The sequence below is a fragment of the Acinetobacter sp. ACNIH2 genome (genome assembly GCF_002934965.1).
In the GTDB taxonomy this organism is placed as follows: Bacteria; Pseudomonadota; Gammaproteobacteria; order Pseudomonadales; family Moraxellaceae; genus Acinetobacter; species Acinetobacter tandoii.
On record NZ_CP026412.1, the window covers coordinates 115,343 to 173,013 of the forward strand.

Sequence of the window (57,671 nt, forward strand, 5' to 3'; positions counted from 1 at the left end):
CCGTGTTGTATTCTTACCTGCTGAAAATGAACTTCGTGAAGCCATCACACGAGTAGGTCGTTTCTTAGCAAAATTGCGTTAAGTCGCATATTTACAAAAAAGCCGCATTTTAATGCGGCTTTTTGCTTTTATCTGTTTCCCAAAGTTGATTAATTACAACCTTGAAATAGTGAGCCTAAGCTATTCAATGCTAAACTTGATGCCAAGTGATAACGAGCGCATGACATGACTTATCAAGTCCATATCATTGATGTAAAAAATCAATTACAAAACTATATTTGGTTACTTGAACACACTGAAAACCATGAAGTGGTTGCGGTAGACCCAACCGAAGCACAGTTGGTCGAGGATTATTGTCAAGAACACCGACTTCACCTAAAGCAAATCTGGCTGACGCATTGGCATAAAGACCATATTGGCGGAGTAGCAGCGCTATTGGTCAATCGCAACATTCCAGTCTATGGCCCAAGAGACGAGCTGAGCAAAATTCCGTTTATTACTCATCCCCTCACGGATGGCGACCATTTTAATTTCCATGATGTCCGTATTAATGTGATTGCCGTACCTGGCCATACTTTAGGACATATCGTTTATTTTAGTGATGCTTTAGACCTGGTGTTTTGTGGGGATACTTTGTTTGCAATGGGCTGTGGTCGGGTATTTGAGGGAACATTTGAACAAATGTATCACTCCTTAAATCGTTTGGCGGCATTACCCCCACAAACTCAAGTGTATTGCACTCATGAATATACGCTCTCCAATGCTAAATTTGCGCTACATGTAGAACCCGATAATCTAGAAATTCAACAACGCTTTGAACAAGTTGAGGCCTTGCGGATGCTTGGTCAACCCACACTCCCTAGCAATATTGCCATTGAACTCGAAACCAATCCTTTTTTAAGAGTACAAAGTGTCGAAGAATTTCAAAAATTACGTGAATTAAAAGATAACTTTTAATTTTTGTATTTAACAAAAATCCCTAGTTCTGGGGATAGAGCAAGTATCAAAATCACGGTTTAATAAAGTCATAAAAGCAATAAAATACAACGATAAAACCGAAAGATTTTGTTTGTTTTCAATAATTATAATAATAACTGAAAATAAACATGACTCTCTAATTTTTTGCACTAACCACACGGGCAATGTGGGCAAAAAATTAGAGAGTCTTTCAATGTATAATCCCATTCTTTTAATCGAGTTAGCTTATTTACATCCGACATAAAAAAAGCCCAGAGAAAGGTCACTCTAGGCATTGGAAACTTGCAGTGTCTTGATGAAACAAAAGATCATCTGAGAATCTGTTACTCATACTACATCAGATGAATAGAACATCCTAGCCATTTTTATTAAAAATGTTTGAAACTTATACTTTATTGAATAATAAAAGGTAATCTATAACATATACTTATATTAAACTTTTAACCGAATATTATTAGACAAATGCACTTTAATTAAGATAAAAATTAACTTGGAATTTTATCTAATGAACGACGCTTTAGACTCAAGTTGCCTCGCACAATATCAGACAACATACGCCAATCTGAAATAAAACTGTAAAGAGGCTGTTTGAAAGACGCAGGTTTATTCTTTTCATAGACAAAGTGTCCAATCCATGCACATGCATAACCAGGCACTAAAACATACTTAGGTTTACGATGGCGAATTGCTTTTGCTATCCAATATCCACCGATGACACTTCCTAACACATGCAGGCGTCTGCTGGTGATATTACGGTGCTCGGTTAAATAAAAACGATAAAATTCATTATAATTTCGAATAGGTAATTGCGGCGATTGAAGGTGCTGTACACTTCTATTTGCTTGAACATTTGCATTCATATTCAAATCATCCTGATTGTTTTGAATTATGTTTTCTGATTTTGCACCAATATCATTGGGCGTAATATTCAATTGGTCAATTACTTTTTGCTCATGTTCCTGCTGAAAAATTGGCAAACCTCATTTTATCATTGCTATTTCATTACAAATCCGACAATCTTTCTGTCTGTACATTTAAAAATGTAATAACCCTTGGATTTTTAATGGCTGTCTTTTGTTGCCTCCTTTTGGCATAGTTAACTGTCGATAATTTCTCTCATCAACGCGTACAGCATAGAATTTTTAAGCTAAAATTTAATACCAAAGAGTCACACCAGTTTTTAATAAAAGCTGTTCCCTTTTTTGAACCGTAATCTAAGGCAAATTTATGATTGAAGTTGAATTAAAATTTCAAATTCCTACAGCAAAAAGAACAATGCTCCTTAAAGCCTTAGACCCCAAAAAATCAAATTTGATTCATCTGAAAGCCAAATACTTTGACACGCCAGATAAATTACTTTCACAACATGGTGTTGCCCTACGCTTACGCCTTGAAGGTGAGCATTGGGTTCAAACCTTAAAAGCAGCGGGAAAAAGCCATTTGCACCGCTTTGAACATAATCATGATTTTGGTATTTCTGAACATGCTCCTGCTTTAGATTTAACGATTTATCAACATGAACCTGAAGCATTAGCCATTTTGCAAAATGCTTTGGGTGATCAGTTTGCTTCATTAAAATTACAATTTGAGTCTGATATTCAGCGCACTTATCGTGTGATTCACTTCGAAGATGCAGAAATTGAAGTCAGCCTCGATATTGGCCGCTTAGCCACTGAAACTGAAGAAAGAGAAGTTCACGAAGTTGAGTTTGAACTCAAACAAGGTTCTATTCAGTCTTTGCTTGCCTTTAGTTTTGAATGGGTAAAAAAATACCAATTGTGGTTAGATGTTCGTAGTAAAGCTGAAATGGGTCATTTACTTTCAACTCAGCAAGCAGTGAGCCCAGCCAAGCAAGCCAAAGCATTTCAACTGGTGAAAAAAGACAGTGCCGACTGCAATGTCCGTTCGCTCATCGCACAACAGTTGCAGCACTTATTGCCAAATATTGCAGCTATCTCCGCAGGGGTTGCAGAAAAAGAACATCTTGAGCAAGCCTATGTAGCGTTGGATCATCTCTATTTAACTTCAGCTTTATTTAAAACGTGGAGCAAGGATGTTTCTGATAAATGGGCCTATCAATTGGCAGCATTTAAACATCATTTTGAGAACTTACAACAACTTGAGCACATGCAGAATACCCTAGGAGCGTTGTTGCAAAACCCAACCACAGCAGCAAGCCTAACCAAAGATATTTTATATGCTCAAGAAAAGCTGAATAATTTAGTGCGCTCAACACTGAATGTACATCACTTTTTAGAGCTATTAATGTTTAGCTTACAAAGCAGTACTGCCACGCAAGAGTTAGATTTAAAAGGCTACGCGCAGAACACCTTGCAACAGCAGTATAAACAGATTCATGAGCAGCTTTCAGAAACCGACGTTACTAATTTTGAAAGTTTAGAACAGCTCTCTCAACGCATTCGCGAACTCAAATTCAGCTTCCCAATTCTTACTTCAATTTATGATGTAAAAAACCTGCAAAAATATAGCAAAGCATTAAATGAAGCACACCAAGCTGCTGAAGAATACTTGACGCTCAGTTCATCTGCTGCCTATATACAGCAAACCGAATTAGAGGCAAGCGACTGGTTTGTTTTAGGTTGGTTAACTGCCAAACAAGAAGTGTACGCTCAAGCGCTTTTAGATGCGACTGAACAATTTATGGTAAGTCGTAAGTTCCTTAAATTCTAAGCCCTTAGACATACAAACAGACCAACATCCACGGGCAAAGCTTGTGGATGTACTTCATTTCTACTTCTAAAAATAGACAAATTATATTTTTACTGGACTTCTTCAGTCACTTTAGCCAAGATATAAATTTAGCGCCATTAAAATAATTTTAAAAACTCCAGTGCGAGGGCTAGAACATGTCAGAAATTGAACTCAAATTTCAGATTCCAGATGCTTTTCAGGACATGATTTATCAAGACTTCTGTGCCTCTAAGATATATAAGCAACCCCTACTCGCCCACTATTACGACACTCCCGATTTTCAATTGGCACAACAGTCGATTGCCCTACGATTACGCTTAGAACAAGGACATTGGATTCAAACCTTAAAATACAAAACCGAGCAACATATCGAGCGTTTTGAATTTGAATCTGACCTCGGTAAGAAAAAACAACCTAAACTTAATTTAGCTTTGTATCAGGATCATATAGACGAACTACCTGCTCTTTTCACCACTGAAGATGCATCTCAAAATTTTAAAATCAAATTTTCTACCGATGTTGAACGAATATCAAAAATTCTGCTGTTTAATCAGTCTGAAATTGAAGTTTGCCTCGACATTGGACACTTGGTCTTTCAACAAGAAAAATTAAGAATATTTGAACTTGAATTTGAACTGGTACAAGGTTCCATTCATGACTTAATTCGCTGCATAGAGCCATGGATGAATAAATATCAACTCTGGCTAGACACACGAAGTAAATCACAACGAGGGGATTTACATCTACAACAACAGGATATGTTACTGCCACAATATGCGGAGCCTGTCGTTTTAGATCAAGCCATGACATCGAATGCCGCTGTACATGCGATCTTAAATAATACCTTTAAGCATCTCTTGCCAAATGCGACTGCCCTCGCCAGTGGCTTTTATAATAGCGAACATATACATCAGGCACGTGTCGCAATACGGCGTATGCGTAGTGCTTTAAAAAGTTATGCCAACTTGGTAGATGACATCTCTCCACACTGGGCAGCTCAGCTCCGTATTATCTTTCAATCTTTAGGCAATGCACGTGATACCGATGCCATTCGTGAAACCCTTCTGCCTCAGTTACAGCAAGCAGGCTGCTCACACTTGGAAATTCCAACTGCCGAGAGTTATCACAATCAGGTGATGTGGATTTTCCAGTCCACCGAAACCAATCAATTAATATTAGAACTGATGAACTATATGACTTCAGAACTAAGCCCCAAAAATAAAAAGAAAAAACCATTTTTAAAATATGCTGAGAAAAATTTAAAGAAAACCCATCAGCGTATTGCTGATGACATTGGACATTTTTCACAACTAGAAGATGAAGAAAAGCACAAACTCCGTAAATGCTTTAAACATTTACGTTACAACATTGAGTTTGTGCGTAGCCTATACAGCAATAAAGCAGTGAAAGATTACCTCAAAGCAATTAAACCGATTCAAGAGCTTTTGGGGCAATACAACGATCTTTTGGTTGCTGAGCAATTCTTCCATGAACTGCCTGAAAATGAAGAAATTCACTGTGCGATAGACTGGCTCAATCAACAGGAAAAGCAACAACTCAAACACATCGACAAGCAACTCAAAGCCTTCAAGAAAATTAAACCGTTCTGGTCTTGAGAACAACTTAGCGGTATTTTCCAAAGACTTTCCAGACGTCATTGTCTGCAAGTGGATCACTATAGCTATCACTGCGTTGCTTACGTGGCTTATCGCGTGCATCCACCAACTTAAAATGTTCTTCAGTACTTAACACAATACCATTCACATAAAATCGGGTACGCGTATATTCACTTTGTCCATGCTGAAACACATAAGTTCTAAGGTCAATGAATTCTCGGTGTGCGACCAGTGCTGCCTGATCATCACTATTTAACCAGACTTGCATCGCTGTAACCTGCTCTGCGGAATATTCTCCACATTTATCTAATAAACTGGCGATCCCCCTGAAAGTCTTCGACTCTTTAGCTCGTGTTTTATTAATTCGAATCCGATCTACATGAAAATAAAACAACGGCAAATTCAAATGACTGGGTAAATGAATCGCATCAACCATTTCATCACTTAAAAAAGGTTGGCTCAACAGTTGTGCACGCTCGATTAAATCTTGCCATTGCTGATAATAGTGTGCGACATCTTCTTTCGAACCATAATAAATGGGTAATCCTTCGACATTTGCCAAAGTTTGTGGTGGCCAAATTTGTTGGCGCAAAAGTGCAATATCATGTTTAAGATTTTGAATTGCAATAGCATCTGACATAACGTGTTCCATTTTTATAATGCTTAGGCTATTTTTAGATTAAGTCAATGGTTTTGTTTCTGCAAGGCTTTGCCTATAATGCAGAATGAAATTTTAGCTAGGAACAGTCATGGTTCAAAAGATTGACGCTACCGATGTTACCGAAGAAGAAGCTTTGAATGCTGCTTTTTTTGAACGTGCAGATGAATTTATTAAACATGCCAATGAATTTTGTCGCCCAGCCAAAGGACAACAAGTCAAGCCCAATGAAATTCGTGGTCAAGTCAGTGCATCTATGCTGTTTGCAACAGCACGTTTTAATACTTGGGTTGCAGCCAATAATTTCAAAGATGGCAACGAAATGCGTGATGCCAAAGAGCAGGTGATGTCTTATATCCTTCAGCAATTCCAAATGATGTTAGAAGATAACTATGACGAATACTGCGAACAGTTCGAGAACTATTTACGTTTCCGTCATAATGAAGAATTCCATGCCAACAAGCATGATCATGACCATTAATTTCATGGTGTAATAAAAAAGCCCTCAGTTTTTAGACTCAGGGCTTTTTTATGACTTAAATTTTACGATCCCACACGATTTTTTTAATGACGTTATCGACAATGGTAACAGTGTAATAAGCATTCCCCACCAAATACACATGGTCCGATGCAGTAAGCTGCTTTTTGCCTTCTTTCCACTCGTAATTTCGCACTGAGATTGGCGATTGCTGCATATTCTGTACCAGTTGAATATAGCTATCACCAAGAGATACCAATTGCCCGTTTTCAGTACGGATGGTGCGCGTTTCAGTTGCTGCTGTAGCATATGAAGTACCGATGACAAATACAAAAAGAAGATAACCAGAAATTTTTAGAATTTTCTTCATATAGATAGACTCAATCAAAATGATGTTTTCATTATTAAGAAGTTATATAAAGTTTTTTATCATCTGTTCAATTTAACTTCAAGTTTTAAAATAAAAAGCCACAAAAATGTGACTTTTTATAGAAGTTTTTAAGTGGATTAAAACCTTAAAGTTTAGTCATTCGGCTGTCCATATTGATCAGCCATCACTTCAACCAATTGATCAAGATGAATGTATTTTTTGATGGCTTGGTCTACATCTGCTTTGGTCAAGTTAGCAATCGCTTGATCACGCTTTTTACGGAACAACAAATCACGGTTTCGTTCCAACTGTGAAGTTAACATTTGATGAATATTGCGTTCATCTTCCAAAGCCGTTACGCGGTTTTTTAGAATATCGGCTTTAGCAGCTTCTAACTCTTGTTCAGTTACACCATGATCTAACAGTTCTTGTAAAACCTTATGCACAGCCTGCGACACTTGCTCGGCTTTACCTGCGGTGTAATTGGCATCAATGCTCAGTGCTCCTGAATTGACCCAATCATCCAATTGAATTTCACTGCTAAAACCATACACCAAAGCATTCTTCTCACGTAATTCTTGTGCTAAACGTGAAGAGAGCTGAGAATCTCCAAGAATGTAACTAAAAACCAGCATCGCTGGAGCATCAGGGTGATCCTCGCCTAGCGGGAAAGTGAGTAAGCTCTGATAACTACCAAACTCACGTTGTTCAGACAGCACATGCTTCTTCTGCGCTTTATACGGGGTATATTCAGAAGTCAGTTGTGTATAAGCTTGAGTCCCTTTCCAATTACCAAACTGCTGCTTTACTTTGCGCAACATTTTCTTCGCATTGAACTCACCTGTAATCGCAATTTGTGCATTATTCATGGCAAAAAATTGTTGATACAACTGCTTCACTTGCTCATTGGTAGAAGCTTGGTATTGCTTCTTGGCATATTCAGGTTCGAAGTGATAGCGCAAATCTCCTTGCGGATAAATTTCGATTAAACGTGCAATCGTCAACGCTGCTACCGTTTCAGGTTCCGTATATGGACGGTTTAAGCTCGACAACGTTTGTGACTTGATTAAATCAAACTGTGACTGCTCAAACTTCGGGTTCTTCATGACCTCTACAATATAATTAAAGAAGTCTTCAAATTTTTCATTTTTCGCCACAATTTGAATGGTCATACCGTTGCCATTAGACGATGCTGTTGCTGAACCACCTGCATCAATCGATTTATCGGCAATGTCTTGCAGACTGTATTTATCTGAAGCACGTAGCAATAAATAAGAAGTGAAATCAATAATTTCACTTTTGTTCATCAAACTTTGGGCTGTACCGAACTCAACATTAATGGTGGCATAAGTTTTATTGTCACGAGTCGCAACAGGATAAAGTGCATATTTCATCCCGTTCTTTAGTACACCGCGTTGAATATTCTTCTCGTTCTTTTCCAAATATTGCTGAGAGCTTGCAACATATTGTGCTACTTCTTGTTGATACACACTCACATCTTTCAATGGCTCTTGGGCTTGCGTTTGCTGTTCTAAAGTCTGCTTTGGCGCTTTTGCCTGCTGCTGTTGCTTGGCTTTTTTCTGATCTTCAGGAGTCGGTTGAATATCACCTGTAATACGATGCTCTTTCACCAAGAACTGGTTTAAGGTCTGATTGACCTCATTTAAACTGAGGTTTTGAATATTATTCAGATCGACATAATACTGATCCCAACGCCCCTGACTCGCTACAAAATAATCCGCTAGACGTGAACCCAATGCAGCAGAGTTACTTTGAATGCTGTCCGCCTGATTTTGAATGAGACTTTTCACGCGATTTAATTCTGTTTCATTAAAATCTTGCGTTTTTTCTATCCCTTGATCGAGCGCTTGATCGACCTGCTCAGCATTATGATTCGGTGCATAAATTGCGCCCATAAACACCAAGTTAAAATCACGATCTAGCCATGTGGTTGCCTGCACCATAGTACTGGTGCCAGTTTCCACCATACTTTGATACAAATGCCCGCTCGGCTGCATGGTATATAAGAGCGGTGACAAAGCTAAAGCGGGTTTGATCTGTTCATTTTTTCCATTCAAGTAAATATTGAACTTGGCTAAATCACTGCCCTTTGCCACAGTAAATTCACGCTGTTTAATTTTACTTGCATCCAACTGCGGTACTTGAACCTGAGCAGGAATCTGACGTGCAGGAATTGAACTAAACTGCTGATCAATCTGTTTCAACACTTGCCCTTTATCGAATTTACCTGCAATCACCATTGCTGCATTATTCGGTGCATACCACGTACGATAAAACTGGTTTAGTTCATTCATTTTGATGGACTGCAATTCTTTTAAATCACCAATGGGTAAACGTCCTAAATACTGGTTGCCATAAGCCGATTTCCACATCTGATCCATCAATACGGCAAAAGGCTGATCCAGACGTACTTCCCGCTCACGTTTCACAATGGCAATTTCAGAAGGAACAAACTTCTCTTGCAGCACTAATTTATCCATACGCTCGGCTTCTAAATGCAAGATTTCATTCAAAGCGGTTTGTTCAGGACGCACGACATTAATATAGCGAGTCGAATAATAGTCAGTACTGGCATTGGTCATTAAAGTGTATTGATCCAATCTACGCTGGAATTCTTCACCTTTGACATTTTGTGTCCCCTTAAAAGCAAGGTGTTCTAACAAATGTGCTAGCCCCCCTTTACCTTGCGGATCATTCAATGAGCCTGTCAGATATATGGTGCTCATATAGACTTTATTTTCTTTATCATTCGGTGCCAAAATCACCCGAAAACCGTTATCTAATTTATATTCTTCAATTTGATGATCTGATTTGACCAAAACTGGCTGTGCCCAAGCAGCCGAACTTAAACCAACAAAAAACAGAGAGAAAGTAAGTTTTTTCAACCGCATTAACATGTTAATTCCAATATATTCAGTCATATAAATATTTTATAAGCTGCCTATCTTACGGAATCAAAAATGGGATTTATAGTTAAGTTTTGCAAAACAACCCTCAGTTTTGAGCGTTGCTTTGTTCGAATATGTTTAATCTAAGAACAACTCTGCCTGCATATAAAGTTTGCCATAGCCCGAAATTTCAATCCGCTCCTGATCTAGAATTTTGCAATACAATTCGCCACCTCGCGCAGAGGCTTGATATGCAATCAACTCTGTTTTGTTTAATCGTTCTGCCCACAATGGCGCTATCGCAGTGTGAATAGAACCTGTAACAGGGTCTTCATTGATGCCTATTGCAGGGGCAAAATAACGTGACACACAATCATACTCTGCATTTGAAGCAGTAATAGCAACATCTACACTTGAACTATGTGCGGTAATAGCAGTACGTAAAGAACCCAATTGCTTTAACAGTTCTAAGTTGGGTTGCTCATCCAAAACGTCTTGCACACTTTCATACTCAACAATAAAAGCCTGTTGATTCAGATACACATTTTTAAATGGCTTACTCAGTGCCTGAGTTAAAAGTTCAGGATAATCTTCTACTTTTTCAGCACGGCGGATTGGGAAATTCATACAAATTTTTCCATCGTCCGCCTGACTCACAACAAAAACACCCAATTTTTTCACATGGAAATGAATGGTTTTGGCTGGAGTAAAATCTTTAAATAGCACAAAACTGCTGGCTAAAGTTGCATGCCCACAAAAATCAACTTCTGCTGTAGGTGTAAACCAACGAATTTCAAAATGTTCGGCATCAATCTTTTTTACAAATGCAGTTTCAGACAGATTATTTTCCAAAGCAATATTTTGCATGAGTACTTCATCTAACCATTGTTCAGTCACAATTACTGCCGCAGGATTCCCCTTAAATAATGCATTGCTAAAAGCATCGACTTGATACATTTTCATGATTTGTCTCCATTGTTTCATTATGATTATGCCGTTACAGGCAAACAATAACAGATACAAATTTATTTGATTTATGGATACAATTGTTGCCTGACACAAAAAAAGAAAGCCAATATCCAAAATACTGACTTTCCTATTTATGACGTAACGGCGAAATTAATTCTCGGTTAAATCAACATTTTCTTGTTTAAAAATGGTTTGATCAGTTTGCCCTAAGACTTGACTGGTGACCATTCCGGCAGTCATTGAACCATTCACATTCAATGCCGTACGTCCCATATCAATCAAAGGTTCAATCGAAATGAGTAGCGCCACTAAGGTCACGGGTAAGCCCAACATCGGCAATACAATTAAGGCAGCAAAAGTCGCACCACCACCAACACCTGCAACACCAACAGAACTGAGCGTTACAACACAGACTAAAGTCAGAATCCAGATTGGATCTAATGGGTTAATCCCAACGGTTGGTGCTACCATCACCGCCAACATGGCAGGATATAAACCCGCACAACCGTTTTGACCAATGGTCGTCCCAAAAGAGGCCGAGAAGCTGGCAATGGATTCAGGCACACCCAAACGACGCGTTTGCGCTTCAATATTTAATGGAATACTGGCTGCACTAGAGCGACTAGTAAAAGCAAAAGTTAATACAGGCCAAACCTTTTTAAAGAATTGAACTGGATTGACACCTGTAAGCAACAAAATGAGTGCATGTACAGCAAACATAATGCCCAGCCCAATATAAGATGCGACAAGGAAGCCACCCAAGTTCAGAATGTCCGCCAATTTTGAATTCGCCACAATATTGGTCATTAAGGCAAATACACCATAAGGCGTAAGCGTCATAATTAAGCGGACTAATTTCATCACCCATGCTTGCATAATTTCAATCGCAGCAAGCAGTTTTTGCCCTTTCTCTGCATCCGCCTTAATTAAGTTCAAGCCAGCTATACCTAGGAATACAGCAAAAATCACCACACTAATAATTGAAGTCGGGTGAGCACCAGTGAGTTCAGCAAAAGGATTAGTGGGAATAAAAGAGAGAAACAGATCTGGAACTTGTAAATCTGTCACTTGCCCCACATAGTCGGTCTGAATGGCATTCAGACGTTCAGTTTCTTGCGCCCCCTGAACCAAACCTGCCGCAGTCAAACCAAAAGCATTGGTCACCATCACACCCACAAAAGCTGCAATCGCTGTTGTGACCAATAAGGTACCGATACTAATAAAACTGATCTTGCCCAGCGAACCTGCATCATGCAGCTTAATCACCGCGCCTAAAATGGAAACGAAGACCAACGGCATGACCACCATTTGCAACAGTTTGACGTAGCCTTTACCCACCAAGTTGAACCATTGCACTGACTCTTGCAGCACGGTTGAACCTGTGCCATATACCACGTGCAAGAGTAAACCGAAAACTACCCCCAAGCAGAGACCAGCAAGCACCTTTTTGGCAAGGCTCCAATCGGTATGACGTGTCCGACTTAATAAGAACAGCAATGCCACAAAGAGGATGACATTGATGATTAAGGGCATATTCATGTTTTTTCCCTAAATAATGTAATCCCTATTATAAATCAAAATTCAATTCGACTTTTGGCTTTACCAGTACAGACTTACCAAGTGTTCAAATTTAGACTACTCCTGCAACAATCAGAGTTATGATATGTCCAAGAAAATAATCTTATTGAATCTAAATATGGCTGAGCTGTTAAATCCACACATGCAACCTGTCGAACTGGCAAAGGCGTATCGTTTACTCAATCATGGCCCAACCGTATTGGTATCTGCACAACATGAACAAGAAGCCAATGTTATGACTGCTGCTTGGGCATGTGCGCTAGAATTGGTTCCAGCCAAAGTATCTGTCGTACTGGATAAAAGCACCAAAACCAGAAAATTAACTGAACAATCGGGTTATTTTGCCTTACAAGTTCCCACCTTAAAGCAAATTGAGTTGGTACAAGCCTTAGGTTCTATCAGCCAGTTTGATGACCCAGCTAAACTTGAGCATTGTCATACTCCACTTTTTCACTTTGATGGTTTTAACTTACCTATGGTAGAAGGTTGTGCTGCTTGGCTGATTTGTGAGTTAATTCCTGAACCGCATAATCAGCAAGCACATGATCTATTTATAGGAAAAGTCATTGCAGCCTATGCAGATGATCGCGTGTTTCGTGATGGACATTGGTATTACCATGAAGCCGATCCATCATGGAAAAGTTTACATCATGTTGCGGGAGGTCATTACTACACCATAGGTGATGCTGTTGATGCCAACAAAATTTAAGGCTTTAATCTCCCCCAACCTTGAATGATGCTCGACTAAAGGTGAAACATCAGCGATTGTTTTTCTAGATTTTTCACCTTATAGTTCAAGTATATTTTTTAAACAATTAGTCAAATTATATGAACAGGGCGTTCTCAAATACCATCAAACTCAGCGTATTTCTTTGTTTGAGTATGTGCTTGGGCATCGGCATTTTGCGCTTTTCCTATACCGCTTTATTGCCTTCAACACGTGAAGCCTATGAATGGAGTCATAACTTTGCCAGTATTTTAGGCAGTGCTAATCTTTTGGGCTATTTAGTCGGTGCCTACTGGGCAATGAAAATCCCACAGAATCCTAAAATGTCAATCTATATCATTAGCGCTGCTTTTGTGGGTTCAATCAGTCTGTTTGCTTGCGCCTTTTCCAGTTTTTCAGAAATTTGGTATTTAATATGGCGCTTTATTTCAGGCATCAGCGGCGGCTTACTGATGATTCTATCTCCAAGTGTGGTCGCTCAATGTAGCGATTTACAACATCGCTTTAAAATCAACTTTATTGGTTTTAGTGGTATTGGCTTGGGGGTTTTATGCGCCACGCTGTTTATGCCTTATCTTGACCGAATTGCAATTTCTACTGCGTGGTTGATCTTATGTGCTTTCGCCTTTGGCATAAGTGCATTACTCTGGTTTCTGGTACGTCCATTTCAAGCCCAACTCCAAGCTATTCCAGCAACACAATCCCAATCAGATCGAGTCGGTTTCATTTACTACAGCTTATTAATTGCTTATGCCTGTAGTGCATTTGCCTATATTCCCCATTCTTTATTCTGGATTGATTACTTGAGCCATGTATTGGTTTTGAATTTGTTCTGGATTAATTTCAATTGGATTCTATACGGTCTGGGCAGTGCTTTAGGAGCGTATAGTGCATACGTCTTGGCGCGTAGACTTGGGAATTTTGCCACGCTTAAAGTGTTATACAGCATCTACATTTTTGCAGTTTTAATCGCTGTACTTAGCTTCTCGCCTATTTTTACCTTTATATCTTCTTTCCTCACAGGTTTACTTAACCCTGCCGTGGTTTTCCTAACCTCCTATACCATTTTGCAATTGTACGGTCTGGCATATAAAAAATTATGGAGTATGGCAACGCTCAGCTTTGCCACTATTCAGTTACTCGGTGGGATTAGTTTTAGCACTTTGCAGCATTTTGGTGTGTCTTATCATCAACAATTTAGCATAGCCTCCGCAGTGCTATTGCTCGGCACCTTGCAATTGTTCTGGTTTACTCGCCCACATGCAAAAAATAATCATAACTGTAAACAAATAGCAGATTAGGCGGGCAAATATTGAATTCCAACTCCTCGGACTGAACCAATCTTGGAGATAACATTTTATAACTCCTTTTGAGTCAATCCTAATCTTTATCCACGACTAAGCTTAGCAACTAAAGCCAAAATGTTATAAAACCTTAGTGACGATACAAGTTCTAATCTATTGTTTTCATGATTAAAAAATCTCTTAATTTAACGCGCCAGCACCGTGTTTATAGCGCCAAATTTGATTAAGGCTTTTTGCTCAATAATCAAAACATAAACTTTCTAAATGATTTTTAGAAAGTATAAAAATCAACAAAATAGATTTAAACTCTTTTATTCTGTAAGCACTTAAAAATTTTGCGACCTTTTCACTGAAACAATTTGAACATTTCTTTAATTTGCCCAACTAGGCTGGGCAACTTATCCCTTTATAAACCCTTTTTATGACTTAAGTATGGATAGGGATTCACCGCCCCTTGTCCAGTAAAATAAATCCCATAATGTAAATGTGGCGGTGTATTTTTGGCATTACCCGTATTTCCCACATAACCCAGTACTGCCCCTTGCTCTACCCAATCACCGACGTCTAAATGCAGAGCATAAGCCTCCAAATGTGCATAATAATGCCGACTTAAATCTGGCCCTACCACCCACACAACTTTGCCACCTAAGCTGTCTAAACCAACTTTAGCAACGATTCCTTGCGTTGTACTCAATATTTCAGTGCCTCGTTTCGCAAAAATATCGATACCTTCATGTTTACGATTCTGACCTCTTGCAGCACCCCATGTATCATTTATTTGTGTTGAGGTAATGCCTTTAACAGGCATAGGTAATTGCGTCGAGAGATTTTGACGAGCCAATTGAAACTGCAAAATAGGGTATTTCCAACCCGTCGACTCACCTGAAACAGGTGGTTTACATGCCAATAACATCCAACTAAGAGGCAGAAATATCGCTAAAGTTCTAATGCTTCGATGTTGAGACTTCATTCTAATAATTTGAATTTTTTAAATTAACTCAATTCTAACGGTGCGTCCTACAATTCCCAATGGTATTTTGGTTATCTTGTAAATTACCTAGAATCTTAAAGAATAGCTAAAGTCACTTTATGATGAGACCAAACTGCACGCTAAATTTATAAAACATAATTTTCGAGCAAAAAAAAAGCCTACAAATGAGTCATGTAGGCTTTTAAAAATTTAAAACAAGTCAGGGAACTATCAGCTTTAAATCTTGTGCTAATACTGCCAAAACTGAGAACTATTTACAATACTTTGGTTAAAGATATATTTAAAATATTTGTTAAAAGATCCCTTTTTTTTAATCAATTGTCGTATAGAGCCAATTTCTACAAATTCACTCCCACATCAACTGGTTAGACTATCTTTTTCCTTACTCAAATATTTATTATATTCTTTCAAATATTGCTCAGCCAATTGTGTTTTTTGCTGTTCAGCTAAAATTTTCCCTGCTTGTTGAAAAAAGCCATGTTCCTCTTCATTTAAATGATGGTGGACTTTTTCAGATAATTTTTTTGCAATTACCAACCAACTCGGATGGCTAAACTCAGTTTCGCTCAATTGCTCTAACAACTCATCCATCTCGTGATGTTCTGCTAATGCATGACGGGTGATGTTAAGACCCGAATCGGTCATCATCAGTGGAATATAAAGATATCTATCTTCTGCGACTGAATGTGCAAATAATTCATTTTTTAATTCATCGAATAATTCATGTCTTTCTTCAGTGTCTCCCGAAGTCTGAATTAATTGTTCGGATAACATTCTTTGCTTATCGTGGCTTTGTCTTAATGCTTCAAAAATTGTTGTATTTGTCATCGGGGTGAATCCTCAAAATTCATTTTATGGATATGCACCTACTATGAACATTTCACAAAACATGGTCTGTTCACAAACTGTTTTATTTTTAAGCACAATGCATTACTATTTTTTCAAATTGTGTTTTTACTGTTATTCATCGTTAATCTAAAAGAATTAAATAACCGCAGATGCAACTATAGCTCAATTTGCTAAATGTTAAGACTTTGTTGCAGACAAAAAATGAAAAGTAATAAGTCACTTACCCTGTATTTAAAACAATTGTACAAGAAGATTTCGCCCCCTTCTCAAAGAAGAGCTGCACAATCAATCTCTATAGAACTACAGCGTATAAAATGCTAGTTGTACAAAATAAATCAAAAAACTACCCCATAATTCTAGAGCCAGAGCCTTAGCTGAATAAAATACTTCACTGTGAAATGGAATAAATATTATCTGATCTTAAATTGCATAAAATTCAGATTTTCAACAATAAATACAATTTAATCAAAAATTTACTCTTATAATTGACCCACACATTTATTATCGCTAGATATTCAGGTAAGAAATGACATCACCGAATACGTTCAAATCTTCATCATTTTTTAAAAACCAACACTCTGTACACGACAAATTTCATAGGGCCCTTGTCCTATCAGGCTTTTTCTTTCTTAAAATTGCTAGCACTTTCTTAAATTCTTCTTTTTTTCCAAAACCAATCAAACGTAGAATAGCCATCTGAACATAGTCCAAACCGTAGCGAAATAAACTTACTGAAAGTCGTCCATGCTTCTTTAGTTTTATCGCTTTTTTTCGATCATGTTGCCATTCACCTGTTAAATAGCACCAACAGAAACCGATCGCTAGCACTGCTATCAATTTCTTGACTCGTCTAGGGTCTGTTAAACGAGTATTTTCAAGATTGAATCCACGTCCTTTGAGACAACTAAATAAGGTTTCGATTTCCCAGCGTAATGCATAATCACCAATAGCAGAAGCATTAAACATAGGAGAAACAACAAGTAAAAGTTCTCCATCTTCTAATCGTAGCGCACTAATATACAGTTTCACTCGACCAACCCAAATACGTCGTTTACGACATTCTGTTTGACCAACTTGAAGATGACGAAATAAATCACTAATTTTATGATTCTTGGCTAAGTGATTGGTCACAATAAAGTTTTTTTAACACGTATACAGAAGTTAATGTCATTTTCAATTAACCATGTAAACCATTTCTCACCGATAAATTCTCTGTCTGCGAACACATTCACAATACGATCTTTACCAAAAATGGAGATAAAGCGTTGAATCAAAGCAATACGCTCTTTTGTATCTGAATTTCCACGTTTATTGAGCAATGTCCAAACAATAGGTATCGCTATTCCACGATAGACGATGGCTAACATCAAGATATTGATATCTCGTTTTCCCCATTTCCAGTTGGTTCTATCCAAAGTTAATTGGACTTTATCGAATGAAAATATATTGAAAATTAACTGAGAAATTTGACGATAATCGAAATACTGATCTGCAAAGAAGCGTTGTATACGTCGATAAAATGATTGTGGTAAGCACGTGATGGGTAAGGCTTTAGATGCAGAAGAAAGATTACATGTCTGTTTTACAATTAATGCCAGCATAATCAGTGTAAAACATTTTACACGTGACTTGTTCCACTTTAGATATTTGTTTAAGATGAGATGTAACTCATTGAAATGTGTCATCATATTCGTCGTCAGAAAACAAGTATTATGCCATTATTTCAATGAGTTGTCTTTTTTTGTCGTGTACAAAGAAACCAACATTAAGTTTTCTAAAAAAAGAAGCGATCAATAAAAACCACAGATATTCTGATTATCCTATATATTGAATAAATCTAGATCATTTTCCATCATCAGGCTAAAAATCTAAGAATTCAAAATAACAACTTTAAGCAAGGAGGCAATTAATGCCTATTTTCAAAAGACCTGAGCTCTTAGATTTACTTTTTCCCACTGTCCTGTTCATAAGTGTGACCACTATTGCGTCTGCAAACACTCCACCTGTAGTGCTGAACACCCCGAAAGCGCTTATTTACCCCAATATAGATCCCAGTTTAAGTGAAAGTCTTTATCCAAATGAGGCCGCCACGGCCAAGCAAATTGCAGACACTATTGAAATGTCCATTCGCAAAGAATATGTCACAGACATCGCGCTACGTGATGCACATCCCAAAGCTCATGGTTGCGTACGCGCAGAATTTAAGATCAATGAAACATTACCTCCCCTCCTAGCTCAAGGTGTTTTCATTCCTGGGAAAACTTATCAAGCATGGATTCGTTTTTCTAATGGATCAAGTAATGCTAAACAGGCAGATATTAAGAAAGATGCACGCGGCATGGCAATCAAGCTTTTAGAGGTCTCTGGTAAAAATTTCTCAGATGAAAATTCTTCCACCCAAGATTTCATCATGATCAACCATCCAGTCTTTTTTGCTAACGACCCCGCTCGCTATCTGTCATTCATGCAAGATATCAATAGTGACAAATTTCTAAAAAAACTACATATTCCTTTTGCATTAGGAGCAAAAGGAACTTGGATTGCCCTAAATACTAGAAATAAAATTTCAAATCCATTACAAACCAGATACTGGTCTATGGTGCCCTATCAATTGGGATTAGGCGATCATCGTCAGGCGGTAAAATACTCTGCTCGAGCTTGTTCGACCATTGTCAGCCCTATTCCTGCTAGACCTAACAGGGACTTCTTAAGGGAGGCACTCCGCACGAGTTTGCAAGAAAGCGATGCGTGCATGGAGTTTTTAGTCCAACCTCGAACATCCACTTCCATGTCCGTCGAAGACTCTATGACTGAATGGAAAGAAGACCAAGCTCCTTTCTACAAGGTGGCAACGATTCATATTCCTAAGCAAGTATTTGACACCCCTGAGCAAAATAAATTTTGTGAAAACCTTTCTTTTACACCTTGGCATGCTTTGGTTGAACATAAGCCACTTGGAGGCATAAACCGAATGCGCAAAATCATCTATGAGCAGATTAGTCGCGTCCGACATGAAATGAATTCGACTGAGAGATTGGAACCCTAATCATAATGAAAATAAATTAAGGGAATCTGCTTAAACTCACTGATCAATTCATAATTTTATGTATAAACAATAAGTTCTTATCGTTATGCAACTTCATCGACAATATATTGCATTAAAAACATTAACAAAAAATGGATCAATCATGTCTCAACTTAAACATCCGTTGTAGGGCAACTGAAATCGAACATTTACCCAATATGTCCAAGGTTTGAAACAAAGAGGATTACACATCAGATGTAAAGAATAAAATTGAGGAGCTCAAGCCGAAATCTGATATAGTAGCCCCCATATAGTTAGTGGACCTTTCTTTACCCTTCCCTACCTACTCCCACTAAAATGGGTAATCAAACGGGTAACACAAACAAGTCCAAACAAATTTTTTAAATTTTCTAGTAGGTTAAAGTGAAAATAGTCATTCTTAACAAGCCTTATGACGTTCTCTCTCAGTTTCGTAAAGACGAAGCCCATATGACGATCTCTGACTTTGTAGATGATCCGACTTTGCGTTTGGCTGGTCGTCTTGATATGGACTCTGAAGGCTTAGTTTTTTTAACTGACCACGGTGGTTTAAATCAATACATTACCAACCCTGCAAACAAAAAGTACAAAACTTATTTAGTACAACTTGATGGTGATATAACCGAAGAAGCATTAGAGCAACTTCGCAAAGGTGTTGAATTAAAAGATGGGATGACCCTACCAGCCCAAGCAACGAAGGTTGAACAACCTGAATGGTTATGGGATCGTGATCCTCCTGTACGTTTTCGCGCATCCGTTCCGACATCTTGGGTCGAAATCTCAATTTGCGAAGGCCGTAACCGTCAAGTCCGTCGTATGACTGCTGCGGTTGGTTTCCCAACTTTACGTTTAATTCGTACTAAAATTGGTGCAATTGATCTGGTTCAAATGGGTTTACAACCTGGTGAAACTAAAGAAATTGAGCCACTTTTATACCCTGACTTTCAAAATATTCCTGCTGAAGAACCTTACCGTTCACGTTCTTATGTGAAAAAACCAGGTGGTACAGGTGGCAAACCTATGGTTCGTAAGAATAAAGATGGTTCTGTGAAAAAGTCAGGTACGAAGCGTATTTGGCAAATGGATGAAAGTGAGAAACCACGTCGTAAGACCAATGGTACAACACGTCCAAATACCAAAGCACCACGTGGTCGCGGACGTAATGGTCGTTAAGATTTGATTTTATTAAAGCTCACGTAAGTGGGCTTTTTTATCATAAATATTCGAACAAAAATATTATCTCTTTATAATATTTACTCGCTCTGTTTCCCATGAATCTTCAATAAAATATACCTCAATTTCATAATGCTCTTTTATTTGAGAGTTGAATTTATTTGCACAAATAAGAGTAAACTCAACATTTAAAAAATCTAAATTTTTAGATAGTTTAACCAGATCAGGTTCAAGATAAATTACTTCATCTACAAAAACTCTTTCACTTATCAAAAATTTTTTATTGTTTACTTCTATCCTAATATCTAAAGCTTCCGCAATACCTTTATTAAATATTGTGAGGTATAATCTACATAAGTCATTGACTTCATTTTCTTCCTCAGAGTATCCCCCAGAGTATATTTCACACTCACATGAGCTAATCAATAAATTGGGATTGGAAGCATAATTCATTGCATCAAATTGTTTTTGTTGAATTCTAGCCAACTCTGTTTGCTGCTGAACACTCTCCTTCATCTCATCAATCTGAAGTTGTAATGCTTTTTCTTGTTGTTCTAATGCTGTTGTATTTTGATCTAACTGCTTACCTTGCTGTATATATCCTAAAATCAGCCAAAAGAAAGCGATTGGTGCAAATATTCCAGCAAGAAAATCACCCAATTCATTTAATGTTGCAGGTAATTGATAACCATAACTTTGACTAAATAAATCCCCGAAAACCAAATAAAGCTAACTAAAACTCCGAAGATCAAACTTTTCTTATTCATTTTTCTTAAATCTCACAAAATATTCTGATACACGACAATGTCATCTACTGCTGTTCGAGGCAGGAAGCATACAATATTTATTGTTTCAGCGAAGTCTCGATCAAAAATGTCATTTGACGAGTTCAGTAGATGACGATGGTTTTGGCTACTTTTGCCTAAACAAAAGTAGCTCGTACCGAAGGTTAAGCACATAATGTAATATCTAATGATTAGCTACAATCCGCTAAATAATAAAGCAAAGGTTAAATTTCTAAGGTTTAGAATATAAATAAATAAAAAGCCGATGGATCACCTTCTATCTAGTTAAATTTATATAAAATTAGGTTAATTTAAAATTTTATATTATTTTACAGTTGGTTAGAGTTCATCGGTTTTTATATGTATATAAAAACTGTATATATAAAAAAGGCTGGCATATTGCCAGCCTTTTTTATATTTCAGCTAATATTTTTTGTATAGCAGATACAAATCCTGACTTAAATAATGATCGTCCATTTTCGTCCTTAATCGAACCCAATTTAGAAACCACCCAACCTCTGTTTAGAAGATTATTTACGTCAATAGCATCGCGAAGCGCTTCGATTTCACTGTTGACCAATATGCCAGTTAACGCTGGTATTATTTCGACTTGTTGCTGTACTTGGCCTGCTGAAAAAGCGCGATTTGGTCTCATATCAACAATCACTTCTGTTTGTTGTTTTAGAATATGGTTCTCAGCTTTGAGTTTTTTCTTTTCAGCAATGATTTGACCGAAGACTGCTCTCATAGCTGGATCATCTAGTTTCTTCAATAACTCCATGTCTGATGAGACTTCATTCTTTCGCGAATGGCGAACGGGAGGCTTTTTCAGTGAGGTATCTGCCTTAATTGCCCATTGGTTTATTAAAGTACGGAAATGTACGCCTGTTTTATTACGAATACTAACGTCACCAACCCCACCTTGAATTTTAGATATCCGTCCAATTGTAGCTATCGAATAATCTTGCCCATCGTTATTAAAATGCTTTTCGAGTAAATTGTTTAATTTCTCTAATGATTCTTGAGTACGTTTGCTTTTATCCTTTTTAAGATTATCCAAAAATAGATTCATATCAGTATTCATTCGAAAGTTCTCCACGATGATTACTGCTAACTAAAGAATTTAGTGAAAAACTATTTATAGGCATATTTAAATGCTTCTCTAAAGTTTTTATTCCAAACTGAAGTAGTTGATGATTTTGTAATAATTGATCAAATTCTAAATACGATACAGTTTTTTGAAAACTTTCAAGTTTATTGCTAGATTCAATTTGTTTCGTCATAGCGCGAATCATAGCGTTAGCTGCAATTAATTGTTGGTCTTGATCAAGTAATAATAAATGGGGTAAATAACCATTTCGAATCATTATCTGACTCAAACTCCGAGTTCTTTCTTGAATTGCAGAAGTTTTTTTCAAGTCATCTAACAAATCAGGATATATTTCAGCATCTTCACAAAGTAAAGAAAGATGTAATAGCTCTGATGTTGTTTCAATAAATCCAATTTTTATATCTTCTTGCGAACCAACGGCTACCAACTTTATTTGATGCTCATCTTCATTTCTATTTTGTTCTATTTCAACTAAACGCCGAATGAGGTTGAATGTTGCTATCCAATCTTTTGTGTACTCATCAGATTCAACTAACTGCTTCTGATGGCGTCTAGTAAGAGACTGTAATTCATGATGTTTTAGAAATGGTTTATTCTGCAACTCAGCTTCATATTTTAGCTCCTCGAGACTCTCTATATCTGCCTCTATTTTTGCTGCTAAATTGGCTGCATTATAAGCTTTATAACTCATAAAATTGAGATGAGCATTGAGCGCTGGAAGATAACTAGCATCGGTAATAAACCATCTGCATCTCACGCAATTTTCATTACTGTGACCAACATTATGATGAATATTTTTGGAAAAATTTGTGGAATCTTGAATTAATTCTCCACCATTCCAACAGCCTGCGATAGATTTCACCTCATCAGTCATTACATTATTACCTCCAGCCAAGCAAAGTCCATGGTGTCTCAATTCCCACCCGATTGGATTACGATTCGCTAATATTGACCTAATTGATGGTTCATTATGAAAGGCCATTTTGGATTCAATTTGGCGTAGTTCAGCATCTTTTAAAAATGTACGGATACTTTCTTCAGATTTATTTTCCAATACTTTTGTTGCTTCTGCCATTTTCTCCTGCATGACTACAGGTGTTAACTTCGTATAATAAATGGTCATTAGCATTCTTGAATGACCTGCCAAAAGTTTAGAAACGATAGGAAGTGGTAATTTAGCTTCTATTAAGTAACTTGTAATAAGTGATACTCGCAAACTATGCAGCGGAAAGTGAGTTCTAACTTTTGGATATTTATGGTTTTTATCATAATGATGTACTAGTTGAAGTGGTATATCATTGGGAAGTGTATCGCCACTATTTGAGAGATTATTTTCTAATTTCTCTAATAATTTATACCAAATCAAAGGAATGCTAGCGTCTGGAATCGGTTTGGTTCTATCCTCATTCGAATTTGCTGTTGCGTCACGCATTAAAAAGCAACAATGTCCCATACTTGCTAGGTAAGCCTTTGATCTTAAATCTTTTGTGTGTTTAATTCCTAGAGTCGTGCAATCAGTAGGGGCTAGAATAGGATTATATTTTTCTTGCCAATTTCTTAGCTTTTCAAGCCAGTAAATTAGAATTTCATGTTGCCAAGGAATTTCGTAGCCTCGTTGAAATTCATCTTTGTTTTGATCTGCTGTTTTATTTGTATTGATATATAAACCTGTTGCTTCCAATCCTGTAAGATTGTCTTTGAACCGTCGAAATATGCCTTTTGAATAACTATTAAATACATATTTACACTTTGTATTTTTAACCCATTTTCCTTTTTGATAGCGCATACTATCTGCTTCACCACTATCCAACATGCGCACTTGATATGTTCGAAGAGGAAGTTGTAATTTAACAAAGAGAACCATTGCTGCTACTGGCGACCACATTTTGTAAATGGTTACAGGCTTTTTGCTACGCACTACTGTTTCACGCCGCCAAACACAATCTTCATCATTCTTATCTATAAGATTTTCATCAACTTCAAACCAACCTATTGCCGCAGTCGATCTAATTCCACTCAGACTTTGTGCCCAATTCCAGTTTGAAAAACTTCCAGATGGTTTAGGACATAAAATTTCACTGAGACTTTGAATATAGCGATACGGTAAAGGACTATGAACTGTTTCAGTTAGTGATTGTTTTATTTTCAGTTTTTCAAGAGGATTTGTATAAAGATAGATCTTGCCACCTTCATTCCTATTCTCCAAAAAATGATTATCCAATATCCAGTCTATAAATTCAGATGTAAAGTTAATTATTTCTATAGTACTTCTATTATCTAAACGATTGGTATTTTTCATGATTGCTGATTTAAATTCATGACTAGAAGCTTTCCAACCACTTTGGTCTCCAGCTAAAAAGATAACGATATCAGCACACCACGGAACAGTCTGCATAAGGTATTTATCAAAAAAAATACATAGTGCATTTAGCCTGCCTGCTGTAGATATATCTTGTATTTTCATCCATTCTTCAGCTAACTCTCGCCATACATTTAGTTTTCTGCCATATTTTTTAGTTAACCATTGAAAAGTTAGATCACTTTTTCTACCTTCAGGTTTGGATATTTTCATTCTCATTTGTGTTTTCCAAATTTAGGATTCTTGCCAGCGAATAAGTTATATGGATCAATATCATCGAACCCATGCTGTAATAAAACTTGCCAACTGGGAGTACATGTTTCCTCATTAGCGTTTGATGGATTCAAAAGCTGTTCTGTTGCCACAGTAAGAGCTTTTGTGACTTCTTTCAGCGAAGGAGTCGTATAGACCAATTGAGATTCTATTGAAGAATGATGTAAGCATTTTTTGATAATTATGGCTTCTACGCCTGCCCGACTTAAACGCCGACCATAAGCATGCCGGTGAGAATGAGGAGATAGTCCATCAGATTTGGAAACGTCTAGACCAATACGCTTTAGAGCGCGTCGATAATTATCATGGAATGCATTAAGCGTGTATGCTTTACCTATATGTTGATTATGGAAACTAACAAAAGCATATGGATGATTACGCTCAATACAGACAATGTATCGCGTATATTTATTCCAAGCTTTAGCAAAGATTTCTCCAAATTGAATTGGAAACCAATGTATTTCCAAATATGAATCTTTATTATCTGTTAATCGATTTTTCCACCCAACATTCTTTTTTCCACTTAAGTGATTTCGTGGAGTCAAAGCATACTTTTCTAATAGGTAAGCAGCTCTTTTTGTTTGATTAGATCGTCCACGCCAATTATTTGGAGCTCGACCCTCTTCAGGATGATAGATGCGGACTTTTACACTATTATTGTTAAAAGGATCAATTAATACATCTTCAATCCAGAGATGGAGTGCCTCTGACTCACGTAATCCACCTCCATGCATTAGCAACAGAATAAGTTGATCACGTAGAGCAACACGGCAGTCTAGTGCTCCACCAAGACCTTTAAAATAGAATTCTTCAAAAATATTTTCAGGAAATTCTATTGCGTCATGAATTTGTTTACCTAAAGGTTTTCTACGTTGTATGCTACGTGCATAGCGAGCAGTTGAATTTATATGTTTATCTTTAATATGTCCTAAAAAATCATTTTGGTTTTTACGAAACCATGCTGCGTAATTTAACCGTTGAGTATGACTATCTGCTTTAATGAATGGATTCATTAAAGTGGATTTATGATTCTCAGCCATCCAATCCGTTAATTGAGTTAGAGCATAAATATATATTTGAGCAACTTGCTTACTGTTAGGTAACCAGTATAGGCCTGATGGATCTAATCCCTCTGCACTGATCGTACCTGAATATAAACAACTACTAAAATTTTCAAACATGATTTGAGGTGTAGAAAATCCATGCAGATTTGCGGCCATATACTCTAAGAGCCGCTGGGTAGCTCTAATAGAATTATTAATGGTTGATAGGCTCTTTCCGTCACGTTTTAATTTTAAAACAAAATCTAAAAATGGCTGGATAATTTCATTATTTTCATCGATTAAAACAGGAGTTTGTATAAAAAACCCTGTGTCATTTTGTATTATTTTTGCTGTTACTTTGACAGTTCGCATATGACACTCTCTAGCTTTATATAAAATAAAAAGGCAGAAAGCACCTTAGACATTGCTTAATCAAGCAATGTCTTTTAGAATGAAAATGTCTTGAACGACCAAGTAATAGACATTTTCATAAAGACCCATCCTATGTATGGGTCTTTATGCTTTCTGGAAAATAAAAAATTAGATTAATTCATTTTACTCTTCCTTAAGTCCCAATCGAACCGCAATTTTATGGCTTTCTCCACGAAGTGGAACACGATTCATTTTTAAAACTCTATAAACAAGTTCAGGTGAAAAATTATTCTCTTTAGCCCAATCTGAAAATGTAATTCCTTTTGAATGAAATTCATTTTTTATTTGCTGAACAGACTTAACCATATTAGATCAATTTAAAGGAAATTAGATGAAAGTTATATAAACATTTCTACAGAGTCAAGCTAAAAAAAATTAATTTAATATTATGTTTTTACTGGATTATTTTTATTATCATAAAGTTTTTAATTTAAAATATTATCCATTAAATTAATATTTGAATTAATGTATTTAATATCATTCTCTAGTTTTTCTTTATGACTAATAAAATATTTCTCTAATGTTTTATCATCTTCTAATAGTGATTTTATAAAATTGATATTATTTTCTTTGTCTTTTATTTGAACTGCTAACTCTAGCTTTTTAGTATTAAAAAGTCTTTCAAGTTTTTGTTTTTTATGTCGAGCTCTGAGTTCATTCAAGCGGGGAGTTTCCTTATAACTAAAAGAGGTTTTGGTTGATTTTTCCTCATCAATTTCCAGATACTTACACTCCAATAGTACTTTCAGACCAGCATACATCTGACCTTTGTACCATGTAGTCTTATAACATTCCCCAAGTTTTATTTTTTCCCAAAAATGTCTTGCTCGCCAATTATTAATTTGATGGTTATCAAAAATTTCTAAGAATTCATCATATAAAGGTAATTTAACGTTTTTCTTCACAACTTAACTGCCCAATCACAAAAGAGGATTATAGTCCGTGGATATATAGTCCTCAATTGGTGATATTTCTGTTTTTTGAGCAATTAGTTTCAAATGTCAGAATTATCAGTGGTGATTGGTCAATTAATCCGCACCAGACGAACACGACAAAAAATCACTCAAGAATCTCTTGCGCTTCAATGCGGGATTGATCGTAGCTATATGGGGCGTATAGAACGTGGTGAAGTTAACTTAACTGTTGAAAAGCTTTATGAGATTTCAAATGCTCTAGAAATATCAGCAAAAGACTTACTCCCGTGAAATTACTGTGTTTCAGAACATTGATTAATCATATCTAACTTTTTAGAGAGCTATCGATTACTCTTGTTTCAATAACAAATCACTCAGTACATCTGAAAGGTTTTGCATTTTATTCCGTTCAATTAATCTGGCTGACATACCTAAAGAAATGGGAACTTCCACATCTAAAATAGGATTATCACCTATGAATAAAGCCTCACACATTTGGAAATCTAATTTAGTTCGTAACGTTTCATAAATATTTATTTCTGGTTTTATTGCATCAACCTCGTAGCTTAAAACAAGTACATCAAATAAATTCTTTGGAAGAATAGTTTTAAGCTTATCACCATAAGGTTTTGCTAAGTTTGAACATAAGGCAATCTTAAAACCAAGATCCTTAAGTATTTGAAGAGTTGGAATTACATCTTCAAACAACATAATCGTATTCAATTCAAATTGAAGATCATGATTTATTTCTTTTAATAATTCTGTAGGAAGAGCTTTTCCAAAGAGCACTGCCAGTTCCTCAAAATCCAAGTTATTTGACATGATGATACTAGCATCATTTGTAGTGGGTTTTCTTCCATTGTCTTTCAACCAATTCATAAGTCTACGATACGGATGTCGACTTTCACCAATTTTTACAAGTGTTCCAAATGCATCGAAAATTATCACTTTAGGCGTTTGATTCATAGTATTAATCGACCACAATAAAAATGAAAAAAGTAAGTTGATTATGATTTTGTTTTAAATTTCACGTAAATGCCAGTATCTATCGTAGTTTAATTTTCTTTTTGTAGCTTTTTTCATTATTTAATAAAACTTTCTTGGATATAGATGGATTGTATTCCAAACCTAGTTTTAGAGAATTCTACATCCAATTAATAGTTGTTAACTTAATAATTTTACTATATAAATATTTTATTACTTAAATTTTGTGAAATTAGTCACATGACAAGAATAATCCTAAAACTGCCTCAGTATGAATTAGCAAGAAAAAAAATTGCATCAAATTATATGCAGCAGATAGGACTTCCAGAAACCATTATAAATGCGTCTGTAGAGCATGACACTGAAAAAAGAAATTACTGGAAAATTTTAACTGATCTAGATAAACCTTTTGATATTATTTACATCAAACAATGGAATAAACGAACCGAACCAATTAATGATGTTCCAATATTAAAATTACCGGCAGATATTAATTTAGAGTCGATCAATGAGCATACTAAGCTTTCATGGATACAAGTTCCTCTCTCCCCTTTATCGCCAGCAGAAATAGTAGCAAGCTGGGGTAACAGATTTCAGTATAAGCAAGATGATCCAACTTCAGGGCTAAAAGGTCTTAGGCCTCCTCAAATTGGGGCTTTACATGCAATAGCTTCAAAATTTACTTCTAAAAAAGATTTTACCCCACTAACTGTTATTCTTCCGACAGGAACAGGTAAAACGGAAACCATGTTAGCAACAGTTGTTTCCCAACAATGTTCAAATGTGCTTATTGTTGTACCGTCGGATTCACTACGCCAACAAATTTATAAAAAGTTCTCTACTTTTGGATGTTTAACTGATTTAGGTGAGATACCTAAAACTATAAATTATCCTGCTGTTTTTTTGGTTAAGCATGGTTTAAAAACTGAGAGTGAAGCAATTGAAATTATTGAATCATCGAACGTCATTATTGCTACAACTTCAATTTTAAACCATTCATCTCAAGCTGCTAAGTTAAAATTATTTGAGCTTTGTACACATTTATTTATTGATGAAGCACATCATGTTGCTGCTTCAACTTGGAATAATATTCGTCAGAATTTTAAAGATAAGAGAGTTGTACAGTTTACTGCGACTCCTTTCAGAAATGATGGTAAAGACTTAGGTGGAAAAATAATTTTCAATTATAGTCTTGGCGAGGCACAGGAAGATGGGTATTTTAAAAAAATAAGTTTAAATCCAATTAAAGAATATGATTTAAAACAGTCAGATATCTCTATAGCTAATAAAGCTATAGAACAACTTAGATTTGATATTTCACAAAGTTATGATCATTTGGTTATGGCAAGAGTTAATGAAAAATCTAGAGCTGAGGAATTATTAGCGATTTATGAATCTATAGCGCCTGAGTTGAACCCTATTGTTGTCCATTCAGGTCTAACATCATCACAAAACAATCAGAAGTTAGAACTGCTTAAAAGTAGGCAGTCACGGATAGTAATTTGTGTAGATATGTTGGGTGAAGGATATGATCTTCCAAATTTAAAAATCGCGGCATTGCATGATCAACACAAAAGTTTAGCTATTACATTACAATTTATTGGTCGATTTACACGATCTTCAAGTAATACTCCAATTGGAGATGCTTCTGCGATTGCTAACATTGCAGATGTTGAGATTCAGGGAGGTCTACAAAAGCTATATGCACAAGATGCAAATTGGGATTTAATTCTTAAAAGATTGTCAGAAGAAAGAATTAATAATGAAATTAAACTTCAAGATGTTATTGATTCCTTAAGAGGTAATGGTGGGCTAGATAAGCAAATCTCTTTATGGAATTTACGACCATCTTGTTCAGCTATGCTATTTAAAACAGAATGTCAGGAATGGAATGTTAGTTCGCTTGAAAATTTAAATTTAAGATTTGCTCAAACATGGCATGCCATATCGGATGAAGACAAAATCTTAATTATTTTAGGAGTTAGAAATACTCCAGTGAATTGGGGAAAGTTTGAAGATATTGATGACACCAATCACTATATTTTTATTCTAAATTGGGATGAGGCAAGAGAAGCTGTTTTTGTTTATTCGAATGATCATGATGCATTCAAAACGGAAGAAATAGTCAAAGTTATTTGTGGTGAGAATACTATTCAAATTACTGGCGAGGCTATTTTTAAAGTATTAGATAATGTTCAGCTTCCTTTAGTTAAAAATCTAGGATCATCACAAGTTGGAGCAATTAGTTTTACACAGTTTTTTGGACCAAATGTTACGGATGGTTTATCGCAAATTGAAAAAAGCAGTTCTGAACTTAATAACATTGCTGTTTTAGGTTATGAGAATGGAGATAGAGTGGTTTGGGGATGCTCGCAAAAAAAAGGAAAGATTTGGTCTCCTAAAGCAGGGAATCTTATTGATTGGCAGGAATGGAGCCAAAACGCTTGGGATAAAATTCATTCTGAAGATCAATTAGATGTAAATAATCTAGTTAAAGACTTTCTAAAACCTATACGAATTAACAAAGCATATGAATATTACCCTTTATTTGCGGAATGGGGTGAAAGCCTACAGAATGTATTCGAAGATAAAGTAGATATTTTGTTTGATCAGACAGAAATTCCTTTATTTCTAGCTGATCTAGAAGTTCTTAAGGATGACTCAGAGCAGCTTTATATAAAAGTCTATACAGAAGATCTCTTTGGTATATATCGCTTAAATATCTCGGCTCAATTTGCCTCAGGCTACATGTATGAACATGTTGAAGGAAGTGCAATATCTATTAAGACTCATAGTTCAACAATTCCCTTTGAAGAAAAAATGGTAAAAGATCCTGTTAGGATCCACTATATTGATGGTTCAATGAGTTACAATTGTTATTTGATTCAAATAAATTTAATAGACAATACCTTTGATGTAGATGCTCTGAATCAAATTAATTGGACTGTAGATATAACTAAAGAATCAATGGGGAAAGCTCAAACTAGAGATACTATCCAATATCAAACTTTGAGTATGATTGAAGATCAATTTGAAATAATAATTAATGACGATGGCAGTGGTGAAATTGCTGATCTTGTCGCTTTGAAGCAAGAAAATAACGAAATAATTTTAAGTTTATATCATTGTAAATATTCAAGTTCACCTGAAGCTGGTCGCAGATTAGCCGATATGTATGAAGTTTGTGGGCAAGCTCAACGTTCTATACGTTGGAAACATGCAGGTCTAAAACACTTATTTAAACATATCAATGGACGTAATAATAAGTGGTTATCTGATGGCTATAGTAGATTTATAAAAGGAGGATTAGCTGATTTGGAGAAATATAAAAATATGGCAAATACAATGCCAATTAGATTAGAGGTAACAATTGTCCAGCCAGGTTTAAGTCAAGCAGTTGTTACTGAAGAAATATTAAAACTATTGGCATGCACTGAATCGTACATAAAGAAAACGACAAGAGCTGACCTAAAAGTTTGGTGTTCGATATAAACCTTGTTTTAATATAATCCAACTCCAGTTTACTCAGTAATACTATGCAAAGAACAGATGTCTAAGACATCTGTTCTTATTTACCAATTACAGGGCGTCAGTCAAAGTGAGATTTTGGGCATTACATTGTGCCTTGACCTGTTCCATTTGTTCATCTGAATACTGTTCTAATCGTTCAGAACATTTTTCAACAAAACGCTCGATTGATGATGCTTCACGAACCGAAAATGGTCCACCAACATTACCACCACGGCTTGCATAAACCACTTTGTTTTCACTATTGAAACCTAAAACAATACGCTCTTGATTATTTGGGGTTCTAAATAACCATCCTCGTTGTACATCTTGTTCTTGAATTGACATGTTTTCTCCTTATGAATTATTCCGGCATAGGTAATAAAGTATGTGTATTGGATTTAATTTGATTGGCTACAGGAATTTCAAGAAAATCCTGAATCCACTGTTTATCTTGGAAGTCCAAATTATGTAGGTATGCATGATTTGCTACAATAGATTTAAGCAGTGACATAACAAGAATATTATTGGAGTGTTCCTTTTTTATTAATTTAATTGATGGCTTTGGTAGTTTATGGCTAACAAGTAACTGCGAGTACAAATTAATTAAAAGGTAAGCTGCTGATGGCTTTTTATCGCCATCAGTTGCACACATAGAACTACTAATATGTATTAGCTTGCTATGGGCAGTAGACTGTGAAATTAGCTGAATCATATAGAAACAAATACCAAAAATAAAATTGTTAATCATTTCTTTGGTTAATTCTTTAGCTTCACTTTCTGTTATATCTTCATTATTCTCCAGAACGACATTAAGTAAAAGTTCCTCTAAATCATCTTCTTTATCATTAAAAATACTTAGATAGAAATTCAATACCTTTAGACCAGTGTCATAAGAAGAACTGAGGATATGCTGTAAACCTTGAATTTGAATAGAAGAATGACGGTTCTTTGCAATTTGACCTAATACATCAATACTTCTCAAAGCTGATGTGGCTTGTTGAATAAGCTCAAACTCTTGAGAGGTATCAAGCGTTCTTTCATTTATATCATTCGAGTTTAATGAGTATTCAATAGGGGAGAACTCACCAAGTTCTTCCTCCATTTTATCCTTACGTTCCAATAAATCTGCACGCTGTTCTTCTGGACTTTTATCACTGTCCAGAGCTATTTTTAAGAGTCGATCTCCAATAATTTGCTTATATCCTAAGGTAGCATTTAAGGACATATCAAATGTCGTCACATGTGATAATAACTTTGTCGCATGTTGCAAAATTTCATCCAATAAATCTGTACCTCGTAAATGATGTACTAGAAAAATTAAAATATTGGCATTCTGTTCGTTATGGATGTTTTCACAGAGATAAGTTATATCTGCCTGTAATGTTTTTGAATTATCCGATAAGTGTTTCGCACATGAGAAGTAATACAGATACTTCTGAGAAAACTTCAAAGAGTCTTTATCTGGGGAAACTAAAATCCCAGATTTTATTAATACATCTTTCAGGTTACTAGGTGGAACATATAATTTACTATATTCAGCTAAAACCTCAGAGAACTCTTCATCAGATATACTATCAATCTTCAATTTATAGAAATAGTAAGCTAAGTAGGAAAGGAAGTTTAAAACGCCATCTAATTCTTGCATCCCTACTTTTGCTTTACTGAGCATTGCTGTTATCAAGACGTGATAGCATTGACCATAAGATGTTAGAGAATAGTTGCCATTTGTATGCGACAGGTTCTCTAAGGTCTGCATAATACTAAGAATATAAATGGGTCTTGAATCCATAATATTCTTTTTCATTATGGAGTCGAACTGACGTGAAAAAATATCAATACGATTATATGCCTCATCACTGATTAAATTTTCATCATTTTCAGATTCTAAAAGGACCCATTTCTTAATTAGTTCATATCGCTTTTTATATCCAAACGGCTGAATTTCAACCTCATAGAAGCCATGTTTTAAATATTTATTTTGCTCATGGATGATAGATTTTTTATCAATGAAAAGTACGACTTGTTTGAAATCTTCCGACAATACCTTTAGTAGATTGTCTAAGTATTGAGGCTTTAACTTTTGCTTCTCGAAATCATCAATAAAAATAGTGTACTGACTAAAGTCAGCTATTGGATTCAAATTATATTTATCAGTGTACTTTTTAACCAACTCAACAATATTAGTATTGTTAATATCTGTACCATTCAGAATTATTACTTTTTCATTAGTATTAATCGAATCCTGTGCCAATTTTTTGAAAAGGGATGTTTTCCCTGTTTCTTCTGTACCACGAAAATAAACTAGCTTGAACTTATCAAGGACCTCTTGTGGTGTCCAAGAAGGTTTTTGAATAGTGGAAATGTCATTAATTATTCGTATATCAGGGTATACGAATAATTCTTCTAGTGTAATAAAGTCTTTCTTGGCATGGGTGATATGTATGCCTAAATTGTTCAGGTAATTAGATAATTGGTTAGTCTCAGGAACCATTAGTTCGTGGCTAATACTTTCACTAATTATTACTTTTTTTTTTCGTCCATAGCATTACTTCGTATGAGGTGAATGACATCCATCAATTCATCCGTAATATCTGAGAATACCTCGTCCCGATCATCCCAATCTTTTAAAGGCTTACCATCTTTGGGCTGACATAAAACCTTTCCAAAAAAAGTATGCTTCCATGGACATTTTCTTAGGATAATAGGGAAAATATTAGCTGTGCCAATTTTTCTCTTTTCCAGTGCATCTTGCAGCTCTTTATTGATACAGTAGTCTGAATTCAAATATTCTGGGCTAACCATACAAATCATGAGGTTCATTTCAGTAAGAGCCGCTTCAATAGTGGGTCTTAAGTCTTGACCTGTCTTTATATTTTTATCAACCCACAGATTGGCGTTACTCAAATTGTTAATCGCAGGTTTGATAAACATTAATAAATCATCTAAAAATTTTTTATCTTCATCATTTGTATGGCAGTAGCTAACAAAAATATTTATTTCTTGACTCACTTAATTCCTCGTTTAAATCTTAATTTAAGTATTTATTTTTAGCTAATATACATCATTACTAATTTATGTTTCAAGTTAAAGACAGTTTACATTCCACTAAATGACAATTTAATCTATTTATATTTTTTTAAAAAAATTAACTTTTTAATTTAAATATCTATTAAGCAGTTTAATATAAAGTCTCTATTGATTAACTCTAAACCAATAATTTTATGAATAGCTTTCTTACACAAAAAATTAAGAATTCTGAATAGACCATATTTGTTTAGGAGAGTGGTGGCAGTCCATCTAATGGAGAACGTTGACCATTAGAACCATGTCTGCGTTTTGAATTGTAGAACATCTCAATATATTCAAAGATATCTGACCTTGCTTCAGTTTAGTTATATAGATTTTATTCTTGATCCTCTCTCGCTTTAACAACTGAAAGAAGCTCTCAGCAACAGCATTATCATGGCAATTGCCTCTACGACTCATACTACTTTCAAGATTGTGGTGCTTGAGAAATGTCTGCCATTCATGACTAGTATATTGGCTACCTTGGTCAGAATGAATCAACACCTTGTTCTTTGGTTTTCTTCGCCATAAAGCCATCAATAACGCATCTAAAACTAGATCTGTCGTGGTTCTAGATTTCATAGACCATCCTACAACCAAACGAGAAAACAGGTCGATAACTACAGCCAGATATAACCAACCTTCATGAGTACGGATGTACGTAATGTCTGTCACCCACAATTGATTATGTTGGGAATCTTGAATTTCAAGGTAGGTTAAGAAACAGAAAAAGATTTATATGTCTTATATAATTTCAACTAGAGATAACCAAATTTAAAACACTACAGTTGAGTAAAAATAGACTCCCTTGAGAGCCTATTTGATATGTTTTATATATTTACAAGTACTAGTAATAACATTTGCATCGGCTTTTTTCACATCATCGGCTAATAGCCGATTTTGCTCAACTTAAACTGCTGCAAGCGCTGCGTTTAAAGTTTCGCTAGGACGCATTACAGCATTTACTTTCGCTGGATCTACAGCGTAGTAACCACCGATGTCCGCAGCTTTACCTTGAACAGCCGCAAGCTCTGCAACGATTTTGTCTTCGTTTTCTGCAAGTGCTTTTGCAAGTGGAGCAAATTTCGCTTTCAACTCAGCGTCTTCATCCTGAGCAGCTAAAGCCTCAGCCCAGAACTTCGCTAAGTAGAAATGGCTACCACGGTTGTCCAACTCACCTGTACGGCGTGATGGAGACTTATCGTTGTCAAGTAACTGACCCGTTGCTTGGTCTAGAGTTTTCGCAAGAAGTTTTGCTTGAGCATTGTTTTCTTTAATGCCTAACTCTTCTAAAGAAACCGCTAATGCAAGGAACTCGCCTAAAGAATCCCAACGTAAGTGGTTTTCTTCTACAAGCTGTTGTACGTGTTTAGGCGCTGAACCACCAGCACCTGTTTCGTACATACCACCGCCCGCCATTAACGGCACGATAGACAACATTTTCGCAGAAGTGCCTAATTCCATAATTGGGAACAAGTCAGTGAGGTAGTCACGTAAGATGTTGCCTGTTACAGAAATCGTATCTAGACCACGCGCTACACGTTCAAGTGTATAACGCATTGCACGTACTTGTGACATGATTTGAATATCAAGACCCGTTGTATCATGGTCTTTCAAGTACTTTTGTACTTTCTTGATAAGTTCATTTTCATGTGGACGGTACGGGTCAAGCCAGAAGATTGCAGGCATACCAGAATTACGTGCACGTGTTACTGCAAGTTTCACCCAGTCACGAATTGGTGCATCTTTCACCTGACACATACGCCAGATATCACCTTCTTCTACATTCTGTGACATCAACACTTCGCCAGTTTCTAAGTCTGTGATGTTTGCAACACCTGCTTCAGAAATTTCGAAAGTTTTGTCGTGTGAACCGTATTCTTCAGCTTTTTGCGCCATCAAACCTACGTTTGGTACAGTACCCATAGTACGTGGGTCAAAGTTACCATTCCACTTACAGAAATTGATCATTTCTTGGTAGATACGTGCGAAAGTTGACTCAGGCATTACTGCTTTACAATCGTAAGGTTTGCCGTCAGCACCCCACATCTTACCGCCACCACGAATCATTGCAGGCATAGAAGCATCTACAATCACATCGTTTGGTGAGTGGAAGTTAGTGATACCTTTAGCAGAATCAACCATTGCTAACGCAGGACGGTGTTCTTGGCAAGCGTGTAAATCTTCGATGATTTCTTCACGTAAAGAAGTCGGTAAAGTTGCGATCTTCTCGTAAAGACCTGCCATACCGTTATTTACGTTAATGCCAAGCTCATCGAACAATTTACCGTGTTTTTCAAAAGCTTCTTTGTAGTAAATTTTCACACAGTGACCGAAAACGATCGGGTGCGAAACTTTCATCATGGTTGCTTTTACGTGTAAAGAGAACAAAATGCCTGCTTCTTTACAATCATCAAGTTCTTTTTCATAGAAATCGCAAAGCGCTTTCTTGCTCATGAACATAGAGTCGATGATTTCGCCATCTTGAAGCGCAACTTTTGGCTTAAGTACAATGGTTTCACCAGATTTGGTGATCAATTCCATTTTTACGTTACGCGCGCGATCAAGCGTCATCGATTTTTCACCATGATAGAAGTCACCTTCTTCCATGTGTGAAACGTGAGTTTGTGACCATTGCTTCCACTCGCTCATAGAGTGCGGGTGTTTTTTAGCATAGTTCTTTACTGCAGCAGGCGCACGGCGGTCAGAGTTACCTTCACGTAAAACAGGGTTTACAGCCGAACCTAAGCACTTACCATAACGTGCTTTAATCGCTTTCTCTTCTTCTGTTGTTGGGTTCTCAGGATAGTCAGGAATCGCATAGCCTTTTGATTGAAGCTCTTTGATACATGCTATTAACTGCGCAACAGATGCACTGATGTTTGGAAGTTTGATGATGTTTGTATCAGGATCTTGTGTAAGACGACCTAGTTCTGCAAGATTGTCTGGCACTTTTTGCTCTTCTTTTAGGCATTCAGAGAATTCTGCAAGAACACGTGCGGCAACAGAGATATCCGTTTTAACGATCTCTACACCAGCAGATTTAGTAAAGGTCTCAATGATCGGCAGTAGCGAATAAGTCGCCAACAATGGCGCCTCATCAGTCAGTGTGTAAATGATGTTTGACTTTCCACCAGCCATATATAGCCCCTTGTGTTAAATTGAGTATTGAGAACTAGACTTTTGGCCCAGTCCTACGAACCGATTACTTGAATAAACCCTGAGAGTATCGGCCTTCAACGCTTATCAGTCAACGATATATCTTGTGATAACGACATTTCGTCAGAAAATACCACACAGTTTATGTGGTTTTTTTAAACATTTTTTAAAGTCAATTATTTACATACAGAACAAAATATATCCTGCACCCTTTATTCTCATCGTTATTCTTTAAAATCGTTGTTGTTCATATTCAATTCAATATAGCGCAATACCAACACCACCTCATCTCAAATTATGATCTATTTCATGTTGAATCTTGAATATTTATTGAACTTTCAAATTTCTATTTTTTATTCAAATACCTTGATCAGGCGCTACGATAGTGCTAATTATGATTCACATTTAATTATAAATATACAATAACGTATCAAAAAGGATGAGACATGGACACTGTAAAAGGACATACATTATTTAATAATGATCAAGTCATGCAAAATATAGGTGCCCGCTTAATCGACTACAAAGACTGCTATGCCAAAGTGGAACTTTTGGTCGAAAAGCGACATACCCAAGGACATGGTACTTGTCATGGTGGAATTATCTTCACTTTAGCCGATGGTGCTTTTGCGGTTGCTTGCAATACAGGTGATTACCCTGCCGTGGGGCAGCATTGTAATATCAGCTACATTAAACCTGGACGGATTGGTGATGTACTCACTGCAACTGCGGAGTTACGCTCCCAAGCAGGCCGTTCCGAATTTTACGACATTCAGGTGGTGAACCAAAAGCAAGAAACAATTGCGGAGTTTAGAGGTGTGTCACGGATGTTGGTTCCTATGAAAAAAGAACAACCATAACGCTAAGTTGGCTCTGTGTATCCATTGTTCATTAATGTTCTATCGATTCTGGTGTCTGTTACATAATGAAATGTTGATTTCTGATTGATTGTTTAAACTCAATCTTTTTTTAGCTTTAGGAAAAGTCAAATGGTTAAATATTTCTTGCCACTTGTTGGACTTAGTCTCTCTTCTTTCTGCTTTGCACAAAATCCTTTAAGTGTTCATGTACTCAATTTGGACAATGGTTTACCGTCTGCAAATGTAAAAGTCGTGCTAGAAACACAACAAAATAATCAATGGGTCGAGATCAATTCAGGTACGACCAACGAACAAGGTCGAATTACTGAGCTTTATCCCAAGGACACAGCTTTACAGAAAGGCATCTATAAAGTTACCTTCAAAACAGGTGACTGGTTCCGTCAAAAGAATCAACGTTCATTCTTTCCAGAAGTTCCTGTGGTATTTGTAATTGATGGCTCACTTGATCATTACCATATTCCACTGTTAATTAGCCCTTATGGCTATTCAACCTATCGTGGCAACTAATGTTTCGAAACAGCTTTACTAAATTCAATATAAAAAACGATGCCATAAGGCATCGTTTTTTAACTCTATTTAAATCTGACAGCTTAAGCTTTTAACCAAGCATCTGCCTTCGTCTGATCTTCTACTTTTAATTCCACAGTAGCTAAACCAGTTTCACCAGCTTGAACTTCAAATTGCATCAATTCATCACGACGGAATGCAAAGATAGTAAAGGTCTCTTTACGTTTCGCATATTGCGCCAAGAGCTTTTCACTGGCTTTTAAGCCATCAATCGCAAGAATCACATCATTGGCAGAAAGTCCTGCTTGCGCAGCAGCGCCATCACGGCGAATTTGCTGAATCAGCACACCTTCTGGCTTGTCTACGACTTTCATGCCAAATGGCAATGATTTGTCATTTTTCAAGCTATAACTTAAGCCAAATTCAGGGAATAATTGATCGAGCGGCAATTCATCGACGGTATTGATTAAATGGTTAATTTGTTCAATCCAATTATCACCTGTCAACTCATTACACAATTCAACAATCGTGCGTTCGTGTACCTGTACACCCTTTTGCGCATTTTCATATAGTTTGCGCATTAAGGCATCTAAGCTTGAACCACGTAAACGCAGACCTAAATCCAAACACAATGCGACTAAACAACCTTTGTTGTAGTAGCTAGTGCCAGCATTGTTCGAGTTTTCATCCTGACGATAGAATTTTACCCACGCATCAAAACTAGATTCTGCCACTGTTTGTACATGACGACCTGGGTTCTGCAAGTAACGATCAATCTGGGTTTTAAGTAGTTTTAAATAAGATTCTTGCGAGACCACACCACTGCGTAGCAAAATCAAATCGTCATAATATGAAGTAAAGCCTTCAAACACCCAAAGTAAAGTGGTGTAGCTTTCTTTATTTAGGTCATAATTAACCAAATTTTCAGGACGAATAAACTTGACCAACCACGAATGGAAATATTCATGGCTACACAAGCCTAAAAAGCGCTGATAATCTTCCGAAGGTTCTACAGGTTCATCAACTTTCGGTAAATCACTGCGCGGTGTAATTAAACTGGTGCTGTTTGGATGCTCTAAACCACCATAACTGTTGCCCGTTGCCATGGTCATAAAGGTATAGTTGGCAAACGGTGCTGAACCAAACATCTTAATTTCAGTGGCACAGATTTTTTCGATGTCCTGCTGCATACGCTCGGCATTCATGGCATGTTGCCCTGAAACCACAAACTCATGTGTGATGCCTTCAGCATTAAAGCTAAAGCGAGTTTGCTCTGCTAACTCAAACGGTGCATCAATCAGTTCTGCATAGTTTTTGGCTTTTAAGGTATAACGACCTTTGACCAAACTTTTAGATGCCAAGCCTGTTGCTAATTGGAAATGTTTTAATTCATCAGGCAAGAACAGTTCAACTTCAATTTCTTTTTCTTCCTGACCATCCAAACCTAAACAAGCACATGCAGGATTGACATATAAACGGTTCTGATCGACGTAGGCGCCACGCACAGACAAATCATAGGCATAGACATCATATTCAACCGTAATAAATTCGTGATCCGTGTTGAACAAGCGCCATTTATTCTTTTCAAATTTCTGAATTTTTAGAACGCGCCCCGATTCATCATACGCGCGCACAGATTCGATGTGTTTAGAAAACTCGCGAATCAAGTAGCTACCAGGAATCCATGTGGGGAGAGAAAGGACTTGAGTTGGGTTTGCCAAAAAACGCAGTGTGACATGTACAAGATGCTGACGATAATCGTCAAATTCGATTTGATAATGCAACATAATAGGCAGTTCAAAATAAAATAATTAATCTTAGCAGCTAGCTTAGCATTTTTTTCTAAACCGATGCAGAACTGTGTTATTTGTCTGCAACTCGGACTAGCCATCAAGTTAAAAAAGGCATAGCATTCCCCTAGTTTTGTCAGTTTCTTGCTGATGGATTAGCTTGATAGGAATACCTTTGAAACGTTTCACTTACCTCCTCGCTTTATTTGCTTTGCTCTGTACTTCTTTTGCAAACGCTACACTCCTTAACTTAGTTCCCGAAAGTGTTCAAGCCGAATCATGGACGATTTTAGACACCCAATCTGGACAAGTGATTGCTGAACATAATAGCCATGCGCAACGCGCACCTGCTTCATTAACAAAAATGATGGTTGGTTATATTGCTTTAAAAGAAATTCAAGCAGGACATTTGCGTAAAGATGAAGTACTCACCGCCACACCTGTTGTAAAAATAGTCATGTGGGACGAATCACAAATGTATCTAAAGGAAGGCGAAAAAATTTCGGTAGATCAACTTCTGGCAGGCTTAATTGTGATGTCAGCAAATGATGCGGCCGTTACGCTTGCCGAGCGTATTTCAGGCAGTATTCCAAAGTTTGTAGAACGCATGAATCAGGAAGCAAAAGCGCTCGGTATGAAAGACACGCACTTTCAAAACCCAGCAGGCATTACTATGCCAGAGCACTATTCATCTGCAAATGATTTAGCGCAATTAGGACAAGCGATTAGTAAGCAAACGCCAGACTATTTTTATTATTCCAAGCAACAGAGTTTTAGCTATAACCAACGCTTCCACCACGCAACTAATTTAGTCCTGAAAATGGATCCTACCGTTGATGGTTTAAAAACAGGCTATACCAAAGCAGCAGGTTATAACCTTGCTCTAACGGCAAACCGTCCTACCATGAACCCTGATGCACCAAATCGTCGTCTAGTCGTTGTAGTCATGGGAACCAAGAGTGCTGCAAAACGTGCGGAAGTGGCTTATGACCTTATGAATTTGGCTTACACCTACACACGCAACGAAGTTGCAATTAAGGATAAGCAACTGATTGCTGAGCTACCGGTGGTGAAATCCACATTGAAAATGTTTAAAGTTCAAACCCAAGCACCTGAACTAATTACAACGTCTTTGTACGACCAACCTTATGCGATTGACTTAAGCACTTACGACAAGATTAATCAGCGTATTATGCTGAATACAGGTGATGGCAGCTTACACCCTGTTAACCCTTTGGCAGAAACAAAAACACATTTAAATATTGAAATGAATGAGCATGCTTTAACTGCTCCGTTGGCGAAAGTCATGCAGTTGGCAACTGTACATGTTTATCAAAACAACCAGCTCATCCGAACTATTGCAATTGAAGATGATGTTCAAATTGAAGAAGCCAATGTATTTGAGCGCTTCTTCATCTGGTTAAAACATATTCTGCCTTTTTTTGGTTCAGATGATTTTAAAGTAAAAATTTATCCACTCCATTAAAGTTGAATGCTTTAGTTTGGTTTATGTAAGTTGTTGTAAATTGTAAAACAATTTACAACACATCAAAAAAGAAGATGGCATGTTAAGCCATCTTCTTTTTTTTAATAATAAAACAGGTCGGTCAAAATGAACGAACTACATAAAATTGTGATTGTCGGTGGTGGTGCTGGAGGGTTAGAGCTGGCTACTTTATTGGGAGAACATTTTGGTAAACAGGCTAAAGCCAAAATTATTTTAGTTGACCAAAATCTGACACATATTTGGAAACCGTTATTACATGAAATTGCAGTCGGTACACTGAATGCCCACAGCGAGGAATTGAATTATTATGCGCATGCAGCACAACATAATTATGAGTTTGTCTTAGGTCGCTTTACTGAATTAGATCGAAGCAATAAAAGTATTTTTTTAGAACCTCCTTTATCTAATGGAAATAAAGATCAGCAGCTCTTTTCTCTTAACTATGACACCCTTATTTTTGCTATTGGCTCTACATCGAACGACTTCAACACAGAAGGTGTACGTGAGCATTGCCATTTTCTAGACAGCCGTGCACAAGCCGAACAATTTCAGCAACAACTTTTACACTTATATGTGGCCGCGCAAACCCAATCTTCGCTCACAGATTTGAATATTGCCATTATTGGCGCGGGTGCAACTGGGGTAGAATTGGCATCAGAACTGGTACAGAGTACACAAAGTTTTCATCAATATGGGCTCAATAAAATCGATCCTAAACGAGTAAAAATCTCCCTCATTGAGGCTGCCGACCGCATTTTACCTGCACTGTCAGAGAAAATATCACAGCATACTTTACGTGAACTGCATCATGCCAACATTCAAGTTTTAACCCATAAACGAGTCAGTAAAATTGATGAAAAACAGATATATTTTGCCCATGGTCCCAGTATTCCCGCAGATCTAAAAGTTTGGTGTGCAGGGATTCAAGCACCGAGAGTATTTCAACATCTGACGGAATTCGAAAAAGATCATTTAAATCGTTTAAAAGTCTACGCGACCTTACAAACCAAAACAGACCCGAATATTTTTGCTTTTGGCGATTGTGCACATTGCCAACCCATTGCCGATGAACCTGTACTTGGACCACGTGCACAAGTCGCGAGTCAACAAGCCCATTTCTTGGTGAGTGCCATGTCCGCACGAATTAAAACAAAACACAGCCGATGTTTAAATTTGTAGATAAAGGCTCATTGGTGTCATTAAGTCATCATAAAGCTGTAGGAGAATTGCTTGGGCAAGTGAACGTGCAGGGATGGGTGGCGAAATCACTTTATATCTCTTTGTATCGTATGCATCAGGCAACTTTACATGGATATACCCGCACCGCTTATTTTATGGCAAAAGATGCAATGAACAAAAAACTGGCACCTAATATTAAATTGCATTGAAATTTTTTAAACTGCCCTTATTAAATAAAAAATGTCGTAAAAAAGTACAAATTGCAGAATTTTGATGAAATACAGTCAACAAAATCTGCTTTTCACTTTATGATGTACCCTTAAAAATTGAATGGATCAATAACATGACTGCTATTGCAAATAACCACGTGGTTTCTTTCCACTACACATTGACTAACGCAGAGGGTGAAACTCTCGACCAATCTCAAGGTGAACCACTTGCATATTTGCACGGTGCGGGCAACATCATCCCTGGTTTAGAAAAAGCGCTTCTTGGTAAAACTGTAGGCGAAAAATTCACTGTAAATGTTCCTGCTGCTGAAGGTTATGGCGAATACAACCCTGACCTAGTACAAGAAGTTCCAGCGCAAATGTTCCAAGGCGTTGACAACATCCAAGCAGGTATGCAATTCCAAGCGCAAACTGATGATGGCGTTCAAATCGTAACTGTTAAAGCGGTTGAAGGCGACAACGTAATCGTTGATGCAAACTTCCCACTTGCTGGTCAAGACTTAACTTTTGAAGTTGAAATCGTTGAAATCCGTGAAGCTTCTCAAGAAGAATTAGATCACGGTCACGTACACGGTGCGGGTGGTCATCACCACTAAGATCGACAGATCAAAAAAAGGGCAAATTTAACTTTGCCCTTTTTTACGCCTAGTGTTTTATTTTTATACATCTCATCCTACTGAATTTTAGCAAATCGTTTTAGAATCAAGTTAAGTAGTTTATTCAAGCACTAAGCTCATGCAATTGATTTGGTTCCGACAAGACTTACGTATACAAGACCACGCTGCTCTTTGGTATGCCACGCAAGCCGATACCTGTTTGGCTGTGGTCATCTTATCTCCTGAACAATGGGCGATTCACCATGATGCACCTGTTAAAATAGATTTTTACCTACGTCAATTGCATTCCTTAAAAGAACAACTCCATCAACTCAATATTCCTCTCATCATTCACCAAGTGCCTTTGTGGAAAGATATTCCTCAAGCTCTACTAGATTTGAGTACAACATATGCAGTAGAAACAATTCATGCCAATATTGAGTTTGGTGTGAATGAGTTAAAGCGTGATAGTGAAGTTCAGAATTTACTTCAACAACATAAAAAATCATTAGAGCTTTATCAAGATCGTACGCTTTTCCCGATTGGCTCAATTCGAAATAAATCCCAACACCCCTATCAAGTCTTTGGTGCATTTAAAAAATATTGTTATGAACAATTTAGTCTAAGTCTTCCGCAATGTTACCCAACACCTACGGCACAGTCTCCTGTCAACCTCATGGTAGAGAGCAAGATTCCTACGCTTGCTGAATTAGGTGCCCAGCCCCTTGAATCTCATTTTGCAATGCAATGGCCTGTAGGCGAAGACTGTGCCTTACAACGATTGGATCATTTTATTGATCATCAAGTTAGTCACTATCAAAATGAAAGAGACTTTCCAAATTTACGAGGTACCAGTCAGCTCTCTCCTTATCTTAATATTGGTTTACTTTCCATTCGCCAATGTATTCAGGCACTATTTCGAAAGCAACACGGGCATTTCCTCCCTGAAAATCTAGGGCAGCAAACATGGTTAGATGAACTGCTTTGGCGTGAATTTTATCAGCATATCCTGTATGACTTTCCACAAGTCTCTAAGCACCAACCTTTCAAAGCAAGTACACAATATATTCCATGGCGCGATGCACCTGAGGACTTAATTGCATGGCAACAAGGACGTACAGGTATCCCGATTGTCGATGCTGGTATGCGACAACTGCTTGCTACGGGCTGGATGCACAACCGTGTCCGTATGATCACAGCAATGTTCCTGTGTAAAAACTTACTGATTGATTGGCGTCTGGGGGAACAATGGTTTATGCAACATTTAATTGATGGTGATTTAGCCGCAAATAATGGTGGTTGGCAATGGTGTGCATCTACAGGTACAGATGCAGTGCCCTATTTCCGTATCTTTAACCCAATTAGCCAATCACAGAAATTTGATGCCAATGGCGACTATATTCGCAAATGGGTTCCCGAATTGGCCCATCTCGATGCCAAGAGTATTCATGAACCATTTGCCAAAAATACAAACTTAAAACTGGATTACCCTCACCCTATCGTTGATTTGAAATCAAGCCGTCAGCGGGCAATTGATGCCTTTAAGGGAATTTAATTGCTCCAAATAATTTTTCTTAATATTTATTTGCAATACTTTCAGAGTCTTGCAAATAAATATTAAAAAATATCCAATTCGATGCGAACTATTGACCAAAAACTATACTTTTCATGTTAAAATTCACCTATTCATCTACCCTTGCTGTATTCTTTCCGACACAAGCATTCTCCTGCCAATGGTCGTACGACTAATCTCTCGATTAGACAATTTTATCGCTCTCAAGACTGAAATTCAGTTCCGATAAGATCTGCAAAGCTGTATAGATCAAATCTAGCTTTAGATAATGATCTTGAAGTTACTTAGGCTTGGTTCTCTCCCAAAACCAAGATCAAAAGTCAGATTTTGCAAGTGAAAAATACTAGATACATTGATTGCTAAGTTATGTAACTAGCTCGATTGATTTTGCGCTTGTCCACTCAATTTGGGTGTAAAATTAATCATATATGCTATGACTTAATATATAGCATCAATAGAGATACGATATCTAAAGATCAAACCGATCACTTCGGCTCAACTTAAGATAAAACATCTAAAAATCGAAGCAATGAATATGGTAGTTGAAAGAACTTTTTTCTTCATATGAGGTGCTTATGCGTACATTTCTAGTGGTTTTACTCACATCATATTACTTGGTTGGCTGCCAAGGAGCTGTGACACCTCCTCCACCATCTACACAACAGCTTATTCAAGATACGCCAAGTGGATGGGTTGGTTAAATTAAAAAGCCCCTTTGTTTAAGGGGCTTGTTTTTGAGCAATACTTGATAAAACATTCATAAAAAACCACTCAAGCCATGATCTTCATATTTTTACGCAGCTTGTTCATCACGCTTAAAGACCAGCTCACCTTGAATTGAACTCACTGCATCAAAATAATAACCATCAGTATTGAAAGATTTTAAATCTTCTACACGATTCAATTGATTCTGAATGATATAACGTGCCATTAAACCACGGGCTTTTTTCGCATAAAAACTAATGACTTTGTATTTGCCATTTTTCTGATCTAAGAATACAGGCTTGATAATTTTAGCCTTCACTTTACTTTCTTTCACCGATTTATAGTATTCATCTGAAGCCAAATTCACCAACAAATCTGAATTTGCCTCTTCTAAATCAGCATTCACCAATTGCGTAATCTTATCGCCCCAAAACTCATATAAATTATGACCACGCGCATTGGCTAATTTGGTGCCCATTTCTAATCGATACGGCATCATTAAGTCCAAAGGACGCAATAAACCATAAAGACCAGACAACATACGTAAATGTGTTTGTGCAAATTCTAAGTCTTGTGATGTCAAATCATACGCATCTAAACCTGTATAGACATCGCCTTTAAAAGCAAAAATGGCCTGACGAGCATTGGAAAAATTAAACTCAGGTTGCCACTCACGGAACCGTGCTACATTCAATTGTGCAATTTTTTCACTCACACTCATTAAACTGGCGATTTCTGAAGCAGACAGCTTACGACTTACGTCTATAAGTTGTTGTGAATGCTCTAGCAGTCTTGGTAAAGTGTGTTGATCAGTTGGAAGTGCAGATTCATAATCTAAAGTCTTAGCAGGAGAAATTAAGGCGAGCATATACAATTTGATTAAAAAATAATTAAACAGACTATAACAGTAGACTAATTTTTTTTCCAATCTGTGTTTTTACTGAGCATAATCGGTAAAATAGCGGATTCTCCTGCTATTAATCCATTTATCTTATGTCCGAGCAAATTTTCATTCCCGGTCCAGTGGGTCAAATTGAAGTTTTCGTTGATTACCCACAAGGCGAAGTGAAAGGATTCGCGGTAATTTGCCACCCCCATCCATTGCAAGGCGGCACGCCGCAACATAAAGTTCCAGCACTTTTGGCTCAAATTTTAGTTGAAAATGGTTGTGTGGTTTATCGTCCAAGCTTCCGTGGTTCAGGTCAAAGTGAAGGTGTTCATGATGAAGGACACGGCGAAACTGACGATGTATTAAAGGTCATTCATCACGCACGTTTACAACATGTTAGTTTACCATTTTATGCAGGCGGCTTTAGTTTTGGCGCGCATGTCATGGCAAAATGCTACGACGCTTTACCAAGCGAACTCAGATCAATTCAAACTATTTTGTGCGGTTTGCCAACGGCGACTGTTGCAGGTGTACGCCACTATCAAACACCTGAACTTAAAGGAGATATTCTGTTTATTCACGGTGAAGCCGATGATGTAACCTTACTCTCTGACATGATTGCTTGGGCAAAACCACAACGTCATTTGGTTACTGTTTTACCAGGTGCAAACCACTTCTTCACAGGTTATTTAAAACAGTTACGTATTGCGATTTCACGTTTCTTATTAATTTAATCCGCAATAGCATTGGGAAAGAAATCATGATCATTTAAGATGGTTTCTTTCCTGAACTTATGCTCCCGCTGAATATTACTCATTTTATTTGATCGACTAAATTAAAATCGTGAATCAATCAAACGGCTTCTCTTTTTTCAAATTCCTAATTCCTTCCTAGCCTTATTACAGCACCATTATTCGGCTTAACACCTATTTTTCTGCCTGAATTTCTTGATTAATGCATGATTAAACACACCTCAATTATCAATATTCATGCAATGAAAAATGCTGCTTTACAAGTTTATTTTCTTATATTTTTTGGCTTTTTATGCACATTATTATTTAAATAATTAATTATACAATCAATACTTTAGCTCGCTATAGCTTTCCACTTTTAAATTTCAAAACTACGGTCAGATTCCTATGAAAAAATTTTTTGGGGCAATTTTACTTGCTTTAGCTACCACATCAAGCTTTGCACAGGACATTACAGGCACTTGGCATTATATCGATGATAAAACAGGTGAACCTAAAGGTTTGGTTAAAATTGAAAAACAATCAAATAATACTTACGCAGGTACTGTTCTCAAGCTGACACCACGTCCTGGTTATACACCAAAAGAATTTTGTACTCAGTGCCCTGCACCGTATACCAACAAACCAATTATCGGCATGCAAGTCATTACAGGCTTAAAGACGAATGATCATATAAATTATAGTAATGGTAAAATTATTGACCCTGTTTCTGGAAAGATTTATAGCTTAAAGGGTAAGGTTAGTGCGAATAGTAAAAAGCTCTTTTTACGTGGCTATTTCGGTGTTTCTGCTGTAGGTCGTAGTCAAACTTGGGTGCGTGTGGAATAAAATCTAAATTGTTATTTAAATAATTTTTCCTTTTAAACTCCATCATTCATTCAGCGTATTTACTGAATGAATGATGGTACATTTAGCAGAATTTTAAGTACAGAATGAAACTCTGCTTCCATCAACAAAATCTTTAACCAACGTGCTGACTGATTTCATAAATCACTGCCATATACTTTCTTTGGGCTAAGTGCTTTATGATCTTACCATCCGAAGCTTCGGCAATTTTTCAACTCACCCAGTTTTCTTCAGCTACAGGTAATATAGCTGTCGTAACTCTAACGCTTCAAACGCGAATTTAATCAAAGTTTCAACGGTCTCTCTTCCAGAGTTATGTCCATGCTGCTGCACTTTCACCCAAATTCCAATAGTCAGTGCTTCATCCTTTAGACTAGGTAGACCAACATAAGCCTATAAAATCACGAATTTTTTAATTTCTTGTGACAAAAACAAATTCGTCCTGAGATTACATTTTATGTAACCATGACATCCTCACTTCGTGAAACTATTCATCAGACTCTGGTATATCCCATGCCATCTATCGAACCAAATTTGGAGTGATTGCAACATAGGCTTCAGACGCATCTTTTTCTTGGAAGCAACTGAATTCAAGCCTCTTACTGCTAAGTTGAGTTAAACCAAAACTGTCTCGAATCATACACAAACCCTACTCTATCTTCACAACCATTCAAATCTGCTCAGACTCTCATCAGTTTTCAATGAATTCTCAACGGCTTGTGCCAATTGATTCAATAAACTTTGCTCAGCAATCCGATCTAACCAGTCCTGATCTTCCGTTGGATATGAGGTAATCTCACAAACCAAATGCCCTTCTTGATCTGAACTTTGACAGGTAATCGATAAAGGTAGAGCATGATTATCGACGCTTACAGCAACATGATCACCACTTTGTGGCAAGGTATGGAAGCCGTATTGACTGAGTTTGCCAACCAATAAATCTGCTACATATTCTTGTGTAATATGACATTGGTTCCCAGATTCCACCATATGTTGATGTAGCTCGCAGTTGGCAGTGAATTGTAATTTTCGCATAGCTCTACCCAAAGGCATTTTTGTTATATGGGTTTAGCATAAGCAATAAAAACAAAACAGCCAAGCATTTGCTTGGCTGTTCAATCATAAATAACTGACTTATTGAGTCACAAGTCTTATTCAGTCACCTGAATGGCTAAACCTGCTTGATTTGCAAGTTCAGTAAAGGTTGGGAAACTGGTTGCTACTGTTTCTGTACCCAAAATTTTGATCTCACCAGAACTACGTAAACCCGCCATACTAAAGCTCATGGCAATACGGTGGTCATGGTGTGATTCAATTTCACCGCCTGCAAAGATTGCAGACCAATCTCCAGACTGACCTTTACCTTCAATAATGATGCCATCATCTGTCGGTGTACAGTCAATGCCCATGGTTTTCAGACCATCTGCCATCACTTGAATACGGTCAGATTCTTTCACACGCAATTCTGCTGCACCTGTTAGTACAGTTTGCCCTTCGGCACAAGCCGCCGCAATAAACAACGCTGGGAACTCGTCAATCGCTAGTGGTACTTGGTCTTCAGGCATATGAATACCTTTTAAAGTACGACTGCCACGAATACGAATATCTGCAATTGGTTCGCCACCTGCAATACGTTCATTTTCAACAGTGAGATCAGCACCCATTTGTTTCAAAATTTCAATCACGCCTGTACGCGTTGGGTTAATGCCTACAGCTTCAAGCGTCACGTCTGAACCTTCAGTAATTGCAGCACCGACCATAAAGAATGCAGCAGAAGAAATATCTGAAGGTACCTGAATGTCCGTACCAACTAACTTACCACCACCTTGCAGTGAAATACGATTGCCTTCAGTTTTTACTTCATAACCAAAAGCACGTAGCATACGCTCAGTATGATCACGTGTTGGCTCTGGTTCGGTCACAGAAGTTTCACCTGCTGCCCACAAACCCGCCAATAGAATACCTGATTTCACCTGAGCAGAAGCCATTGGTAAATCATAGTGAATGCCTTTTAATGGCTGGCTACCTGTAATCGATACTGGCGGTGTACCACGCTCACCTGTGGTCTGAATTTGTGCACCCATTTCACGTAAAGGTTTCGCAATACGCTCCATTGGACGTTTTGACAAAGAGGCATCACCCGTCATGACTGAATCAAATTTTTGTGCAGAAAGCATTCCCGACAAAAGACGCATAGATGTGCCCGAGTTACCCATATACAACGCGCCCGCAGGTGCTTTTAGACCATGCATGCCAACGCCATGAATGGTCACTTCACCATTTTTAGGTCCTTCAATGCTTACGCCCATATCACGGAAGGCTTGTAATGTTGCTAAAGCATCTTCACCCTCTAGGAAACCTGTGACATGTGTTGTGCCTTCTGCAATCGCACCAAACATGATAGAGCGGTGAGACACAGACTTGTCTCCAGGCACGGTAAACTTACCTTGGAACGTTTTAGGGCCTGGTAAAATGGTAAATTGTTGTGTCACCTTATTTTTCTCCATCAGGGGTTTCTTGGCTAACATGTGATTGAAATGTTGTCGTGCAGCTTGAGCATTGCCAAGCAAACCCATTAAGGCTGGCGAATCTTCATCTTCAATCAGTTTTCTGAGTACAGCAAGTTGTTGTTCAAATCCATCTACAGCATTTAAAATGGCTTTTTTATTGGCAAAGAAGATGTCATGCCACATTTGCGGATCACTGGCCGCAATACGTGAGAAATCACGAAAACCACCCGCAGCATAACGGAAAATATCCAAATTATCTGCGCGATTGGCCAATTGCTCGACTAAGTTAAATGCCATCAAATGCGGTAAATGACTGGTATGCGCCAACACTTCATCGTGTTTTTCCACATCCATGCAAATGACTTCAGCTTTTGCCGCTTGCCAAAGGGTGATCAGTTTTTCAACCGCCCAAGGCGCACTGCTTGGAAGTGGTGTCAGAATGACTTTATGATGCGCAAATAAATCGACTTTACCTGCATGAACACCTGTATGTTCCGCGCCCGCAATTGGATGACCTGGTACAAAACCAGCAGGCAACTTTTCACCGTAAACGGCTTTGGCTGCATCAACAACATTCCCTTTGGTACTGCCTACATCAGTAATGATGCAATTTTCTGACAAATACGGCTTAATGGTAGCTAAAACTTTTTCTGTCGCTCGTACAGGCAAGGCAAGTACCACCAAATCGGCACCTTGCACAGCATCAACTGGATTAGTAAAACCTTCAGCAATTAAGCCTAAAGCTTTTGCATCATCCAAGGTCTTACTTGAACGTGTTGATGCGACAATTTGTTTCGCCAGTTTTTCAGCAACTATTACACGAGCCAGACTTGAACCAATCAGGCCAAGTCCAATAAATGCAACTTTTTCAAATAATGGCTGTGTCATCTTTTATGCTTTCGCCTCTAAACCCCACACTTTGGCAAGTGCATTTCAACGATATCTATATGCTTAAGTTTTTTTAACTTAAAAGTTTTTGTAAGCTGTCTCAGTATATCAATACATATTCCAAATTTTAGATTGGATTGAATATACGAGACAGCAACACCACCTTTTATGGCGAATGTTAGAGCACAGCGATTGGGTAAGAACCCAATACACGTACTTCTTTGACTAAAGGACGAATTTCTTCAATGGCTGCTTTCACATTTTCTTGTTCAATATGACCTTCAAGATCAATAAAGAACACATAAGCCCATTTCTCTGGAAGTGCAGGACGCGTTTCAATACTGGTCAAACTAATTTGATGTTTTGCAAAAGGAGCTAAAATTTCGAGTAAAGCTCCTGCACGATCATGTGCCGAAATCAGTAAAGAGGTTTTGTCATTACCACTTTGTGGCACTTTTTCACGACCAATGACCAAGAAACGTGTCGTGTTTTCTGGATTATCTTCAATGTTACTGTGTAGAATTTCTAACTCATAAATACTTGCAGCAACGTCCGATGCAATCGCAGCCGAATGCCATTCATTACGAATACGGCGCGCAGCTTCTGCATTTGAGTTGAGTGCAACACGTTCAACACCTGGATAATGTGCATCCAACCATTTACGGCATTGTGCCAAGGTTTGTTGATGTGCATAAATCTGTTTAATACTATCTTTACGGGTATTTTCGGAAATTAAGAATTGATGATGAATACGTAGTTCCACTTCACCAATCACATTTAATGTCGATGATTTAAAACAGTCTAAAGTATGGTTCACGACCCCTTCAGATGAGTTTTCGACTGGTACTAGACCATAGTGTGCACTGCCCGCTTCAACTTCACGGAATACTTCATCAATCGTTGGTAAAGGACGAACCACCGCATCCTGACCAAAATGCTTAAGCACAGCCGAATGTGTAAATGTTCCCACAGGACCCAAAAAAGCAATGCTTTGCGGTGCTTCTAGTGCTAAGCATGCTGACATAATTTCACGGAATAAACGTGCCATTGTTACATCCGACAAAGGCCCTTCATTACGCTCCATGACATTACGCAGAACTTGTGCTTCACGTTCAGGACGGTAAAACATTGGATTCTCTTCAGAGGCAAACTTTGCTTTTGCTACTGCTTCAGCCAAGCGCGCGCGACGATTAATCAATTGTTGAATCTGTTGATCGACAGAATCAATATCTTCGCGAATCTTGGTCAAGTCCAGAGAAGTCGTAGTGTTTTGATCGTCGTTGATCATTGTTATTTCGCCCTTCGAAAACGTGAATGCCGACAGTATATCAAGAGTTCAATGAAATGGTAGGCAATAAAATCTGGTTTCATCCTGATTTCAACGCTATAGCCCGTAATATTTGCCAAAATCTAACTAAAGTTTGAGTTGTAGAATAGATAGAGCATCTGGCTTAGCGAGCTTGAGCATAAGATGGTTTGAGTATATGGTCTAACCCTCCATGAAACATCATTCTTAATACCGCACAACATTGAAAATTGATGAATCACGTTATCTTTATTATTTTTTATTTAAAACATAGCACTAGAAAATTTCATTAAGAATATGACATGATCAAGGCATATTACTTTAGATCACAATTTAACCACAATTTAATATGACGTATTTCACAATTTGTCTGTTATTTTAAATTTAAAAATGCTATTCGGAGAATAAAAATGCCAAAAAGAATTGCAGTTTTAGTCACACATGACTTCGAAGATATGGAATATGTCGAACCTGTTGAAGCCTTTCGTGCTGCGAGTCATAGTGTAATCAATATTGAAAATAAAGCAGGCAATATTGTATACGGAAAAAAGCGCCGATATTCTGTCACTATAGATCAAGGCATTGATGATGTTACAGTACACGAATTTGATGCTTTGCTTATTCCTGGTGGCTATTCACCAGATCACTTAAGAGCAGATGAACGCTATGTTGATTTTGTCCGTCGTTTTGCGAATGCACAAAAACCGATTATGAGTATTTGTCATGGTCCACAATTACTGATTAACGCAGGCGTTGTAAAAGGTCGGCGTATGACCACCATGAAATCGGTTGTTGTTGATTTACTTAATGCAGGTGCAGTGTTTTATGACGAAGCCGTGGTGAATGACAATAATTTGTATATTTCTTCACGCTCTCCAGAAGATCTACCCGCCTTTATTCGCGAAAGTTTGACTGTACTCAAGCTTTAAGTCAGAAAAAAGAGCCTTTCGGCTCTTTTATATTGTTAGCGTCCTATCATTCCACGCGCGACAATTTCTTTCATAATTTCGTTCGTTCCACCATAAATCCGCTGAATTCGAGCATCTACAAAGAAACGGGAAATTGGATATTCCGTCATATACCCATAACCACCAAACAATTGTAGTAATTGGTCTGCAACTTTCATTTGCATGTCGGTTGAAAAACTTTTTAGTGCTGCGGCTGTTTCCACATCAAGTTTACCTTGCATATAAAGTTCTACATTTTGATTATAAAAAGCTGCTGTAGCCAGCTCATCAATTTTTGCCTGTGCCAAGACAAAACGCGTATTTTGAAATTGCCCAATCTTTTGTCCAAAAGCCTGACGTTCTTGGACGTATTGCGTGGTCACATCGAGTGCCCCACGAATAGCTCCTAAAGCCGTCGCGGCAATCGCTGTTCTTTCACGTGGCAACTCCTGCATAAGATAGTTAAATCCTTGCCCTGCTTGTCCCAATAACTGATCCTTAGGCACTTTCACATTATCAAAAAATAATTCTGAAGTATCCTGAGAATGTAAACCGATCTTGTCTAAATTGGTTCCTTTCTTAAATCCATCTAAATGGGTATCTAATAAAAGTAAAGACACCCCTTTAGCACGTGCTTGCGGATCTGTTTTCACGGCAAGGACCACGAGGTCCGCATGTTGTCCATTTGAAATAAAGGTTTTAGAACCATTCAGTACATAATGATTGTCTTGCAAAATAGCAGTGGTACGTATTGCCTGCAAATCTGAGCCAGCCCCTGGCTCAGTCATCCCAATCGCCCCCACGACTTCCCCCGTGACCATTTTAGGTAACCAATATTGTTTCTGTTGTTCTGTGCCAATATGTAAAACATAAGGTGCAGCAATTTCAGAATGACATGAAATCGCTGTAGAAAGTGCACCATATCCTGCACGAGCAGATTCTTCCACCAACATTAAAGAATAATGGGTCGGTACACCATAGCCACCGTATTGCTCAGGTAGATCTACACATAAAAACCCATTTTCACCCAGCTTTTTCCACACTGAGCGCGGCATAATGCCAGCTCGTTCCCATTGCTCATAGTCAGGAGCAATATGCTCTTGCATAAAACGTTTGAAATTGTCTTTAAAAAGTTCCAAATCTGCATCATGTGCTAACATCATTCTTCCTTTGTTGTTGTTTAATTTTTTGCTTTGTAATGCTAGGCAATTTATTGATTACTGTCATGTACATGTTATGTCTTATTTACGACAAAAAGGTCAACTCTATAGGCATAAAAAAAGGAAGCCGTAGCTTCCTTTTTTTAATTCAAGATCACATTAAGCATGCGCTTGATTACCTTCATCCATCATTTGCTTGTCTACCTCTTCAGGGTTAGCCAAAGCAAAATCTAGTTTTTCCTTGTCGAGCTGACCGACCCATTTCGCAACCACAATAGTTGCTAACGAGTTACCCACCAAGTTGGTTAAAGCACGAGCTTCAGACATGAAACGGTCAATACCTAAAATCAGTGCTAAACCAGCAACTGGGATATGACCTACCGCAGACAACGTTGCTGCCATTACAATAAAGCCTGAACCCGTTACACCTGCAGCGCCTTTAGAAGAAATCAACAACACCAATAACAAAGTAATTTGATGTGAAATATCTAATTGAGTATTGGTTGCTTGAGCAATAAATACCGCAGCCATGGTCAAGTAAATTGAAGTACCATCTAAGTTAAATGAATAACCTGTTGGAATGACCAACCCTACTACAGATTTTTCACAACCTGCAATTTCAAGCTTTTTCAACATACGTGGCAATACAGATTCCGAAGAAGAAGTCCCTAAAACGATTAATAATTCTTCGCGAATCATACGAATCATTTTTAAGATACTGAAACCACAGATACGGCTAATTGAACCCAATACAATGAAGATAAACAATAGACAGGTAATATAGAAGCAGATAATCAACTGAGCCAATTGCGCTAAGCTGCCAATACCATATTTACCAATAGTAAATGCCATTGCACCAAATGCACCGATAGGCGCAAGCTTCATAATCATATTTACAATATTGAAGAAGACATGCGAAATTTGGTCAATCAGCTTAAGAACTGGCTTACCAGAATCACCTAATTTGTGTAGTGCAAATCCAAATAAAATAGCGAATAACAATACTTGAAGAATTTCACCTTCAGCAAAAGCACCCACCACAGTATGTGGAATGATATTCATTAAGAAATCGACAGTACTTTGAGACTGACCTGATTCTACATATTTAGAAATACCTGACACATCTAAAGAGGCAGGGTCAATGTTCATACCTACACCTGGTTTAGCGATGTTAATCACCAATAAACCAATCAGTAGCGCAATAGTAGAAACGATTTCAAAATAAAGGAGAGCAATACCACCCGTTTTACCCACCGATTTCATACTTTCCATGCCAGCAATACCGCTAACAACTGTACAGAAAATCACTGGGGCGATGATCATTTTAATCAATCGAATAAATGCATCACCTAAAGGTTTTAGCTGTTCGCCTAAACCTGGGACATATTGTTCG

The 57,671-nt window shown here is 37.3% G+C and carries 47 protein-coding genes and 2 pseudogenes (2 of these 49 running past the window's edge); 21 read left to right on the forward strand and 28 right to left on the reverse strand.

Going from position 1 to position 57,671, the window contains the following annotated elements:
* On the forward strand, nt 1–82 hold the 3' end of the coding sequence (locus C3F34_RS00480; RefSeq protein ID WP_044739460.1) for a pyridoxal phosphate-dependent aminotransferase. It extends 1,349 nt beyond the left edge of the window; the window shows 82 of its 1,431 coding nt (coding positions 1,350–1,431); the start codon falls outside the window, past its left edge; it ends in the stop codon at nt 80–82.
* Between the two features lie 143 nt (nt 83–225).
* Nucleotides 226–957, forward strand: coding sequence for a hydroxyacylglutathione hydrolase (gloB, locus tag C3F34_RS00485; RefSeq protein WP_044739459.1), 732 nt, complete (start codon nt 226–228; stop codon nt 955–957).
* A gap of 506 nt (nt 958–1,463) precedes the next feature.
* On the opposite strand, the gene C3F34_RS00490 is transcribed toward gloB, so the two are convergent.
* The gene (locus tag C3F34_RS00490) at nt 1,464–1,838 is read right to left on the reverse strand and encodes a DUF962 domain-containing protein (protein ID WP_104442270.1); all 375 of its coding nucleotides are present in this window, start codon (nt 1,836–1,838) and stop codon (nt 1,464–1,466) included.
* Nucleotides 1,839–2,205: 367 nt separating this feature from the next.
* Between C3F34_RS00490 and C3F34_RS00495 the strand changes: the two genes are divergently transcribed.
* Together C3F34_RS00495 and C3F34_RS00500 are read left to right on the forward strand one after the other, a co-directional pair.
* Complete coding sequence (locus C3F34_RS00495; RefSeq protein WP_104440818.1) at nt 2,206–3,669, forward strand: inorganic triphosphatase; 1,464 nt, start codon at nt 2,206–2,208, stop codon at nt 3,667–3,669.
* Nucleotides 3,670–3,845: 176 nt separating this feature from the next.
* On the forward strand, nt 3,846–5,306 hold the full coding sequence (locus C3F34_RS00500) for a CHAD domain-containing protein (protein ID WP_104440819.1): 1,461 nt from the start codon (nt 3,846–3,848) through the stop codon (nt 5,304–5,306).
* Between the two features lie 7 nt (nt 5,307–5,313).
* On the opposite strand, the gene C3F34_RS00505 is transcribed toward C3F34_RS00500, so the two are convergent.
* A complete protein-coding gene (locus C3F34_RS00505) occupies nt 5,314–5,946 on the reverse strand; it encodes a hypothetical protein (RefSeq protein ID WP_104440820.1) in 633 nt (210 codons plus the stop codon).
* Nucleotides 5,947–6,055: 109 nt separating this feature from the next.
* Here C3F34_RS00505 and C3F34_RS00510 point away from each other — a divergent pair, with 109 nt between their 5' ends.
* Entirely contained in the window at nt 6,056–6,445 is a 390-nt protein-coding gene (locus tag C3F34_RS00510) for a DUF3144 domain-containing protein (protein WP_044739455.1), read from the forward strand.
* A 55-nt stretch (nt 6,446–6,500) separates the two neighbouring features.
* Here C3F34_RS00510 and C3F34_RS00515 read toward each other — a convergent pair whose 3' ends face one another.
* The 4 genes from C3F34_RS00515 to C3F34_RS00530 form a co-directional block, all read right to left on the reverse strand.
* Nucleotides 6,501–6,812 carry a hypothetical protein gene (locus tag C3F34_RS00515; protein ID WP_104440821.1) on the reverse strand — a complete coding sequence of 104 codons (312 nt, stop codon included), beginning with the start codon at nt 6,810–6,812 and terminating at the stop codon, nt 6,501–6,503.
* Between the two features lie 152 nt (nt 6,813–6,964).
* Nucleotides 6,965–9,730, reverse strand: a complete 2,766-nt coding sequence (locus C3F34_RS00520) for a M16 family metallopeptidase (RefSeq protein WP_104440822.1) — start codon at nt 9,728–9,730, stop codon at nt 6,965–6,967.
* Nucleotides 9,731–9,859: 129 nt separating this feature from the next.
* Nucleotides 9,860–10,684, reverse strand: a complete 825-nt coding sequence (locus C3F34_RS00525) for a PhzF family phenazine biosynthesis protein (protein ID WP_016167501.1) — start codon at nt 10,682–10,684, stop codon at nt 9,860–9,862.
* 156 nt (nt 10,685–10,840) lie between these two features.
* On the reverse strand, nt 10,841–12,229 hold the full coding sequence (locus C3F34_RS00530) for an L-cystine transporter (RefSeq protein ID WP_104440823.1): 1,389 nt from the start codon (nt 12,227–12,229) through the stop codon (nt 10,841–10,843).
* Between the two features lie 157 nt (nt 12,230–12,386).
* Between C3F34_RS00530 and C3F34_RS00535 the strand changes: the two genes are divergently transcribed.
* Nucleotides 12,387–12,977: a flavin reductase family protein gene (locus C3F34_RS00535; protein ID WP_104440824.1), complete on the forward strand. Its 591-nt coding sequence runs from the start codon at nt 12,387–12,389 to the stop codon at nt 12,975–12,977.
* A gap of 119 nt (nt 12,978–13,096) precedes the next feature.
* Nucleotides 13,097–14,296, forward strand: coding sequence for a YbfB/YjiJ family MFS transporter (locus C3F34_RS00540; RefSeq protein WP_213064790.1), 1,200 nt, complete (start codon nt 13,097–13,099; stop codon nt 14,294–14,296).
* 409 nt (nt 14,297–14,705) lie between these two features.
* Here C3F34_RS00540 and C3F34_RS00545 read toward each other — a convergent pair whose 3' ends face one another.
* The 3 genes from C3F34_RS00545 to C3F34_RS00555 all read right to left on the reverse strand — a co-directional run bounded on the left by C3F34_RS00545 (nt 14,706) and on the right by C3F34_RS00555 (nt 17,824).
* On the reverse strand, nt 14,706–15,269 hold the full coding sequence (locus tag C3F34_RS00545) for a M23 family metallopeptidase (protein WP_104440826.1): 564 nt from the start codon (nt 15,267–15,269) through the stop codon (nt 14,706–14,708).
* Between the two features lie 378 nt (nt 15,270–15,647).
* A complete protein-coding gene (locus tag C3F34_RS00550; protein WP_104440827.1) occupies nt 15,648–16,118 on the reverse strand; it encodes a hemerythrin domain-containing protein in 471 nt (156 codons plus the stop codon).
* Between the two features lie 615 nt (nt 16,119–16,733).
* Nucleotides 16,734–17,824, reverse strand: a protein-coding gene (locus C3F34_RS00555) for an IS4 family transposase (protein ID WP_104442269.1) whose coding sequence is annotated in 2 segments (ribosomal slippage) — nt 16,734–17,284 and nt 17,284–17,824 — 1,092 coding nt in all. Because the reading frame shifts where the segments join, the coding sequence is not laid out codon by codon here.
* A 224-nt stretch (nt 17,825–18,048) separates the two neighbouring features.
* Between C3F34_RS00555 and C3F34_RS00560 the strand changes: the two genes are divergently transcribed.
* Both C3F34_RS00560 and C3F34_RS00565 read left to right on the forward strand, forming a co-directional pair.
* Nucleotides 18,049–19,185: a catalase family protein gene (locus C3F34_RS00560; protein WP_104440828.1), complete on the forward strand. Its 1,137-nt coding sequence runs from the start codon at nt 18,049–18,051 to the stop codon at nt 19,183–19,185.
* Nucleotides 19,186–19,587: 402 nt separating this feature from the next.
* Nucleotides 19,588–20,376, forward strand: coding sequence for an rRNA large subunit pseudouridine synthase E (locus C3F34_RS00565; RefSeq protein ID WP_104440829.1), 789 nt, complete (start codon nt 19,588–19,590; stop codon nt 20,374–20,376).
* A gap of 63 nt (nt 20,377–20,439) precedes the next feature.
* On the opposite strand, the gene C3F34_RS20495 is transcribed toward C3F34_RS00565, so the two are convergent.
* From C3F34_RS20495 to C3F34_RS00595, 6 genes are all read right to left on the reverse strand, one after another.
* Entirely contained in the window at nt 20,440–21,099 is a 660-nt protein-coding gene (locus tag C3F34_RS20495) for a hypothetical protein (RefSeq protein ID WP_228155316.1), read from the reverse strand.
* Between the two features lie 474 nt (nt 21,100–21,573).
* The gene (gene gmtX / locus C3F34_RS00575) at nt 21,574–22,245 is read right to left on the reverse strand and encodes a gamma-mobile-trio protein GmtX (protein WP_104440830.1); all 672 of its coding nucleotides are present in this window, start codon (nt 22,243–22,245) and stop codon (nt 21,574–21,576) included.
* A complete protein-coding gene (locus tag C3F34_RS00580; protein ID WP_104440831.1) occupies nt 22,235–24,850 on the reverse strand; it encodes a VPA1269 family protein in 2,616 nt (871 codons plus the stop codon). Before C3F34_RS00580 ends, gmtX begins: the two co-directional genes overlap by 11 nt.
* On the reverse strand, nt 24,847–26,319 hold the full coding sequence (gmtY, locus tag C3F34_RS00585) for a gamma-mobile-trio recombinase GmtY (RefSeq protein WP_104440832.1): 1,473 nt from the start codon (nt 26,317–26,319) through the stop codon (nt 24,847–24,849). The genes C3F34_RS00580 and gmtY overlap by 4 nt, the downstream gene beginning before the upstream one ends.
* 183 nt (nt 26,320–26,502) lie before the next feature.
* Nucleotides 26,503–26,685 (reverse strand): DNA-binding protein, encoded by a 183-nt coding sequence (locus C3F34_RS00590; protein ID WP_104440833.1) that lies wholly within the window; start codon nt 26,683–26,685, stop codon nt 26,503–26,505.
* A 119-nt stretch (nt 26,686–26,804) separates the two neighbouring features.
* A complete protein-coding gene (locus C3F34_RS00595) occupies nt 26,805–27,284 on the reverse strand; it encodes a hypothetical protein (protein WP_104440834.1) in 480 nt (159 codons plus the stop codon).
* 93 nt (nt 27,285–27,377) lie between these two features.
* On the opposite strand from C3F34_RS00595, the gene C3F34_RS00600 reads away from it, so the two are divergent.
* Entirely contained in the window at nt 27,378–27,584 is a 207-nt protein-coding gene (locus tag C3F34_RS00600) for a helix-turn-helix domain-containing protein (RefSeq protein WP_104440835.1), read from the forward strand.
* A 57-nt stretch (nt 27,585–27,641) separates the two neighbouring features.
* On the opposite strand, the gene C3F34_RS00605 is transcribed toward C3F34_RS00600, so the two are convergent.
* On the reverse strand, nt 27,642–28,259 hold the full coding sequence (locus tag C3F34_RS00605) for an HAD family hydrolase (RefSeq protein ID WP_104440836.1): 618 nt from the start codon (nt 28,257–28,259) through the stop codon (nt 27,642–27,644).
* A 258-nt stretch (nt 28,260–28,517) separates the two neighbouring features.
* On the opposite strand from C3F34_RS00605, the gene C3F34_RS00610 reads away from it, so the two are divergent.
* Nucleotides 28,518–31,769 (forward strand): DEAD/DEAH box helicase, encoded by a 3,252-nt coding sequence (locus C3F34_RS00610; protein WP_104440837.1) that lies wholly within the window; start codon nt 28,518–28,520, stop codon nt 31,767–31,769.
* Nucleotides 31,770–31,856: 87 nt separating this feature from the next.
* Here C3F34_RS00610 and C3F34_RS00615 read toward each other — a convergent pair whose 3' ends face one another.
* The 5 genes and pseudogenes from C3F34_RS00615 to C3F34_RS00635 all read right to left on the reverse strand — a co-directional run bounded on the left by C3F34_RS00615 (nt 31,857) and on the right by C3F34_RS00635 (nt 37,994).
* A complete protein-coding gene (locus C3F34_RS00615; RefSeq protein WP_104440838.1) occupies nt 31,857–32,132 on the reverse strand; it encodes a hypothetical protein in 276 nt (91 codons plus the stop codon).
* A 16-nt stretch (nt 32,133–32,148) separates the two neighbouring features.
* Nucleotides 32,149–34,278 (reverse strand): hypothetical protein, encoded by a 2,130-nt coding sequence (locus tag C3F34_RS00620; RefSeq protein ID WP_228155317.1) that lies wholly within the window; start codon nt 34,276–34,278, stop codon nt 32,149–32,151.
* Between the two features lie 29 nt (nt 34,279–34,307).
* Nucleotides 34,308–34,796 (reverse strand): toll/interleukin-1 receptor domain-containing protein, encoded by a 489-nt coding sequence (locus tag C3F34_RS00625; RefSeq protein WP_104440839.1) that lies wholly within the window; start codon nt 34,794–34,796, stop codon nt 34,308–34,310.
* Nucleotides 34,797–35,061: 265 nt separating this feature from the next.
* Nucleotides 35,062–35,540 (reverse strand): annotated as a pseudogene (locus C3F34_RS00630) (IS3 family transposase); the annotation flags it as partial.
* Between the two features lie 222 nt (nt 35,541–35,762).
* A complete protein-coding gene (locus tag C3F34_RS00635) occupies nt 35,763–37,994 on the reverse strand; it encodes an NADP-dependent isocitrate dehydrogenase (protein ID WP_016167492.1) in 2,232 nt (743 codons plus the stop codon).
* A 464-nt stretch (nt 37,995–38,458) separates the two neighbouring features.
* Here C3F34_RS00635 and paaI point away from each other — a divergent pair, with 464 nt between their 5' ends.
* Both paaI and uraH read left to right on the forward strand, forming a co-directional pair.
* A complete protein-coding gene (paaI, locus tag C3F34_RS00640) occupies nt 38,459–38,872 on the forward strand; it encodes a hydroxyphenylacetyl-CoA thioesterase PaaI (RefSeq protein ID WP_016167491.1) in 414 nt (137 codons plus the stop codon).
* Between the two features lie 129 nt (nt 38,873–39,001).
* Entirely contained in the window at nt 39,002–39,400 is a 399-nt protein-coding gene (gene uraH, locus C3F34_RS00645; protein ID WP_044739447.1) for a hydroxyisourate hydrolase, read from the forward strand.
* Between the two features lie 83 nt (nt 39,401–39,483).
* On the opposite strand, the gene C3F34_RS00650 is transcribed toward uraH, so the two are convergent.
* Nucleotides 39,484–41,187, reverse strand: a complete 1,704-nt coding sequence (locus C3F34_RS00650) for a M61 family metallopeptidase (RefSeq protein WP_104440840.1) — start codon at nt 41,185–41,187, stop codon at nt 39,484–39,486.
* A 178-nt stretch (nt 41,188–41,365) separates the two neighbouring features.
* Between C3F34_RS00650 and C3F34_RS00655 the strand changes: the two genes are divergently transcribed.
* From C3F34_RS00655 to C3F34_RS20680, 5 genes and pseudogenes are all read left to right on the forward strand, one after another.
* Nucleotides 41,366–42,676: a D-alanyl-D-alanine carboxypeptidase PBP6B gene (locus C3F34_RS00655; RefSeq protein ID WP_104440841.1), complete on the forward strand. Its 1,311-nt coding sequence runs from the start codon at nt 41,366–41,368 to the stop codon at nt 42,674–42,676.
* A gap of 126 nt (nt 42,677–42,802) precedes the next feature.
* Nucleotides 42,803–44,085: pseudogene (locus C3F34_RS00660) on the forward strand (NAD(P)/FAD-dependent oxidoreductase).
* A gap of 134 nt (nt 44,086–44,219) precedes the next feature.
* Nucleotides 44,220–44,702 carry an FKBP-type peptidyl-prolyl cis-trans isomerase gene (locus C3F34_RS00665; protein ID WP_016167486.1) on the forward strand — a complete coding sequence of 161 codons (483 nt, stop codon included), beginning with the start codon at nt 44,220–44,222 and terminating at the stop codon, nt 44,700–44,702.
* Nucleotides 44,703–44,841: 139 nt separating this feature from the next.
* The gene (phrB, locus tag C3F34_RS00670; protein WP_044739443.1) at nt 44,842–46,257 is read left to right on the forward strand and encodes a deoxyribodipyrimidine photo-lyase; all 1,416 of its coding nucleotides are present in this window, start codon (nt 44,842–44,844) and stop codon (nt 46,255–46,257) included.
* A gap of 593 nt (nt 46,258–46,850) precedes the next feature.
* Entirely contained in the window at nt 46,851–46,976 is a 126-nt protein-coding gene (locus C3F34_RS20680) for a hypothetical protein (RefSeq protein WP_016167484.1), read from the forward strand.
* A gap of 92 nt (nt 46,977–47,068) precedes the next feature.
* Here C3F34_RS20680 and yaaA read toward each other — a convergent pair whose 3' ends face one another.
* On the reverse strand, nt 47,069–47,848 hold the full coding sequence (gene yaaA, locus C3F34_RS00675) for a peroxide stress protein YaaA (protein WP_104440842.1): 780 nt from the start codon (nt 47,846–47,848) through the stop codon (nt 47,069–47,071).
* 125 nt (nt 47,849–47,973) lie between these two features.
* Here yaaA and C3F34_RS00680 point away from each other — a divergent pair, with 125 nt between their 5' ends.
* Both C3F34_RS00680 and C3F34_RS00685 read left to right on the forward strand, forming a co-directional pair.
* A complete protein-coding gene (locus tag C3F34_RS00680) occupies nt 47,974–48,603 on the forward strand; it encodes an alpha/beta hydrolase (protein WP_104440843.1) in 630 nt (209 codons plus the stop codon).
* A 405-nt stretch (nt 48,604–49,008) separates the two neighbouring features.
* The gene (locus C3F34_RS00685) at nt 49,009–49,449 is read left to right on the forward strand and encodes a DUF2147 domain-containing protein (protein WP_104440844.1); all 441 of its coding nucleotides are present in this window, start codon (nt 49,009–49,011) and stop codon (nt 49,447–49,449) included.
* 678 nt (nt 49,450–50,127) lie between these two features.
* Here the strand turns inward: C3F34_RS00685 and C3F34_RS00690 are convergent.
* The 3 genes from C3F34_RS00690 to pheA all read right to left on the reverse strand — a co-directional run bounded on the left by C3F34_RS00690 (nt 50,128) and on the right by pheA (nt 54,153).
* Nucleotides 50,128–50,502 carry a hypothetical protein gene (locus tag C3F34_RS00690; RefSeq protein ID WP_044739441.1) on the reverse strand — a complete coding sequence of 125 codons (375 nt, stop codon included), beginning with the start codon at nt 50,500–50,502 and terminating at the stop codon, nt 50,128–50,130.
* A 116-nt stretch (nt 50,503–50,618) separates the two neighbouring features.
* Complete coding sequence (locus C3F34_RS00695; RefSeq protein ID WP_044739440.1) at nt 50,619–52,865, reverse strand: bifunctional prephenate dehydrogenase/3-phosphoshikimate 1-carboxyvinyltransferase; 2,247 nt, start codon at nt 52,863–52,865, stop codon at nt 50,619–50,621.
* Between the two features lie 178 nt (nt 52,866–53,043).
* Entirely contained in the window at nt 53,044–54,153 is a 1,110-nt protein-coding gene (gene pheA / locus C3F34_RS00700; RefSeq protein WP_016167477.1) for a prephenate dehydratase, read from the reverse strand.
* 428 nt (nt 54,154–54,581) lie between these two features.
* Between pheA and C3F34_RS00705 the strand changes: the two genes are divergently transcribed.
* Nucleotides 54,582–55,100 (forward strand): type 1 glutamine amidotransferase domain-containing protein, encoded by a 519-nt coding sequence (locus tag C3F34_RS00705; protein WP_044739439.1) that lies wholly within the window; start codon nt 54,582–54,584, stop codon nt 55,098–55,100.
* A 35-nt stretch (nt 55,101–55,135) separates the two neighbouring features.
* Here the strand turns inward: C3F34_RS00705 and C3F34_RS00710 are convergent, their stop codons facing one another.
* Nucleotides 55,136–56,278, reverse strand: a complete 1,143-nt coding sequence (locus C3F34_RS00710) for an acyl-CoA dehydrogenase family protein (RefSeq protein WP_104440845.1) — start codon at nt 56,276–56,278, stop codon at nt 55,136–55,138.
* 159 nt (nt 56,279–56,437) lie between these two features.
* Nucleotides 56,438–57,671: the 3' portion of a dicarboxylate/amino acid:cation symporter gene (locus C3F34_RS00715; RefSeq protein ID WP_016167474.1), read on the reverse strand. It continues 113 nt past the right edge of the window; only the last 1,234 of its 1,347 coding nucleotides appear in the window; the start codon falls outside the window, past its right edge; the stop codon is at nt 56,438–56,440.

Bases quoted from the DNA above. Each gene is read 5' to 3' on its own strand.
- gloB (WP_044739459.1), top strand. From the start codon at position 226: ATGACTTATCAAGTCCATATCATTGATGTAAAAAATCAATTACAAAAC.
- C3F34_RS00490 (WP_104442270.1), bottom strand. From the start codon at position 1,838: ATGAATGCAAATGTTCAAGCAAATAGAAGTGTACAGCACCTTCAATCG.
- C3F34_RS00495 (WP_104440818.1), top strand. From the start codon at position 2,206: ATGATTGAAGTTGAATTAAAATTTCAAATTCCTACAGCAAAAAGAACA.
- C3F34_RS00500 (WP_104440819.1), top strand. From the start codon at position 3,846: ATGTCAGAAATTGAACTCAAATTTCAGATTCCAGATGCTTTTCAGGAC.
- C3F34_RS00505 (WP_104440820.1), bottom strand. From the start codon at position 5,946: ATGTCAGATGCTATTGCAATTCAAAATCTTAAACATGATATTGCACTT.
- C3F34_RS00510 (WP_044739455.1), top strand. From the start codon at position 6,056: ATGGTTCAAAAGATTGACGCTACCGATGTTACCGAAGAAGAAGCTTTG.
- C3F34_RS00515 (WP_104440821.1), bottom strand. From the start codon at position 6,812: ATGAAGAAAATTCTAAAAATTTCTGGTTATCTTCTTTTTGTATTTGTC.
- C3F34_RS00520 (WP_104440822.1), bottom strand. From the start codon at position 9,730: ATGTTAATGCGGTTGAAAAAACTTACTTTCTCTCTGTTTTTTGTTGGT.
- C3F34_RS00525 (WP_016167501.1), bottom strand. From the start codon at position 10,684: ATGAAAATGTATCAAGTCGATGCTTTTAGCAATGCATTATTTAAGGGG.
- C3F34_RS00530 (WP_104440823.1), bottom strand. From the start codon at position 12,229: ATGAATATGCCCTTAATCATCAATGTCATCCTCTTTGTGGCATTGCTG.
- C3F34_RS00535 (WP_104440824.1), top strand. From the start codon at position 12,387: ATGGCTGAGCTGTTAAATCCACACATGCAACCTGTCGAACTGGCAAAG.
- C3F34_RS00540 (WP_213064790.1), top strand. From the start codon at position 13,097: ATGAACAGGGCGTTCTCAAATACCATCAAACTCAGCGTATTTCTTTGT.
- C3F34_RS00545 (WP_104440826.1), bottom strand. From the start codon at position 15,269: ATGAAGTCTCAACATCGAAGCATTAGAACTTTAGCGATATTTCTGCCT.
- C3F34_RS00550 (WP_104440827.1), bottom strand. From the start codon at position 16,118: ATGACAAATACAACAATTTTTGAAGCATTAAGACAAAGCCACGATAAG.
- C3F34_RS00560 (WP_104440828.1), top strand. From the start codon at position 18,049: ATGCCTATTTTCAAAAGACCTGAGCTCTTAGATTTACTTTTTCCCACT.
- gmtX (WP_104440830.1), bottom strand. From the start codon at position 22,245: ATGAATACTGATATGAATCTATTTTTGGATAATCTTAAAAAGGATAAA.
- C3F34_RS00580 (WP_104440831.1), bottom strand. From the start codon at position 24,850: ATGAGAATGAAAATATCCAAACCTGAAGGTAGAAAAAGTGATCTAACT.
- gmtY (WP_104440832.1), bottom strand. From the start codon at position 26,319: ATGCGAACTGTCAAAGTAACAGCAAAAATAATACAAAATGACACAGGG.
- C3F34_RS00590 (WP_104440833.1), bottom strand. From the start codon at position 26,685: ATGGTTAAGTCTGTTCAGCAAATAAAAAATGAATTTCATTCAAAAGGA.
- C3F34_RS00600 (WP_104440835.1), top strand. From the start codon at position 27,378: ATGTCAGAATTATCAGTGGTGATTGGTCAATTAATCCGCACCAGACGA.
- C3F34_RS00605 (WP_104440836.1), bottom strand. From the start codon at position 28,259: ATGAATCAAACGCCTAAAGTGATAATTTTCGATGCATTTGGAACACTT.
- C3F34_RS00610 (WP_104440837.1), top strand. From the start codon at position 28,518: ATGACAAGAATAATCCTAAAACTGCCTCAGTATGAATTAGCAAGAAAA.
- C3F34_RS00615 (WP_104440838.1), bottom strand. From the start codon at position 32,132: ATGTCAATTCAAGAACAAGATGTACAACGAGGATGGTTATTTAGAACC.
- C3F34_RS00620 (WP_228155317.1), bottom strand. From the start codon at position 34,278: ATGGTTCCTGAGACTAACCAATTATCTAATTACCTGAACAATTTAGGC.
- C3F34_RS00635 (WP_016167492.1), bottom strand. From the start codon at position 37,994: ATGGCTGGTGGAAAGTCAAACATCATTTACACACTGACTGATGAGGCG.
- paaI (WP_016167491.1), top strand. From the start codon at position 38,459: ATGGACACTGTAAAAGGACATACATTATTTAATAATGATCAAGTCATG.
- uraH (WP_044739447.1), top strand. From the start codon at position 39,002: ATGGTTAAATATTTCTTGCCACTTGTTGGACTTAGTCTCTCTTCTTTC.
- C3F34_RS00650 (WP_104440840.1), bottom strand. From the start codon at position 41,187: ATGTTGCATTATCAAATCGAATTTGACGATTATCGTCAGCATCTTGTA.
- C3F34_RS00665 (WP_016167486.1), top strand. From the start codon at position 44,220: ATGACTGCTATTGCAAATAACCACGTGGTTTCTTTCCACTACACATTG.
- phrB (WP_044739443.1), top strand. From the start codon at position 44,842: ATGCAATTGATTTGGTTCCGACAAGACTTACGTATACAAGACCACGCT.
- C3F34_RS20680 (WP_016167484.1), top strand. From the start codon at position 46,851: ATGCGTACATTTCTAGTGGTTTTACTCACATCATATTACTTGGTTGGC.
- yaaA (WP_104440842.1), bottom strand. From the start codon at position 47,848: ATGCTCGCCTTAATTTCTCCTGCTAAGACTTTAGATTATGAATCTGCA.
- C3F34_RS00680 (WP_104440843.1), top strand. From the start codon at position 47,974: ATGTCCGAGCAAATTTTCATTCCCGGTCCAGTGGGTCAAATTGAAGTT.
- C3F34_RS00685 (WP_104440844.1), top strand. From the start codon at position 49,009: ATGAAAAAATTTTTTGGGGCAATTTTACTTGCTTTAGCTACCACATCA.
- C3F34_RS00690 (WP_044739441.1), bottom strand. From the start codon at position 50,502: ATGCGAAAATTACAATTCACTGCCAACTGCGAGCTACATCAACATATG.
- C3F34_RS00695 (WP_044739440.1), bottom strand. From the start codon at position 52,865: ATGACACAGCCATTATTTGAAAAAGTTGCATTTATTGGACTTGGCCTG.
- pheA (WP_016167477.1), bottom strand. From the start codon at position 54,153: ATGATCAACGACGATCAAAACACTACGACTTCTCTGGACTTGACCAAG.
- C3F34_RS00705 (WP_044739439.1), top strand. From the start codon at position 54,582: ATGCCAAAAAGAATTGCAGTTTTAGTCACACATGACTTCGAAGATATG.
- C3F34_RS00710 (WP_104440845.1), bottom strand. From the start codon at position 56,278: ATGTTAGCACATGATGCAGATTTGGAACTTTTTAAAGACAATTTCAAA.